Annotated in this window: 56 protein-coding genes and 3 pseudogenes (1 of these 59 running past the window's edge); 17 read left to right on the forward strand and 42 right to left on the reverse strand. The window is 58.4% G+C overall.

The window, feature by feature from the left end; all coding sequences use genetic code 11:
* Window positions 1-114: 114 nt before the first annotated feature.
* From LPA46_RS11030 to LPA46_RS11055, 6 genes are all read right to left on the reverse strand, one after another.
* Complete coding sequence (locus LPA46_RS11030) at window positions 115-282, reverse strand: hypothetical protein (RefSeq protein ID WP_230892731.1); 168 nt, start codon at window positions 280-282, stop codon at window positions 115-117.
* 99 nt (window positions 283-381) lie between these two features.
* A complete protein-coding gene (locus tag LPA46_RS11035; RefSeq protein ID WP_230892552.1) occupies window positions 382-570 on the reverse strand; it encodes a hypothetical protein in 189 nt (62 codons plus the stop codon).
* Between the two features lie 142 nt (window positions 571-712).
* Window positions 713-1,600: a biosurfactant protein 1 gene (locus LPA46_RS11040; protein WP_230892553.1), complete on the reverse strand. Its 888-nt coding sequence runs from the start codon at window positions 1,598-1,600 to the stop codon at window positions 713-715.
* Between the two features lie 213 nt (window positions 1,601-1,813).
* Entirely contained in the window at window positions 1,814-2,065 is a 252-nt protein-coding gene (locus LPA46_RS11045; RefSeq protein ID WP_230892554.1) for a hypothetical protein, read from the reverse strand.
* A 346-nt stretch (window positions 2,066-2,411) separates the two neighbouring features.
* Window positions 2,412-2,822 (reverse strand): TRAM domain-containing protein, encoded by a 411-nt coding sequence (locus LPA46_RS11050; RefSeq protein ID WP_230892555.1) that lies wholly within the window; start codon window positions 2,820-2,822, stop codon window positions 2,412-2,414.
* Between the two features lie 54 nt (window positions 2,823-2,876).
* Window positions 2,877-3,029, reverse strand: coding sequence for a phage terminase large subunit family protein (locus tag LPA46_RS11055; protein ID WP_230892556.1), 153 nt, complete (start codon window positions 3,027-3,029; stop codon window positions 2,877-2,879).
* Window positions 3,030-3,591: 562 nt separating this feature from the next.
* Here LPA46_RS11055 and LPA46_RS11060 point away from each other — a divergent pair.
* Together LPA46_RS11060 and LPA46_RS11065 are read left to right on the forward strand one after the other, a co-directional pair.
* Entirely contained in the window at window positions 3,592-4,626 is a 1,035-nt protein-coding gene (locus tag LPA46_RS11060) for a two-component system sensor histidine kinase NtrB (protein WP_230892557.1), read from the forward strand.
* A gap of 204 nt (window positions 4,627-4,830) precedes the next feature.
* Window positions 4,831-5,988 (forward strand): PAS domain-containing response regulator, encoded by a 1,158-nt coding sequence (locus LPA46_RS11065; protein ID WP_230892558.1) that lies wholly within the window; start codon window positions 4,831-4,833, stop codon window positions 5,986-5,988.
* Between the two features lie 458 nt (window positions 5,989-6,446).
* On the opposite strand, the gene LPA46_RS11070 is transcribed toward LPA46_RS11065, so the two are convergent.
* The gene (locus tag LPA46_RS11070) at window positions 6,447-7,331 is read right to left on the reverse strand and encodes an IS1595 family transposase (protein ID WP_230892559.1); all 885 of its coding nucleotides are present in this window, start codon (window positions 7,329-7,331) and stop codon (window positions 6,447-6,449) included.
* Window positions 7,332-7,989: 658 nt separating this feature from the next.
* On the opposite strand from LPA46_RS11070, the gene LPA46_RS11075 reads away from it, so the two are divergent.
* From LPA46_RS11075 to LPA46_RS11085, 3 genes are all read left to right on the forward strand, one after another.
* Window positions 7,990-8,190 carry a hypothetical protein gene (locus LPA46_RS11075; RefSeq protein ID WP_230892560.1) on the forward strand — a complete coding sequence of 67 codons (201 nt, stop codon included), beginning with the start codon at window positions 7,990-7,992 and terminating at the stop codon, window positions 8,188-8,190.
* Between the two features lie 235 nt (window positions 8,191-8,425).
* Entirely contained in the window at window positions 8,426-8,734 is a 309-nt protein-coding gene (locus LPA46_RS11080) for a DUF3892 domain-containing protein (protein WP_230892561.1), read from the forward strand.
* Window positions 8,735-8,822: 88 nt separating this feature from the next.
* Window positions 8,823-10,193, forward strand: coding sequence for a hypothetical protein (locus LPA46_RS11085; protein ID WP_230892562.1), 1,371 nt, complete (start codon window positions 8,823-8,825; stop codon window positions 10,191-10,193).
* A 307-nt stretch (window positions 10,194-10,500) separates the two neighbouring features.
* Here the strand turns inward: LPA46_RS11085 and LPA46_RS11090 are convergent, their stop codons facing one another.
* The 4 genes and pseudogenes from LPA46_RS11090 to LPA46_RS11105 form a co-directional block, all read right to left on the reverse strand.
* The gene (locus tag LPA46_RS11090) at window positions 10,501-11,367 is read right to left on the reverse strand and encodes a DNA-binding protein (RefSeq protein ID WP_230892563.1); all 867 of its coding nucleotides are present in this window, start codon (window positions 11,365-11,367) and stop codon (window positions 10,501-10,503) included.
* 600 nt (window positions 11,368-11,967) lie between these two features.
* The gene (locus LPA46_RS11095; RefSeq protein WP_230892564.1) at window positions 11,968-12,633 is read right to left on the reverse strand and encodes an HD domain-containing protein; all 666 of its coding nucleotides are present in this window, start codon (window positions 12,631-12,633) and stop codon (window positions 11,968-11,970) included.
* A gap of 194 nt (window positions 12,634-12,827) precedes the next feature.
* Window positions 12,828-14,003: pseudogene (locus tag LPA46_RS11100) on the reverse strand (RNA-guided endonuclease InsQ/TnpB family protein).
* The gene (locus LPA46_RS11105) at window positions 14,000-14,176 is read right to left on the reverse strand and encodes a hypothetical protein (protein ID WP_230892565.1); all 177 of its coding nucleotides are present in this window, start codon (window positions 14,174-14,176) and stop codon (window positions 14,000-14,002) included. Before LPA46_RS11105 ends, LPA46_RS11100 begins: the two are co-directional and overlap by 4 nt.
* A 298-nt stretch (window positions 14,177-14,474) precedes the next feature.
* Here LPA46_RS11105 and LPA46_RS11110 point away from each other — a divergent pair, with 298 nt between their 5' ends.
* A complete protein-coding gene (locus LPA46_RS11110) occupies window positions 14,475-15,374 on the forward strand; it encodes a PhzF family phenazine biosynthesis protein (protein WP_010904224.1) in 900 nt (299 codons plus the stop codon).
* Between the two features lie 490 nt (window positions 15,375-15,864).
* Here the strand turns inward: LPA46_RS11110 and LPA46_RS11115 are convergent, their stop codons facing one another.
* The 4 genes from LPA46_RS11115 to LPA46_RS11130 all read right to left on the reverse strand — a co-directional run bounded on the left by LPA46_RS11115 (window position 15,865) and on the right by LPA46_RS11130 (window position 17,524).
* Window positions 15,865-16,194 carry a hypothetical protein gene (locus LPA46_RS11115; RefSeq protein ID WP_058984766.1) on the reverse strand — a complete coding sequence of 110 codons (330 nt, stop codon included), beginning with the start codon at window positions 16,192-16,194 and terminating at the stop codon, window positions 15,865-15,867.
* Window positions 16,191-16,499, reverse strand: coding sequence for a hypothetical protein (locus LPA46_RS11120; protein ID WP_230890072.1), 309 nt, complete (start codon window positions 16,497-16,499; stop codon window positions 16,191-16,193). Before LPA46_RS11120 ends, LPA46_RS11115 begins: the two co-directional genes overlap by 4 nt.
* A gap of 123 nt (window positions 16,500-16,622) precedes the next feature.
* Window positions 16,623-16,865 carry a hypothetical protein gene (locus LPA46_RS11125; protein ID WP_010904227.1) on the reverse strand — a complete coding sequence of 81 codons (243 nt, stop codon included), beginning with the start codon at window positions 16,863-16,865 and terminating at the stop codon, window positions 16,623-16,625.
* A gap of 47 nt (window positions 16,866-16,912) precedes the next feature.
* Entirely contained in the window at window positions 16,913-17,524 is a 612-nt protein-coding gene (locus tag LPA46_RS11130) for a hypothetical protein (RefSeq protein ID WP_010904228.1), read from the reverse strand.
* Between the two features lie 114 nt (window positions 17,525-17,638).
* Between LPA46_RS11130 and LPA46_RS11135 the strand changes: the two genes are divergently transcribed.
* Both LPA46_RS11135 and LPA46_RS18840 read left to right on the forward strand, forming a co-directional pair.
* Entirely contained in the window at window positions 17,639-18,478 is an 840-nt protein-coding gene (locus LPA46_RS11135) for a hypothetical protein (RefSeq protein ID WP_070807669.1), read from the forward strand.
* A gap of 60 nt (window positions 18,479-18,538) precedes the next feature.
* Window positions 18,539-18,667, forward strand: a complete 129-nt coding sequence (locus LPA46_RS18840; RefSeq protein ID WP_259371300.1) for a hypothetical protein — start codon at window positions 18,539-18,541, stop codon at window positions 18,665-18,667.
* A gap of 109 nt (window positions 18,668-18,776) precedes the next feature.
* Here the strand turns inward: LPA46_RS18840 and LPA46_RS11140 are convergent.
* The 16 genes and pseudogenes from LPA46_RS11140 to LPA46_RS11215 form a co-directional block, all read right to left on the reverse strand.
* Window positions 18,777-19,113: pseudogene (locus tag LPA46_RS11140) on the reverse strand (DUF7558 family protein).
* On the reverse strand, window positions 19,114-19,404 hold the full coding sequence (locus tag LPA46_RS11145; protein WP_135536588.1) for a hypothetical protein: 291 nt from the start codon (window positions 19,402-19,404) through the stop codon (window positions 19,114-19,116). It lies immediately after the preceding pseudogene.
* A 166-nt stretch (window positions 19,405-19,570) separates the two neighbouring features.
* Window positions 19,571-20,029 (reverse strand): hypothetical protein, encoded by a 459-nt coding sequence (locus LPA46_RS11150; RefSeq protein ID WP_135536590.1) that lies wholly within the window; start codon window positions 20,027-20,029, stop codon window positions 19,571-19,573.
* 73 nt (window positions 20,030-20,102) lie between these two features.
* Window positions 20,103-21,380, reverse strand: a complete 1,278-nt coding sequence (locus tag LPA46_RS11155) for a phage NrS-1 polymerase family protein (protein ID WP_230892567.1) — start codon at window positions 21,378-21,380, stop codon at window positions 20,103-20,105.
* A 351-nt stretch (window positions 21,381-21,731) separates the two neighbouring features.
* Window positions 21,732-26,057 (reverse strand): primase-like DNA-binding domain-containing protein, encoded by a 4,326-nt coding sequence (locus tag LPA46_RS11160; protein WP_442908242.1) that lies wholly within the window; start codon window positions 26,055-26,057, stop codon window positions 21,732-21,734.
* Complete coding sequence (locus LPA46_RS11165) at window positions 26,044-28,251, reverse strand: VirB4 family type IV secretion system protein (protein ID WP_230892569.1); 2,208 nt, start codon at window positions 28,249-28,251, stop codon at window positions 26,044-26,046. Before LPA46_RS11165 ends, LPA46_RS11160 begins: the two co-directional genes overlap by 14 nt.
* Window positions 28,244-29,365: a hypothetical protein gene (locus tag LPA46_RS11170; RefSeq protein WP_230892570.1), complete on the reverse strand. Its 1,122-nt coding sequence runs from the start codon at window positions 29,363-29,365 to the stop codon at window positions 28,244-28,246. Before LPA46_RS11170 ends, LPA46_RS11165 begins: the two co-directional genes overlap by 8 nt.
* Before the next feature lie 2 nt (window positions 29,366-29,367).
* Window positions 29,368-30,483 (reverse strand): hypothetical protein, encoded by a 1,116-nt coding sequence (locus LPA46_RS11175; RefSeq protein ID WP_230892571.1) that lies wholly within the window; start codon window positions 30,481-30,483, stop codon window positions 29,368-29,370.
* A gap of 2 nt (window positions 30,484-30,485) precedes the next feature.
* Entirely contained in the window at window positions 30,486-31,322 is an 837-nt protein-coding gene (locus LPA46_RS11180) for a hypothetical protein (RefSeq protein WP_230892572.1), read from the reverse strand.
* Between the two features lie 3 nt (window positions 31,323-31,325).
* On the reverse strand, window positions 31,326-33,062 hold the full coding sequence (locus tag LPA46_RS11185; RefSeq protein ID WP_230892573.1) for a hypothetical protein: 1,737 nt from the start codon (window positions 33,060-33,062) through the stop codon (window positions 31,326-31,328).
* Between the two features lie 28 nt (window positions 33,063-33,090).
* Window positions 33,091-33,510, reverse strand: coding sequence for a hypothetical protein (locus tag LPA46_RS11190; RefSeq protein ID WP_230892574.1), 420 nt, complete (start codon window positions 33,508-33,510; stop codon window positions 33,091-33,093).
* 6 nt (window positions 33,511-33,516) lie between these two features.
* Window positions 33,517-33,795 carry a hypothetical protein gene (locus LPA46_RS11195; protein ID WP_230892575.1) on the reverse strand — a complete coding sequence of 93 codons (279 nt, stop codon included), beginning with the start codon at window positions 33,793-33,795 and terminating at the stop codon, window positions 33,517-33,519.
* A 206-nt stretch (window positions 33,796-34,001) separates the two neighbouring features.
* Complete coding sequence (gene xseB, locus LPA46_RS11200) at window positions 34,002-34,184, reverse strand: exodeoxyribonuclease VII small subunit (protein ID WP_230892576.1); 183 nt, start codon at window positions 34,182-34,184, stop codon at window positions 34,002-34,004.
* A 2-nt stretch (window positions 34,185-34,186) separates the two neighbouring features.
* Window positions 34,187-34,411, reverse strand: a complete 225-nt coding sequence (locus tag LPA46_RS11205) for a hypothetical protein (protein WP_230892577.1) — start codon at window positions 34,409-34,411, stop codon at window positions 34,187-34,189.
* A 162-nt stretch (window positions 34,412-34,573) separates the two neighbouring features.
* On the reverse strand, window positions 34,574-35,134 hold the full coding sequence (locus LPA46_RS11210) for a TATA-box-binding protein (RefSeq protein WP_230892578.1): 561 nt from the start codon (window positions 35,132-35,134) through the stop codon (window positions 34,574-34,576).
* Window positions 35,135-35,513: 379 nt separating this feature from the next.
* Window positions 35,514-35,921 (reverse strand): hypothetical protein, encoded by a 408-nt coding sequence (locus LPA46_RS11215; protein WP_230892579.1) that lies wholly within the window; start codon window positions 35,919-35,921, stop codon window positions 35,514-35,516.
* A 350-nt stretch (window positions 35,922-36,271) separates the two neighbouring features.
* Here LPA46_RS11215 and LPA46_RS11220 point away from each other — a divergent pair, with 350 nt between their 5' ends.
* The 4 genes from LPA46_RS11220 to LPA46_RS11235 all read left to right on the forward strand — a co-directional run bounded on the left by LPA46_RS11220 (window position 36,272) and on the right by LPA46_RS11235 (window position 40,617).
* Window positions 36,272-36,676 carry a hypothetical protein gene (locus LPA46_RS11220; RefSeq protein WP_230892580.1) on the forward strand — a complete coding sequence of 135 codons (405 nt, stop codon included), beginning with the start codon at window positions 36,272-36,274 and terminating at the stop codon, window positions 36,674-36,676.
* A gap of 182 nt (window positions 36,677-36,858) precedes the next feature.
* Window positions 36,859-38,037 carry an outer membrane protein assembly factor BamB family protein gene (locus LPA46_RS11225; RefSeq protein ID WP_230892581.1) on the forward strand — a complete coding sequence of 393 codons (1,179 nt, stop codon included), beginning with the start codon at window positions 36,859-36,861 and terminating at the stop codon, window positions 38,035-38,037.
* Window positions 38,038-38,332: 295 nt separating this feature from the next.
* Entirely contained in the window at window positions 38,333-38,479 is a 147-nt protein-coding gene (locus tag LPA46_RS11230) for a DUF7563 family protein (protein WP_230892582.1), read from the forward strand.
* A gap of 836 nt (window positions 38,480-39,315) precedes the next feature.
* Window positions 39,316-40,617, forward strand: a complete 1,302-nt coding sequence (locus LPA46_RS11235) for a Cdc6/Cdc18 family protein (RefSeq protein WP_230892583.1) — start codon at window positions 39,316-39,318, stop codon at window positions 40,615-40,617.
* A 1,050-nt stretch (window positions 40,618-41,667) separates the two neighbouring features.
* Here LPA46_RS11235 and LPA46_RS11240 read toward each other — a convergent pair.
* From LPA46_RS11240 to LPA46_RS11260, 5 genes are all read right to left on the reverse strand, one after another.
* A complete protein-coding gene (locus tag LPA46_RS11240) occupies window positions 41,668-42,366 on the reverse strand; it encodes a halocyanin domain-containing protein (RefSeq protein WP_230892584.1) in 699 nt (232 codons plus the stop codon).
* A gap of 52 nt (window positions 42,367-42,418) precedes the next feature.
* Complete coding sequence (locus LPA46_RS11245; RefSeq protein WP_230892585.1) at window positions 42,419-42,538, reverse strand: CcmD family protein; 120 nt, start codon at window positions 42,536-42,538, stop codon at window positions 42,419-42,421.
* A 4-nt stretch (window positions 42,539-42,542) separates the two neighbouring features.
* Window positions 42,543-43,205 carry a cytochrome c biogenesis protein CcsA gene (gene ccsA / locus LPA46_RS11250; RefSeq protein WP_442908248.1) on the reverse strand — a complete coding sequence of 221 codons (663 nt, stop codon included), beginning with the start codon at window positions 43,203-43,205 and terminating at the stop codon, window positions 42,543-42,545.
* Window positions 43,206-43,326: 121 nt separating this feature from the next.
* Entirely contained in the window at window positions 43,327-44,019 is a 693-nt protein-coding gene (locus LPA46_RS11255; protein WP_230892587.1) for a cytochrome c biogenesis CcdA family protein, read from the reverse strand.
* 25 nt (window positions 44,020-44,044) lie between these two features.
* The gene (locus LPA46_RS11260; protein ID WP_230892588.1) at window positions 44,045-45,412 is read right to left on the reverse strand and encodes a c-type cytochrome; all 1,368 of its coding nucleotides are present in this window, start codon (window positions 45,410-45,412) and stop codon (window positions 44,045-44,047) included.
* 222 nt (window positions 45,413-45,634) lie between these two features.
* Here LPA46_RS11260 and LPA46_RS11265 point away from each other — a divergent pair, with 222 nt between their 5' ends.
* The 3 genes from LPA46_RS11265 (at window position 45,635) to LPA46_RS11275 (ending at window position 49,741) form a co-directional block, all read left to right on the forward strand.
* Entirely contained in the window at window positions 45,635-46,117 is a 483-nt protein-coding gene (locus LPA46_RS11265; protein WP_230892589.1) for a thioredoxin family protein, read from the forward strand.
* Window positions 46,114-48,516: a cytochrome c biogenesis protein CcsA gene (ccsA, locus tag LPA46_RS11270; protein ID WP_230892590.1), complete on the forward strand. Its 2,403-nt coding sequence runs from the start codon at window positions 46,114-46,116 to the stop codon at window positions 48,514-48,516. Before LPA46_RS11265 ends, ccsA (LPA46_RS11270) begins: the two co-directional genes overlap by 4 nt.
* Window positions 48,517-48,652: 136 nt before the next feature.
* A complete protein-coding gene (locus LPA46_RS11275; RefSeq protein WP_230892591.1) occupies window positions 48,653-49,741 on the forward strand; it encodes a carboxypeptidase-like regulatory domain-containing protein in 1,089 nt (362 codons plus the stop codon).
* Window positions 49,742-49,764: 23 nt separating this feature from the next.
* Here the strand turns inward: LPA46_RS11275 and LPA46_RS11280 are convergent, their stop codons facing one another.
* From LPA46_RS11280 to LPA46_RS11290, 3 genes are read right to left on the reverse strand one after another with little or no spacing between them, the layout of a single operon-like run.
* Window positions 49,765-50,439 carry a heme exporter protein CcmB gene (locus LPA46_RS11280; protein WP_230892592.1) on the reverse strand — a complete coding sequence of 225 codons (675 nt, stop codon included), beginning with the start codon at window positions 50,437-50,439 and terminating at the stop codon, window positions 49,765-49,767.
* A complete protein-coding gene (locus tag LPA46_RS11285) occupies window positions 50,436-51,221 on the reverse strand; it encodes an ABC transporter ATP-binding protein (protein WP_230892593.1) in 786 nt (261 codons plus the stop codon). The genes LPA46_RS11280 and LPA46_RS11285 overlap by 4 nt, the downstream gene beginning before the upstream one ends.
* Window positions 51,221-51,595 carry a cytochrome c maturation protein CcmE domain-containing protein gene (locus tag LPA46_RS11290; protein ID WP_230892594.1) on the reverse strand — a complete coding sequence of 125 codons (375 nt, stop codon included), beginning with the start codon at window positions 51,593-51,595 and terminating at the stop codon, window positions 51,221-51,223. The genes LPA46_RS11285 and LPA46_RS11290 overlap by 1 nt, the downstream gene beginning before the upstream one ends.
* Window positions 51,596-51,752: 157 nt before the next feature.
* On the opposite strand from LPA46_RS11290, the gene LPA46_RS11295 reads away from it, so the two are divergent.
* On the forward strand, window positions 51,753-52,127 hold the full coding sequence (locus LPA46_RS11295) for a hypothetical protein (RefSeq protein WP_230892595.1): 375 nt from the start codon (window positions 51,753-51,755) through the stop codon (window positions 52,125-52,127).
* Window positions 52,128-52,331: 204 nt separating this feature from the next.
* Here the strand turns inward: LPA46_RS11295 and LPA46_RS19175 are convergent.
* The 3 genes and pseudogenes from LPA46_RS19175 to LPA46_RS11305 all read right to left on the reverse strand — a co-directional run.
* Window positions 52,332-52,541 (reverse strand): annotated as a pseudogene (locus tag LPA46_RS19175) (hypothetical protein); the annotation flags it as partial.
* 168 nt (window positions 52,542-52,709) lie between these two features.
* Window positions 52,710-54,545, reverse strand: a complete 1,836-nt coding sequence (locus LPA46_RS11300; RefSeq protein ID WP_230892596.1) for a methyl-accepting chemotaxis protein — start codon at window positions 54,543-54,545, stop codon at window positions 52,710-52,712.
* Entirely contained in the window at window positions 54,538-55,488 is a 951-nt protein-coding gene (locus LPA46_RS11305; RefSeq protein ID WP_230892597.1) for an ABC transporter substrate-binding protein, read from the reverse strand. The genes LPA46_RS11300 and LPA46_RS11305 overlap by 8 nt, the downstream gene beginning before the upstream one ends.
* A 369-nt stretch (window positions 55,489-55,857) precedes the next feature.
* Between LPA46_RS11305 and LPA46_RS11310 the strand changes: the two genes are divergently transcribed.
* Window positions 55,858-56,315: the 5' end (the start) of a sulfite exporter TauE/SafE family protein gene (locus LPA46_RS11310; protein ID WP_230892598.1), read on the forward strand. It continues 463 nt past the right edge of the window; 458 of the gene's 921 nt are visible here — the first part of the coding sequence; the start codon lies at window positions 55,858-55,860; the stop codon falls past the right edge of the window.

Raw genomic sequence — 56,315 nt, forward strand, 5'->3', positions numbered from 1 at the left:
TTGGGCAATCGGCACAATCTCACCAGTGAAGCGGGAGATTTGTGTCATAGGCAACCAAATCTCTCCGCTTCAACTCCTTTGATTTAGCGACCCATCCCGACGCCGTCTAGTGATTCAACAGAGCCCTTCGAAGCTATCGTAGCCCCAGATAACGAGTTCGCCGTCGTCGTCCACTTCCCAGTTGAGCGTCCCGAAGCAGTGGTTCTCACAGAGCTGGCGGACGGCCTGTGGGTCTGTTACGAGCGCGCCGGTCGATGTCGTTGCGGCTTGGAGTGTTGCCATGTCTGGACTTCACGAGGTCGCCCCGCACCCCTTCAGGGGGCGAACAACCGCTCACGCTGTGACGACCACAGGACACTGCACTGCTGACGCGTCGTGCTGTCACGATTCTCCGTGGATGTCACCGTCCCTCGTCGGATTCGGTTGGGTGAGAACATCCACCTGCTCGAGGAGCGTCGTCGCGGTGTTAATTCGCTCCTGATCAGCGGGCTCCAATTGGTCGCTGTCGATACTGGTGAGGCTGATGAGCGCGCGGTGGAGTCGATAGCCGGGGGTGTCTCGTGGGTCCATGTGTGCGCCTCCGTCAATTTGCGGCGCGAAAAAACGCCAGCGAGCTGTCAGCAGGGCAGTCCGAGGGTGATCACGAACTGTCCTTCAGTTAACCAACAGAACGAATCGATATCCGGATTTGTTGGTTAAACTGACACCGTCTCTACTGACCGGCTTCGGGTTCGGGTCCATAGCGAGGTGTCCCGCACCGCTGACACTCCCACATAGGCTGCCCGGTCCACTCGTCATCGGGGACAGCCTCGAGTTCGCGGAATCGATGCTTAGTCTCCCGACCGCACTCCCGGCACTCGAGGTGAGTTCTGTTCGGGCGCTCGCGTCGTGGCTGTTCGGTATCGGTCTTGTTAACGGATTCCTGGAGCGCAATCGCTGGCACCAGCCAGAGGTCGTCGTCTGCGTACTCACGAAGGCTTGCAAGACGATCTTCGGAGCGAACCCCACTCCCGGTTTCCTCGTAGAGGAACGTCGAATGCTCGCCGTCGTGACGGGACTGCGTCGTCTCTGTCCACGTCGTCCGCTCACGAGCAGCCGCGAGCAGCTGATTACCACATTCAGACGTGACCCGTGTCGCCGAGGGGAGCGAGGGCCACTGATCGACAAGCTGTGGGGCCGGTTCCTTGTCGAGATCATAGATTAGCTTGTAGTCATCGACTACTGGGTCATCATCTCCCTTCGCGAGGAGGGTGGCCGCAGCAGATCCCTTCCCGACGGCGCCGTAGAACGTCGACGCCTCAACGAGCAGTTGGATGACGTGGAGGAGAGTCGTTTCGGCAGTCGATGTGTCCTGGTCGTCGGCTGCTTCGAGATGGTTCGTGAGACAGAACCGGCACTTCGACTGGTCGGCGGGGATCGACGCTCCACAGGAATTGCACTCGGTCTCATCTGCTGTGGGGTCGTCTTGATAGTCCGTGTCGACGCCACCAGAGCGTTGCCGCCGGGGCTGGCCACTACTACTGGCGAGTTGGTCGTCGGGAACGTCGGTCGCTTCGCCGAGCGGTCGGAGGGCTTCGTAGTCGGCGTACTGATTGGTCATAGAGTATTCTGGCCGTATCATGCTTCGTCTTCGGGTTTAAACAATAGCTCTCACATCAATTAGCCTACAGACAGGGGGATGTCATAGAACGGTTCGGCTCTATTGAAATCCTCAACGGATAACATATTCTGACGCAGGTCGCTAAGTACAGAGAGTGAGTCTACCAATCTAGGTACGGCCCTGCTGGCTCCTTGATGGGGGCAGCAGTCAGCGTCAGCCAACAATTCCGGCCGTTTGGAGGTACGTGCCAATCATCAGTCCCAACGTGCTACTTCCGCCGATGAGGAGGGCAGAGCGTTTCGAAACGCCTGCCACACCAAAAATGAGCAGTGTGACGGGAATACCGCTCAGGCCGGTCGCAACCACGTCTGATGTAAGTTCAAACGGATTCACGAGGAGATACGCCACCAGCAAGCAAGCACCGAGTACAATCGCTGCAATCCGGTCGCCGTACGCGGAGAACATGCCCATATCCGAAATACGATGGTAGTCGTATCAGTCTTTCGACGGAACTAGCTGAGAGGTTCTTGCTAAACTCGCATTCCTACTGAGCGGCTATTCCACCAGATACGCCGGTGAAGAGAGAGCACACTAGAAGTTAATTCTCGGCGTGCTATATCCCCGGTATTTCGCCGATTAACGCCGGTGATACGGTGGATATCGACCTCTGCGAATCTACTAGTAGTTGCTGTATATGGAACGCCCCCTCCCCGAGAGTGCCACTGAGTATTTGGCTGCTCCACACCAGTCGTCTACTAGTACGAGCTCACGGGCCAGCACTCGCTCAGACAGATATCGGACCCAGGAACTGTTAGTCGTAATTTTCGCGCTCGGCGACCTCGGCAAAGGCAACGTTCTCAGTTACGTCGGTGATTTCGACGGTGACACGCTCGCCGCGCTCGGTATCAGGGACAATAACGACGAAGCCACGTTCGACACGCGTGATGCCGTCGCCTTGATCCCCAATATCTTCGATTTCGACGGTTCGCTGCTCACCTTCGGTAACAGGAGGCGTGCTCGTCGTCTGTTTGCTCTGTGAGTCGGTGGGAGTCTCGGCAGCGTCGTCGGTGGCTGATGCTCCGAGAACAGCCACGCGGTACGTGTCGCCCTGCTGCAGCTCGCCACGGTCTATCTCGCGCTCTGGGACCTCAATAAGATACGTTCCGTCTTGCTGTTCGACAGCGCCAGCGAATAGACAGCGCAGTTGGGTAGGAATCTCCATTACTCGTGTTCTGGTCGAGATACGCTGTGAAGCCCACTTGAGTTTGCGGTCTGGCTACTCCGGCGCGATGACGTCCCCACACGATGGACACTCCGCCCAGACACCGTCAGTCCCGTCGTCTTTATTGTATTCAACAAGCAGCCACGCGTCAGAGACCGGGTCGCCGCAGTCCGGGCACTGACCGAGCGACGAGTCATCAGTAGGCATGCTCATGGGGTAGAAGGAGCGTGTGACAGGTCCTTCCACGTGGAGTTCACTCCGTCTGGAAGATAAGCCTTTGGCGGGTTTGCTGGTTGTCCACCCCGGATTTCCGGAGAAACTCCCGCACCAGTACCATTAACTCACTCCTAGCGGAATATAGGGTTCTCATGAGTATCCGTGCGGTACTCGCTCAGCTACTCTCCAGTCATGAGGCGGAGGTCGTCGTTGAGTGCCGCCAGTGCGGAACGAAACTCCAACCAGACGCAGACCAGTGTCCTCACTGTGGATCAGGCGAAATCGCGCACCACCGGATCTCTGAGTGACTGATTGCGTTCCTCAGCAGAGAGTGTCAGAGAACGGTTCGTACACCATCTTTGACGACCCCGGTGAACGCTAAGCACAGCAACCGACTCGGTCAACGATTTATGCAACCGAGACTTCGCGGAGTGGACAGTCAACCTCCAAACAGGCAACTAGATCTTGCCTGCAGCACTGAACTACTGGGTATTATCGGCGACTATCCAGCAAGTGTTTATCCCTAGAACCCGTATGTTAATACTGTAACCAAATGGCTGGGCAGGTCTCTTCCGTTCGGTCTGAGGAGTTCTACCGAACGCTTGTCGAAAACGCCGCAGAAGGGATGCTGACGATCAATACGGATAGCGAAATCGTCTACGCGAACCCAGCTATCGAAGATATTCTCGGCTACGCACCGGAGGAACTGGTGGGCAGTCCAAAAATGAAGATCATCCCCGAGCGGCTACAACCCGTTCACGCCGCTGCGTTAGACTCCTACGTCGAAACTGGGGAGCGAAATATTGACTGGGATGGGGTTGAACTACCCGCGCTGCACAAAGACGGCCACGAAGTCCCGACACTAATCAGTCTCCGAGAGCACGAACATGATGGCGAACAGTATTTCACCGGGATTATTCGGGATATCACCGAACGCAAACACCACGAAGAGCAGTTACACGACCAAAAAAGCCGTCTAACTGAGTTCTCGGACATCCTCACCCATGATATTCGAAATCCACTGTCGGTCGCACGTGGGTATACGGAGCTCGCGCAGGAAAACCACGATATCCCGGAGTTAGAGCAGGTCGCTGACTCGCTCGAACGGATTGATTCGCTCATCGAGGATGTGGCTGCGCTCACGAAAGAAGGGCAAGTAATCGGGGAAACGGAGACAGTTGATGTTGAGGCGTGTGCCACCGAAGCGTGGCGAAATGTGAGGACGGGAACCGCGGAACTCGATATCCGCACAGATCTCGGGGAAATTGAAGCCGACGAGAGCCGCCTGCACGGCGTCTTCGAGAATCTCTTCCGGAATGCAATCGAACATGCCGGTGGAGAAGTCACTATCCACGTCGGCCGACTCTCGGCTGATCGAGGCTTGTATGTCGAAGACACTGGACCAGGGATTCCAGAGGCAATTCAGGACGACATCTTCGAGTATGGGTATTCAACCGAGAAGGATGGGACCGGCTATGGATTGTCGATTGTCAGGCAGATTGTGAACGGACACGGGTGGGAAATCAGCGTCACGAAAAGTGATGCTGGCGGCGCACGCTTCGAAATCACTGGTATCGAATTTATCTAGCCGAGAAAATGTGAACTACCTATAAGTATGTATTTTCTATCACGGTGTTGGACACAACATGTTGCCCCATTATCCCTTGATTCTAGGTCAGTAACCGACGAGTGAAGTAGCGAATTCCTACATTTTGGCGTGTGTCACCGCAAATCACGGCATTCAACTTAGTTCGGCGACAGAAGACAGACACCGAGGTCGCTATTGCCGCATATGTCCCACCCAGAGAATCTCCAAGGGTTTGAAGAACTCAGTTTATCCCCAACAGCTGATTCAATACACGCGTTACACGTAGACGACGACGCCGCATTCGCGGAGTTGGTCAAAACGTTTCTTGAACGAGAACGAGACGAAATCACTGTCACAACCGAAACGACCGTTGAAGATGGGTTAGCGGTTCTCCAAGACAACACGGTTGACTGTATCATCAGTGATTATGAGATGCCGGGGCAGAACGGACTTGATTTCCTTGATGTAGTTCGGGAGGAATATCCGGAGCTTCCGTTTATTCTCTTTACTGGGAAAGGTGACGAAGAGATTGCGAGTGAAGCGATTACTGCTGGCGTTACGGAGTACTTGCAGAAAGGCAGTAGCACAGATCAATACACTGTCCTGGCAAACCGCGTGAAGAACCTGGTTGAGAAATATCGAGCCGAACAGGAAGTGTTCCGTGGGTTCCAGGCCTTAGAGTCGGCCCAAGAGGGCATCGGGATTCTGAATGAGGACGGCGAGTACGTGTATCTGAATCAAGCGTACGCCGACGTGTACTCCGCGGACCGAGAAGAGATACTGCATGACCATTGGGAGTCGCTGTATCCCGAATCGGAGGCCGACCGATTCTATCAAGAGATTCTGCCGGCGCTTGAATCCGAGGGGTCGTGGACAGGCCAGTCGGTTGGCGTCACGACTGATGGCGAGCGTGTCGTCGAAGAGCTAAGTCTGACACAGTTGAGCGACGGTGGGCACGTCTGCGTTGTCCGTGATATCTCTGAGGAGAAACGCCGTGAAGAGGAGCTTCGGCGTGAACAGCGGTTTTTGGAGACGGCACTGAACTCACTTGATGACCTCTTTTATGTCTTTGATGAGGATCTCAACTACGCTCGGTGGAACGATGAATTCGAGGACGTTATCGGATACTCTGCAGCGGAGATTCGGGAGCTGACGCCGATGGATTTGTTTGATGATGAGACGGAAGCTGAAATCGAGGCGGTGATCGAGCAGGTGCTGTCGGATGGCAAACAGGTAGTGATCGAAGCAGACCTCGTGACCAAGGATGGCGAGAAGATACCGTATGAATTTACCGGCACACCAGTGGAGGATGATGAGGAAATCATCGGTGTTGTCGGGATTGGGCGGCGAGTCTCCTCGTAACCGATTTCACCGGGATTCGTAGCGAGTGATCGGGCCAGAGTCGGTGTATGGAGACAGACTGCTGACCGCTACGTACGGTATTCCAACAGGGCGAATGTTCACGTTTTGAGGAGAGTTGATACCGCTTCAAAGAGAGGTCTATCCATTCTAGGAAGACCGGAGCAGCGATGGTTCCGGCGACGACGCCGGCAACGATACCCTGTGTGATGCCTTGGAGCACTGTTGTTCCGAGTGCCGTTCCGAATACCACGTTAAGCAGTATTGCGAAGACAAATCATTCTCCGACAGCGTCATCGGGGCTGTTAGATATCTATACCGGGATAGGATTTGAGGGCAACGTATACTGTGGGATACGTTGCTCAATCTGACTTCCCCTGGGTGTTTGGTGTATGTGAACGGGTTTTGACCCGATCCGTGAGTATTTTCCATATCGCTCTTGTGAAGCACGTTGTTGATTTTCAGAGGGCAGCGTCGAGAGCATGTTTGAGCGCTTCGTCACCAGGTTTTCTGTAGAGTTCGCGGCGGAGCTGAAAGGCTCTGAGATACGGCGTGAGCTTGTCTTTTGACACTCCTCGGTGGGGCGAGAGCCACCGTCGCGTCAGCGACGCGTGGCTCTCGCAGCTGTTGACGTGGATGTCGCCGTCGGCGTATTCTCCGTCGCCGTGGACGACGTATTCGCGGGTGAATGCGTCGTCTTCTTCGAGCGGCTCGTAGGCCCGAAATCCGTCCGTATAGACGGTCAGCGACTCCTCGTCGTGGTCAGCAAGCAGGAGTCGAATGGTCGATTCGTCGGCGGATTTCGCTGGCACGACGTAGCGCTCGTCCGAGCCACGATCAACCAGCGTGAACACCGGCGGTTTGTCGCCATCGTACGAACCTCGCCCACGCGTGGACAGGCCACGCGAGCGCGATTCCTGGTCGCGCTCGCGGCCTTTCAGCCCCGCAGACACGTACACTTCGTCGATTTCGACCGGCCCGGACAGCGTGATCGACGGCGCGTCGAGCGCTCTGGCGAAGCGCTCGACGCGCCGTCTCACCGTTCTGTACGACAGATCGAGTTCCGCCTCAATCTGTCGAATACTCGTGTTAAACCGTAAGAAGACGTAAATCGTAAAATACCACTCTTTGAGTTTCAGCTTCGAATGAGCGAAGATCGTCCCGGTCTTATCGTTGAACGTCCGACCGCAATTCTTACACAGATACCGCTGATACACCCGATAGCTGCCGTTTCTGACCGTCAGGTCAGAACGGCAGCGAGGGCACTCAACGCCATCACGCCAGCGAACCTGTTGGAGCAGGTCCGCTGCAGCCGATTCCGACACAAACCGGCGTATTGGGAACATATCGGGCACCGCTGGCGCGGTGCCCTTGCCCTCTTCGACTTTCAGTCGTAGCTCTCGCTATCAACAATCTACTTCACAAGAGCGTTATACCGATGTCACAGTTGGAGAGACATCCGAACACAGACTGAGCAACCTCTACCAAGGTTATGAAATTGAGCGCGGCTCGCTAATACTGAAAGGTGCTGAGCGTAGGGGTGTTGATCAAGATGATCGGCTACCGATTGATCGCCATGAAGGCTCGATGACTCGGGCGACATTAGCTGATATCCTCCTTGTCTCAGTCACCCAGGTTGCCCCACGCCAAGTCCTTGTCACCGCTAATCTCCGAAAAGACGAGTGTTCCCAAGACGCTATCGCAAAAGGCGATGATATCACCTTGATTTATCAACGAAATCTACTTCAAACAGAAGGGCGGGACCCACCCTGGCTCACGCTTCTCAGAGAAGCCAAAACCGCAATCAACCGTGACAATCCATTAGCAGCTGGACCCCTTCTTGTATCTGCCGTTGACAACTGCCTCTATCGACAGATCTACCTCTACTATAGATGGCAAGGCCAAGATCACACCGACGCCATAAATTCAGTCGAACAATACCGCAGCGGGAACAAAATTAGCCGGAAGGATCTAGCGAAGACCGCTTTGAACGACATTTCAGGCGTGACTCTCACCAGCCACGACGACCCCTACTTCGATGAATGGAATAAGTTCCAGACCTTCCTCCAACAGCGTCATGATATCATCCATCCCACCGATGACCCCGTTCCTGTAATCGATACCGACACCGCAGTCGACTGGTTCGACCTGACCGTCGACCTCATCCTCGGTTACTTTGACCTCGTCTGGCGTGAGGAGGAATAAGTCAATCTCCAATTCTCGGAACTTTTGCTGACTCTGTATCTGGTATCACCTGTAAAGTGCCAAGAAGGGGAACAAACATTCTACAGTACCGCCACACCACGTTTCCGATGTAAAGAATGGTCGGGGTATCGGGGCGATTTTGCTGGTGTTACAAAATGAGTGGACCCCGTGCTATCTGGTAACATAATTATAAGTATCTCGAAACCGGCGATTTCAGCAACGAGGACTGAGACTGATGACATCATACCGTATCGTCTGTACAGAGCAAGATCCGCCAGATGAACCCCACGACCAGGCTCATATCGTCGCCGTCGGCACCGGTAATGATCCCGACAAGGCCAAGCAACGATGGGAACTACAAGAGGTCTTAGCCGCAATGGATGACGGCGATACCTTCTACACCAAAAGCGAATCCACCGGCCAGAGGGCCGATGTGCACGAATATGAATGCGGGACCTGTGGTCAAACTACGCTTCGATCCACCGCTGATGAAACTGAGGATAACAATCTCGATAATCTCCGTGAATGCCGCGGCTGGAACTAACGCTTTCCCGACAGATATACCTCAAAAGCAGATTGTATCTCTTACTGCGAACCGGCTTCCATAACGCTAGACGTCAAGGTGAATAGATATGTCTCGCGAATTCCCGGATAATCTTCCTGACGATGTTGATAAAGAGGAATATTTTGATTTAGTTATGGAGAAAGTCGAGGAGGATCCTCTCCTTCGCGACCTGATGAACGCGGTACACAAGCGTTTCTGGATCGAAAATGAGCTGTTCGATGACGATCTATCAGTGGCTCTTGAGCTAGTGCAGGTCATCATGCTGACATCCTATGTGAACAATGTGGAACTGGATCATTACCTCTCGACTGAGGAAGGTCAGCAGATACTGGACCAGGTGAAAGCAGATTTTGAGCGGGAGGAAGTATCTGATGACTTGAAAGAACGGTATCATCGAAACGCTGCGCCAGTGCTTGACGAAATTGATGAGTATATCGAGGAGATGCGGCGAGAGCTGTTTGGCGAGAGTTATGAGGAAATCGTCGAGATAGAGGAATCGGACCGCGAGGACAAGGAGGAAATACTTGAACGATTACGTGACCCGATTCTTGAGGACCCGGAGCACGAAGAATTGGCTGACAGGCTCTCTCTTCTCAGAAAGACGAGAAGCAGGGTAGAGAGCTTCCCATACGACGATTCAGATTTGCAATCTGAGACAGCGACAATTGACGGAGATGAATATCGCATTCATAAGCACTATGCCCTCCAGATCCTCAAACCAAGGCTCTATACCCAGCTTTACAGGTTCGAAGAGGAGTATGAAGATTTCCCGCTACGGTGGCTGACAGATCTGACGATCCCGCAAGCACGGGCATTATACCAGAAGTACAAACAGGGTGACTTCGATGAGTCATTTGTCGTTGATGAGGTTGAACGCGATGGGTACTTCGATGAGGTGTTGGAGGAGGTAGCAAAACTCCCACCGTTCCGCGAACGCGAGGACCTCATGCAAGAAGTGGTCGATAATTATCGAGATGAGCGGTACGCCTCAGCTATCAATCTCATCTTGCCCCAGATCGAGTTTCTTCTCTGGATCTATGGAGCCTACCTGGATCAGCAAGCAGGAGAATCTATCTATCTCCATGCTGACTACGACAGTTTCTGGCAGTTCAATCCACGCGAACACGACGACCTATCCCTACAAAGCGTCAATGGGGGTGAGATTGAAAACCCATACATCCGCGATCTCGTCGAAAACACCGCAGTACAGGACTATTTGAACGAGGCAATTGCTGAATATTTCGTTGAAGAACTCTATGAAGAACGCAATCCCATTCTCCATGGGAACGTGGCAGATTACCACTCAGATTTAGAGGCCGCCAAGAAACTCATCTTTTTCAAAACTATCACTGAACGCGTCACCGACCAACTCCGCAACGATGTCGTCGAACAAGTCTATGAAGAGCTTCCAGACGACTTTCCACCCGACGACCAGTAACACGTAAACTGGTGTGGGGCTAGGATAACCAAGCACTCCTCAGTTTCTGTTTCATCACCTGAAAATGGTCTGACTCCCTCCGAGTTCCATTATACTACTATTCTCTATTAATTCGATAATCGAAGCTCCCGTGATCATCTAAAACCGTATGCCAATCGGGCATCTCTTCCCACGGTTTTGGTATAAATATCAGACTGATAACTGAGGTTGTGGCTGCGCGCGCAGCGAAGCGAGCACGGAGCGGAGGGTGGGGTGGCGGGGTCTGGGTCGGTCCGGCACACAGCAAAAAGAGGGTTGCCTCGACTGACTATTCTTCCCACCACCGACCGCGCTCCGGGAACTCGATCCGAGACCACCCGGTCAGCGCGATTGAGCACCGGCCTTCGTACCAGTTCTTGGCTGCTGCCCGGAACCGCACTGTCTGCCCTTCTCGAACCACCGTCTTCCCGCTCTTCTCCCAGACCGTGAATTTCGTTCGCCCGCTTTCGTCTTCGATGAGCCCGACTTGTTGAATAGCGCTACTGCTGGGAGACCAGAGTTCGATTATCTCGCCTTCGACCGTCACCTCACCGACCGGGACGTCCGGCACGTCCGCGATGGGCACGATCGCCCCCGGCGCCGCCTTCAACTCCTCGAGGGTCTCCAGCACCGCCTTCGTGACGTCCCGACCGCGCTGCACCTTCTCGGCCAGCTGCTTCGCAACGACCGCTCTCGACCAGCCGCCCTGCACTTCGCCGCTGATCCGCATCGCCTGCTTGTTGACCGCCGCGAGTTCGTCTTGCGTCAGCTTCTCTCGGGGATCCGTGCGCTCCGCCGGTGCCGGCTCGTCACGGCCACACTGCTCGCTGACGACCTCTCGCGTGCGCTGCTCCCGACCGTCCTGCGTTCCCAGCTCGGCCTGGGCACTGATGCGCTCCAGTTCGGCTTCCCGCGCCCGAATGCGCTCCTCCTGTTCGAGGGTGACCCCGTGAATCCGGTCCTCGCTCGTGTCTGCGATTCCGTCCGGGTGGTTCGCATCCACCTTCGCCTGCGTCTCCTGCTCGACCGCCGCCTCGAACTCCGGTGTCTCGTCGACGACCGGGAAGCCGTCTTCATCGACCGCCTGACCGCCCGCTTTCTCGAATGCCTGTTCATCGACCGAAACGACCTTTCCGCTAGCGTTGTTACTGGACATTGGAATCACTCACAAGGTGATTTCCGACGAAGGCGCTCACGCGCCGCCACCGCGATGCTCCTACATCGCGGTTTTCCGACGACAACGACCGACAGAACCATCTGCGCGCTCTCGCTCGCGCCTTCGCGAGCGCCCTACCGGGCGCGAGCGAGAGCGCGCCTGCATGAGGTGGCCCCAACCAGCACCGCGCGCCGACCCGCCCGGAGCGAGCGGCCAGCGGGATATGCCCGCTCGTGTCCGGCCCGGACTGCGGGTCCGTGTCCAGCGCGACTGTCGCCGAGAACGCGCGCCGCGGTGTGGCGCGCGACAGCGCAGGCGGCACCAAGCGCTGGAACGCGAAAGCCCGCGAGGGGCGCAACCGACGGGGATACCCGCTGGCGCCGAGGGCACATGCACTTTAGCCCGGCAGCCCGCCCGCTACTGCAGGCAGGCAGCCCGGAATGGTCGGTCGCGAGCGACGCGGAGGGCGGAACGCGGCGAGCGGTGCGAGCCGAAACGATAACACGGGAAAAGCAGAGTCCGGTTGCCGGTCTTTCTGAACACTCCTTGTGCTGAGATTCGTCCGTGGATCAGAAAAACGACCACCTCAATACAGCTGTGCTACTCCTCTGTATCCGCGTTGGTTTCGAGAGCAAACTGTTCAAAGAAGGATTCCATAAAGTCCCACCGGGATTCTCCAAGGCGTCGTCCTTGGTCAGTATATAACGCATCAAGTCGCTCACGTGCCCATTCACGTAAGAGTTCGATATCTGTCAAGTCAGAGCGGTCTATACTGAGCGTGGATGCGTCATCGATAACAGCATACTGATCGCCAGTACGCCCCGAGCGTTCGCCGACGATACAGGCGAGTCGAATTAGTCCGACTGCACCAGTCGCATCGAGCTTATCAGCATCGAAGAGAAGCTTTGCTTCGATCGTTTCTGGGTCAGGAGAGCTTGCTCGGATGCTGTGTGCTCGGAGGCAGTGCTCGATGGCTGAAATCTGGTCCGTTCTCACGTCTTCAGCTTCGAGCAGGCTTGTGGCTTCGTTAGCTGCCCATTTGTCGTGGTCATCGATCTCTCCGACACGTTCGAGTGGCCGTCCGATATCGTGAAACCATGCAGCTGCAGCTAGTACGTTTCGGTCAACTTCCTTGGGGTGTTTATCCGCAAGCTGTTGCGATATATCGTGGACTCGTTTTGCATGGAAAATGTCGTGTGCGGGGAAGGCGGCTTCGTAATATGAGCGCGATAATTCTCGAGCAAGTGGACCTAGTTCGGAGGGCATATTCTCAAAAGTCACCGCAGGGCGCTTATCCATTATGGACTTCACGTCTGTCCGAACAGTTGGTTCAGAACTAACCGATTTTTCATCTGTTCAAAAAGCGAGCGACCAGCGGATCGACATCCACTCCGCGTACACGGAGCGTCCGCTCGCTGGTGTCGCGGCGACACCACGGCGGCACCTTGCGGGTCTGTGCGCTATTCGTTGGGAGCCACTATGTCCCTCTCGACGGGGTACCACTGGTGGTCGTCCCACTGGAACCGCACGGGCCGTGCCGTCGGCCTGACCGCGATGTTCGTCGCCTGTTCGAGCAGCGTCCGCGACGCGACGAGATCAGCGTGGCCCTCGAAGCCACACGGACACCGCAGCGTCTCACGATGCCGGCGGGTCCGTTCGCGCTCACCACACTCCGGACACGTCTGGGAGGTCCACGCCTCGGAGGTTGATGCCACCTCGATGCCGTACTCCTCGCAGACGTTCGCGAGTTGATCGAGACACTGCCGATGCGCCCAGAACGTGCGGGCTTTGAGGTTCGCCTCGACCGACCAGTACTCGCCAAGGACGCCGGTGAGGTCGCCGTGATAGATGGTTTCGACACCGTCGTCGTGGAGTCGCTCAACGAGGTCTCGAAGGAGCGCGTTCACGGCGTGGTCGCGCCGGCGGGACCGCTTCCGATAGAGCCGCTGGATTCGGTTGCTGGTCTGCTGGCCCGCCGGTAGCTTCGCTTTGGCGTCGGCGATACGCTCGGTGGTTTCGCGGAACTGCCGGAACGGCTCCTGACCGCTGTACCAGTACTGGGCGCCCGTCGTCGTCGTACACGCCACGAAGACGTTCGCGCCGATATCGAGCGCGGCGACGTCTGTCCCCGTCGGCGTCGTCTGTTCAGCCTCGGGAACCGTCACCGGCTGGTGGGCCCGATACGTCTCGTCGACGTCGTCGTAGGTGAGGTGGAGGCGACCCGGCTCGCCCTGCCAGTGTGGTTCACCGCGAACCGCAACCTGGAGCCGTTCGAACTGACCGAAGCCGTACTCGTCTTTGAGCTGGCCGCCGATGGGCACTTCGAGCCGGGAGCGCTCGCCCCAGGTAATCGTGTAGGCGTCGTTGCGGATGTAGGTCCGAAGGTCACGCCCGTCGCTTTGGTTCCCCCAGTAGCCAGGCGGACTAACCTCCTGGGTCGTCGCCGACCCCAACACGTCGACGTACTCGTCGTAGTAGTCTGCACTGTCCCAGACGCTCTCGCCGGCGAAGAACTGTTGCCGACGGGCGTATGTCAGCTGGTTCCAGAGGCTCGCTTACGCATCGAGAAGGCGTCGAAGGACTGTGTCGGCCCGCTCCGATTGCGGGACGACCTCGAAGGTGTTGGTCCGTCTCATCGCTCTGCCTCACCCCACATTCGCGGCACGTAACCGAGGCGTTCGATGTCGTCCGCATAGTCCCGTAGGAGCCCGATGAGGACGATATCCGGGGCACCGTTCTCAGCCTGTTCGACTAGCCACTCCTCCAGTTCAACCTCAGCTTCCTCGATCTCGTTCAGTTCGATCGACATCGATCATCGCGCCTCCATCAGACGGTTCAGCTGTCGCTGGCGGTGGTAACACATCCCGAATCACCTGTGCTGTGCAGGCACGACCGAACGCGCCTGCATCCTTCGCAGGCGCTCAAAAACACTACCGGACTAAACAGTTGAACCAAATATCATAGAACCATACCAAGCTTGATTTCTCGGGTTTCTACAGCCCGTAATTAGGAGAGTAGAAAGCGCACTCCGAGTAAGAGAGACCAGTGACACTCGCCCTGACGAGACTACTTATCACCCAATCTCTGTAAGTAAATACGTGAGCAGTATGAGTGACATCCGCTATGATATCGTTGACGTCTTCGCACAAAGCCAATATACGGGGAATCAACTCGCGGTTGTCCAACCAGAAGGTGAATTGAGCGGCGAAGAAATGCAGCGGATCGCGAACGAATTCGACTACTCAGAGACAACATTCATCGACCCAGATGGAAGTCATGCGGACGGATTCGAGGTCCGCATCTTCTCGCCCACGACAGAACTACCGTTCGCCGGCCACCCCACGCTCGGTACGGCGTACGTTCTCCGAGAGCGGCTCGGACTTTCCGATGATGAACTAGTGTTACACGAACAAGTCGGCGCAATCCCCGTTTCAGTCGAAAAAACAGCTACTGGTGATGAAATCTTACTAATGGAGCACCCGGAACCAACGTTCGATGAAATAATTGAGCCTGCGAGGGCGGCGGACGCGGTTTCCCTACCAGCTGACGTTCTGGATGACCAGTTCCCAGCCCAGATTATCTCAACTGGCGTTCCGACACTAATTGTGCCAGTTGAATCGCTAAGTGCGGTGAAGGAGGCCGAGACTAATGATGAAGTGTATTCGGAATTGGTTGATCAGTACGGAGTACGGAATCTCCTCGTGTTCGCTCCGGAGACATACGAACCAGAAAACGAGCTCAACGTCCGAGTGTTTGCAGAGTTTTTCGGTATCCCTGAGGATCCTGCGACTGGTGCTTCGAATGGGTGTCTCGCTGCATACCTTACTGAGCACCAGTACTTCGACACGTCTGAGATCGACGTACGTGTCGAACAAGGATATGAAGTGAACCGACCCTCACTACTGTATCTACGTGGGCAGACAACTGCAGATTCGATTCAGGTAGAGGTCGGTGGGCGAGTAATTCCGACTGCGACTGGGACTCTCGTCGAGTCGAATAGCCTCTAAACTGGCTCCGATATCATTCTATTAGTTCGTTCGGGTTCTGCGGCAGAATTGATATCGTATGTCTATTTCCGCTGTGTCCTCAGCTAAAGATCAATCAGTAGGTGGTGAGCAGCCACGCCGCGCAACCCCTCGCGCTTACCCGCTGGCGTCGAGACCAGATTCATTTTAGCCCGGAACGGGCGCGGGCGGTGCGGAGAGCGCCCACACGCCCGGAATGGTCGGTCGCGAACGACGCGGAGGGCGGCATGCGGCAAGCGGGGCGGGCCATAGAGAAACCTCGTTCAACCGAATCCGGCGCTCGATGAACTAGCCGACAGCCCGGTGGACTCAGAAAGGGCGAGGCCGTCTCGGTCGTCTCCCGACCCCGCAAGCACCGCAGGAACGAGGCGCGCAGCGGGGTTCCCGTGAGCGGAGCGAACGGGAGCAAGCGAGACGCAGTCTCACGTGGTCGCGGGACGTCGAGCGGCCGAGGGCTTTCAGTGGAGAGGCCTCAGCTGTCTTGTTCCGAGTTTAGCTCTCGGAGGTATCCGGTGGCTGCGGTGCCGATCCAGACACCATCGACGTTGCGCATTTCGAGGTCAACTGTCGCAGTGCGGAACGGGTAGTGCTCGACGAGGATACGGCGGATCACGGTTTGAACAGTTTCTATCCCGTGTCTTTCGACGATATCTGCCATGGCCTCGTCGAAATGCGCATTCATGTGATCGTCACGGGGATCCTGGGCTCGCTTGCGAACGAGTTCACAGACGTCTTCGACGGACGCGTGGGCGGGATTCTCGGTTCGCTCCCGTACGTCGTAGAACGCCTCATCAACAGTCATGAATCGGGCTTATCATCAAAGGTGGCGTCAGTAGAGGCATTCGACGTGTTCGGTTCCAGACGGCGCTGGCGACGGACCTCTGCGAGCACATCCTCGAGCATCGTGATACGTTCGATGCCCTTTGCCTCACTCACGATCTCGTCGATGAGCGACGCGCGTTTGGCGGCCTGCTCATCGCCGTCGGTTCTCTCGATGGCCTGGATACGGATCGAGCGCTTCTCCTGCCAGCCACAGTTCCAGCAGTTTTGCGAACAGGCGATTTGGTCGTCTTCGTCAGCAGCAATCACAGCCTCTACGAGCGACATTGAGAGTGGCCGCTCTGGCCCAACCTCTATCGTGATGTCAGATCCACATTCCGGACACTGCATGGTCTTCCAGAATACCGCCAGGGCTGTCAAGATATGGTTCTCTGAGCGAAAGAGCGAGACCTAGGTTCCCGATTCTGGGTCTTGTAGTCGATCTCGGACATTTGCAAATTGGACCGGATCGGTGTCACCAGTTTCAGCGAGATCGTTCACCGACTGCAGCTGGGAGTTGATGAGTTTGTTTTGCTGGCGTGACCACTCCTCGTCACCGTGGGTCCGGATGTATTCCGCCCACTGCTTGATCATGGTACGCCGTTGCTCTGTATTCCCGCGCTGGTTTTCTTCAAATTCTTCTGAATCCAGCATTGTAGTTCGCACTACCGAGTTTTGTGAAGCATAGTTCGCGTATCCCCCTAGAAGAGATCGTCAATTGGGGATTCACTACGCTCCTCTTTGGGAGTCTCATCAGTAAACAACGACCCTTCTTGGAGCGCCGCTCTCCTATCTTCAGCGGATTCCGACTCTGTAACGTCGATCTCGTCGAATTCGAGCGCATCTGTGACCGCCTCCGGGAGGTCGGGGCGCGCAGCATTGAGGTGGCGTTCGACCTGTTCAGTCAACGCCGTGTGGTCGTGGAGCGACCGCATGATTGGGACCCCACGGAGATATTTGTACTCGTAGAGCAGTTCGACGCCGAATTCGGTAGGTCCCCAGAAGTCTGTCGGCAGGCCGCGTTCACCTTCGTTCGGCTCGTGATGGTACTTCGAGACGATGTTTCGATCCGCGAGGTTGTCGAGCTGTTCGCGAATCGTTGACCGGCTCTTCGGGATGAAGTAGTCAAGCTCCGTGATCGAGGCGAGGTGTGACGGATGGCCGAGGAGCACCTGGATAATGTGGTTTCGTGTCTCCTGCGAGAGAAACCGGTGGACGCGCCGCTGTTTCTCATAGGCGTCAGCACTACCGACGTCGAATACCGTATCAGCGTGTGCGTCTGCCGGTGCCGGCGTGTCCGTCCGTTCGCTCATATGAAGTTCTACTTCCTGAACGATTGTAACTGTTCGGGTGTACCATGACGATTTAGAGAGGAAATCCCGACGTAGTTAGCAAGACCTAACACCGTTGCCTGAGAAGCACCCACTGTGACTGAGGAGACGCGAAAGGACCGCTGGCGACGCGTGAAAGCCGCCGTGGATCGGGCACTTCACGGCGTTGCGGTTCCGCGACCGGATCGATCAGAGGTTGCCCGGTTCATCAACGAGGCTGTGCCCGCGTTCACCCAGGCGGGCATCACGACCTATCTTGTGTTCGGCAGTTATCGCGGCGACTACGAGGTTCGGCTCCGAGCGATGGCGTACGAACTCAGCAAACCCATCGACGCTGAAGCCACACTCATCGGTGACACCGCTGATCCAGACACGCGTGTCGTGCCGTCGTTCCTCATCAAGTTTCACGCGCTCGCCGAGTTCGCGGACCACCTCGTTGGCGTCTACGAGAAGGAGAGTGGCGGTGAAAGCCCCGAATTGGGGCTGCTCGATCAGCGTCCCTACTTCGAGAAAGGTTGGATGTTCCCCCGGGATTATACGGGCTTGACGCGAGATGCCCTTGAGTCGAAGGCGGACGTGATCGACGCTGCCATTCAGATATACTATGCACCAGACGCTGACGATGAGACGAAACGACGAGAGCTGAAAGCACTCGTCAGTGAAGCGCAAACCTTTGATATCGATATCACCGAACAGGAGGTCGTTGATGCGCTTCGCGACCGTGACCGGGATGCTCTCGGAGAAATCGCATCCTACAGTTGGGTCCACCTGAATCTGTTTCGGAAATACGAACTCCACGACCGCTGTTTCCCCTGGTTTTCGGAGCAGGAACTTCGGACTCTCGCGACGGAAGTGCCGGGGCCGGCCCGTCCGCAGTGGGAAGAGGAATTCGAATCCACAGACCTTGGAAACACAGAGTCTGATGAGTCGGACTAACCGCCTGCGAAAATGGCCGCATACTCTTATCTCCGGACACCGGAGATGAAATTGAATACCATGCGTGAGGATGCTGCTGGGCTCTACGAACGAGGCGTCGAAGCGGACTGTAGTGCCGAGGAAGCCTGGGAGCAAATTCAGGTCCGCAACGAGAAGACCGAATGGGATATCGAGGCCATGTTGGACTGAGCCCTTTCGGGATCTCGACAACCGGATTGAGTTCCCTCGTAGGGCTGGATGCATATCCCCGAATCTATTTTCCGGACGTACTGAACCAGTGGAGCGCACTGGGGCAGGCCTATTCGGAGTTTATGTCAGCAACGAGATGCTCTTCGAGGTCGCGCGTCCAGTACGTCGCGGGCCCACCAGGACTACAGCGGACACAGAGGTGTACTGTTCCGTCGAGGTGGCCGAGTTCGACGTGGAAGGACGTGAGTGCCGGCAGCGTATCGACGATGCGTCCACAGCCGTCGTAGGCATGGTGGTCGAGGTCGTTGGAATCAGGGCGCTCCTGAATAGCGCAGTCGACGCAGATCGGGTGGGTGACCCAGTCGTCTTTCCCCCAAGTGCGGGCGTCGTCGAGTTCCGAGCCGGGGAGCGCATCGCAGAACACAGCCGGAGAGTGTTTGCTGCAGTTACGCGTCCTCTTCGTCGGCGTCGCAAGCGGCCGTCCACCCGCGATGGAAGACAGCCAACTGTCTGATCGAATCGAAGGCCGCGTTACTGGGCTCGTGAACGAGCACCCGTTCCTCGGCGACAGGGGTAACTACACCCGCCTCGACGAGGTCCGCGGCGAGGTGCCGCGCGCCGGTCTCATCGATGTCCTCGGTCGCAACCTGTGTGGCGTCCTGGTCTTGGGCTACCAGTTCGTCTTCGAATCGCTCATGATCGTGTGATGCGTCGTCGTATCTGTTCGGGCCATTCATATGGAAATCAACTCTAGGCACGCTCACCTGCGCGCCTCGGCCCTCACGGCGCCGAAAAAACTACTGACGGCACTGTGCTCGCTGTGACCGACGTCGGGGAGAGATGACGCTGCTCACTTATTAACCAACACTCCGGCCCTTGTCGCGGCGAGTGTTGGTTAAGATATCACCTGCTTCGCGTCTCGTGCTGTAACTCTTGGAGGCCCTTCACCGCGAATGTATCAGGCTCGTCGACGGATGCTCCGTGGCTCTGATTCGTCGCGAGGGAAGATGGGCGTGAGAGACGGTTCACTAGCTCCTCCCGGACGTCCTCGCGACTGATTCTCTGCTCGTGCCAGCCAAGGCGTCCGTCGTAGTGACGTTTCTGGAACGTCTCGCCGACGTCGTCGGCTACGATGAACTGCGTCCGCTTCATCCCCCAGACATTCGAGGAGATGTACTCGGCACCGACGTCTTCGTGGGTGAGTTCGACGAGAGTGCATTCGACGAACGAGACGATCGCTTCACTGTTACGAGTGTTTGGAACGGACAGGCGGAGATCCGACCAGGGCGATCTCGACGCGTTGAGATGGGCTGGCACTCGGTCAATACCACGGTCTCGCTGGTGCTGTCGCTCAGAATGCATGCGTTGTTTCGGGGTAGTTCGAAACCCCGTCACCCGTCTCGGGGGTGAGAAACGCTACGTCGCGGTCTCGACGTTACTTCGAGTCACTTCCGAACAACCGTTTCGTCCGGCCCCATACGGACGCTGTCTCGGACTCGTTATCGCCTTCACCAGTATCGGCAGGGGTCGATTCTTGGGGATCCCCTGGCTCTCGGTCACGGGTTGCCAGCTCCTCGGTGAGTCGCTCGACTTCTGCTTCGAGGGTGTCGATCCGCTCGGTTTTCTCCGCTAGTGTCGCCTCGAGTTCGTCGATACGCTCGCCCAAGAGCCGGTTCTTCTCGGCTAGATACGCACGGCTTCGCTCCGAGTCACCGGCGTCGACACCTGGAGACGAGTCGGCAGCTGGGTCGTGGGCGTCCGCGGTGTCGTCGCCAGCGTCCGGCTCGTAGAACTCGGAGGTGGTCGCAATCGATCGCTCGATGGTCTTCTCACCGTACGTCGACCCGTCAGCGTAGTGGACCTCGTCCCATTTCTCGCGGTGGAGTTCCGACTGGCGGAACAGTTGGTCCATCTGCGTCTGGTCACCGCCGGTCCAGAACGCCAGCAAACAGCACAGCGCCATATCTGCCTCGGAGTGGCTGTCGTAGCCGCCCGTGTCTCCGTTCCAGAGCCGCTCGAACTTCTCGCCGTTCGACGCATTCCGGGCTTTCTCGAGGAGTTCCTCATCCTCGAGGTCGACGTCAACGCCAGCGTCGACCGTATCGGTCTCCGTTGACTGGTCGTCAGTGCCATCACGCTGCTCGGACTCGGAGGCTGTGGCACGCTCGGTGTCCTGGACGTACTCACGATGAATCGCTGTGAGCGCGTCCTGCCGGCGGGCGACGTGAGTCGGTGTCTCGTCGACGTGGTCGCCAGTGACGGTGAAAAAGCGTGCCGTATCGTACAGTTCGACGCTCCCGCGACGGTTCCGACCCTCCGGGAGTTCCCCCTTGATGAGCACGTGGAAGCCGGTGCCCGACGGCGACACCTCCGTGTAGGAATCCAATCGGTCGATCATGTCCCGCGCGGCGTCGTCGACGTCGCCGGTCTCCGGATCGCGACAGTCGTCCAGATCGACGCCGACAATGGGGTCGTCGTCGGTAAACACGAACCCGACACCGTCCGCATGCTCTGTCTCGGTGTAGTCGAGTGCCGTCTCGAAATCACTCCAAGTATCGGATTCCGTCGACGACGCGAACCCACCAGCCCCCGGCGTCACCGGAATCTTCGTTGGCTTGCCGTCTCGCTCCTCTTCGCGCCAGCACACCCACTGCTCGCGTTCGCACAACGTCTCCGGAATCGCCTCCGGCTCGTTGACGATCGGTTCACTCACCTTCACGTAGCACCTCGCATGGCTCTCACTGTCTCTGAGCCAGAACAGAACGCTCTCTGCGTTACGTCTCGATCCAATCCCTTGGTCCCAACGGGGACCCCCCGTTCTATCCTAGTTGGTTGTTGGGTGGAACACTCGCTATAGCTGGTTGAAAATCGCTGGACGTGAGCGTGTTCCACCCATTTCGGTCGTTTCGTTGGTGTTCCACCCATTAAGGATTTGGGTGGAACATGCCGCCGTCGGGTGATTCTCGACCAGAGGGTCTGATCGGGTAGGGTCATGATTCAGTTTGGGTGGAACACCTCCCGAGAACTCGCGATGAAGCTGGGAATTGGACCGTGTACATCCATTTCATGGTTGAGAATCCTCCTCAGAGCGGAGGCGGACACCAGTGTAATGCCGGACGGGTTCCCCGTCGATTCGCTTCTTCGTGGAGTCCACCTCGATGTGGGTGTTGAGCTTCCGTGTGAACCAACTCTTATTCAGCGGATCGTCGATGTCATGAGCCTCTGCCCAGTCGTTGTAGAGGCCGAATACGTCATCCTTCGGTACGGCTCCATCTGCGTCTTCGATAAGATATTCGTCGACGAACGATTCGAACGACGGTGGCGATGAGATTTCCTGCTGTTCCTCGACTGTGCTATCTGGTTGAGGAGTCTGGTCAGGTTCTTCAGCGGCCGCTGAACCAGATGATACTGGGTGGAGCGACCCATCGGTGATTGTCGAGAGTGGCCGCTTCTCACCGTCTTCATACACGACCGATTCCGCCTCATCGTGAAGGATAATGATGCCGTACGTCGAACGTGTGTAGTCTGGTACGGGGAGTTCGGCTTCGGGGACGAATGGCTTCTTGATACGCACCCAGTCGTCCTCGAACGCCGATTTCGTCTCGTAGATGTGTTGCTCACCGTGCTCGTATACGACGTACTCGTCGGCAGCGTGGTCGTAGCTGTAGATGGCTGGCACACGGTCCTTCGAGAGGTTTTCAAGCGACGGGAGGCGGATGTGTTCCGTCCCGCTGGTATCACGGAGGACGATCTCGTCGCCATCACGCTGCCAGATGTTCTGGGTCCCGTTCTCGTCCCCGGTCGCCGGTCGGACAGCCGTCACTCCACCTTCTTCGGTCGCCCCGCCGTTGAATGTGAGATTCGAGTCAGTCGTGTAGAACCGCGTCTCGTCATTCTGGAGGGTGCGAACGGGTGGTGTGAGAATGCCGTCAACGCGCTTGGCCCACTCAGTTTCATCTGTTCCGGGGCGAACGACAAACAGCGGGATATCCCCTGCTGCTTGGGCCTTCCGGAGATTCGTGAGCACTTTCGCGGGATTCTCGGGCGTCGTCGTCTCGACCTCGATAGCGAATCGGTCGTCAACCTCGGGATGGCTCGCCCTCGCGTCAGGTTTCTCACTGCCATCCTGGGCGAGGATTGAGACGGTGAAACCGAGTTCGCTGAGTTCTTCTTCGATCTGGAGGAGTGCCGTATCGTGGTCATGTCCGCCGGCGGCTTGTACGCCCCCAGTCTCGGGTGTCGCGATGTCTTCGCCAGCGTCGGTCAATCGAATCCGTATTTCGTCTGCTTCGATATCGACGGTCGTATCGAGATGGCGTGATCGCTCGCGGATATCTGCTAGTTCCTCATACGACGGTGGTTCGGCATCGACTTCTTCGAAGAGCCGCCTGAGTTCCTCGTCAACCGCTTCGACATCTACCCAGCCGTTCTCTTCCCGACAGCCGTCTCGAAGCTGGCGGCTTCGAACCACCTTCGCTAGCGCGACGTCTAGGTCGTCGCTTTCGATGCTGAGTACCTCGTGTAATTCGGCAGGTGCGCTCGCTGTCGACACATCTGATTCCGCTGGCACCCCGTAGTCGTCACTGATGTCCTCGTGCATCGAGGCGAGCGTCTCAGTGAACTGTTCTTCTTCACGCTGTGTCAGCGGGTACTCACTCTCGGGATGGCCCGGCGGGATTTCGAGCGGTGTGAGACTGAACGGATACGGCCCGGTTTCTCCGAATGCTGGGCTCGGGACGCTGCCGATCCACTCGCCACGGGGTAACGAGCGAATCCGGTTGGCGAAATCGTCCGGGTCCATCTCCTCGTGGGCCATCGCCCGAGCCAGTTCTCGGTCGACGTTGATCTTGCTGACGAGTGAGGTCCCGATGTTGTTCAGGGCGTTCAGGTAGACTTTCCGCCCACCTTCAGCTTCCAGTTGCTCGGGGAACTGCATTGAGAGGCCCACTGAAAGCCGGAATCCTCGTCCTTTCTCGAGGAGGTCGTTCATGATATCGGAGACCACGACTGAGGCCGCTTCGTCGACGAGAAGGTTCACGACGTAGTCATCGGAGTACTGGGTGAGGTCGCGCTTGCGGTCTTTGAGCGCGTCGTCGAGATTGGTGAGGATCATGCCCGTCATAATCCGGGCGGCCTCGTCGCGAAGATCGCCGAGGTCGAACAGGATGACTTGGTTATCGTCGAGCACTTCTCGGAAGTCGAACTGGTTCTCGGTGTTGTTGAAGATGCGGCGCAGGTGGGGGTTCTGTGAGATGTAGTTGAGGCGGTGTGTGACCCCACCCATCACGTTGTCGAAGGTGGTCGAATCGTGTTGGAATTGCCGCCGGATCATGCGGGAGACCTCCTCGTCGCTCGATCGGGGTGCGTCTGCGAGATTCGGCTGTGGCGGGCCGGCTTCCCACAGCTGGTCGATGACGTGTTCGAGCTGTCGGTGGGCGAAGTAATCGGTTGACTCCCGGTACTGGCCGTTTTCACGGCCGTATTCCTCGTCGAACAGCGCGGTGATGAGCGTCTTGATGAGGGTTGGGGCGACCGTCGCCCGCTTGTATCGGTCCTCGTCCATGACGAGCTTCAGGATCTCTTCGTAGTGGTCGGCTTTTCGCCGGACTGCATCCTCACGGCGGCGGCCACTCTCCAGCGAGGGTTCGAGATCGAAAAAGGAGAATCCGGGAAGCACGTCCGGGATCGGGAAGTGGACGACGTTCTCCTCGAGGTCGGTCATCCCGAATCGGCGCGCGTGGGCCCGCATGTAGTTCTGCGCCATCTCGTCGTTTTTCGGAAGGACGAGGATGGTCGGCCCCTCAGTGTTGTCGTACAACGAGAGCATATCGTTGAGGAGGGCTTTTGACTTGCCTGAGCCGGTGGTGCCGAATCGTCCGTAATGCATCGGCAGTAAGCGGGGCGGAATGTGTGTCGGGACATCTTCGGGGTCGCCAGTGTCGTCGAGGGCATACCCGATAGCCATCCCGTCACGGAACTCGCTCATAATGTCCTGGTGAGGCCGGGCGAGCGGATTCCGGCTCTGTTGTTCCGCACGCGTTCCACGTTCGCCTTCCACGGAGAGTTGGTCCGAAGAGGGAACGACGAGGAAGTTCGCGAGTTCGCGGCCGCTCAGGACGAACTCGGGTCGAGTCTTGCCACGGCCGGTCGTAAGCTCGCGGTCCAAAAGCCGTTGCAGCGCGGTTCGTGCGTGCTGCTCTTTTTTAGCCTGCCGCAAGCCGTTGTCGCGCACCCGTTCGGCCTCCACTTCGTAGCACGGCCCATCGAGTGTATCGAAGACGGGGGCAAGTGACTCCAACCGCTCGTCGAGTTCCTCACGCTCGTCGTCACCAGACGGAACGCCAAGGGCGCGAATATTCGCGGTAAACGAGCGCTTCGCGTTTTTCGCCTCGATAGCTCCGACACGAGCTGTTTGTGTGTCACTCAACTCCTCCCGGCTTCGGCGGTCGGAGCCGTCGTCAAACTCCAAGAGTGGCCCCAAAAACCGCTGCGCCCAGGTATCCCGCCCCTCGATGATGTCTTCCATACGAACTTCAGCATCGCTCTGCCAGCTCGCCCGTCGCTGGAAGACGACGTGGAACGCTAGTGGGGCACTCGCCTCCGTCAAGTCATCGACGAGCGACGCGAGCGCGCCACCAGGCTGGTCGACGGCATCGGGACTATCGTCTACATCGTCGCCAGTGAACGGCGAGAGCGAAGACATCCAGTCCTGTTTCCGAGTCGCCGAGCCCTGCCACCGGACGCCGAGTGGGGAGACGGTATCAGTCGCTGGCCGGGCAAGTACCGTTCCCTCTGACGTCATCGTTGGTTTCGCCAGCGTTGTGACCGGCTCATCCCTGGGAATCGCATCTGGTGGGGCGAGTTCGAGGGCAGTATCCCCAATCTCGATGATGTGGTCGACAGATGGGTCAGCGACCGTCTCTCCATCCGCGGCTGATTCGGCGTCTACTAGCTCGGTTTGATTGTTGTCGTCAGTCGCTAGTTCGTATTGCTCGTCAGGACCGAATTCGTACTGGAGGTCGTCCGACTCATACTGCTCGACGAATGTCTCCTGGTCGAATTCGACGGGCTGCACGAGTCGCGATGCAACATCGACCTCGGTGCGTTCGATGTCGAACGTCTCGGGATAGATCGACCGGAGACGCTTCTCGAGAGTGTCCAGATGCTCGTTGGCTCCGTAGTAGAATTCGACGGGCTCATCCGCACCGTCACTGAGTGCGAGGAATTCGAACCGGGGAGGTGTCTCGCTATGTAGTGGATTCAGTGTGTCGACCAGCCCTGTCGAGTCCGTTGCGGTCAGTTTGTGGAGGCTTTCCAGTGCCTGGGGCACACGCTCCGGCGTGAGTTGTTCGGATGTCGGCGTCACGCGAAGGTACTCACGCATTGTCATCACCTTCCTCTGAGCCCCCATCGGTCTCCGCCGGCGTCCGCTCGGGTGCAGTTTCTCCATTCCCGGTTGCTCGGGCTTCGAGGTCATCTTGGAATGTCTGGATATCCGGATTCACAGCGTCTTCACCAGCACCGGGGAGTGAGGTTCGCCGTTGCTCGGTCGGCTCGAAGTCGATGACCTGCTTCTCCTTGGCCATCGCTTTGACCTGGATGCCACGCCACTCGCCATCGACGCCCACCAGCGCCTCGGAGAAGCCGGCGTCCTCGTTGCCCGGCACGGCGTCCTGGACGAACCGCATCTGCGCGTAGTTCAGCCCGAACTCGTCGGCCCACTCCTCGTCCATCCCGTCGAGGCGGTGGAACTGCTTGACCGCGCACTGGTCCAGAATCGCCTCGGATTCGGCGTGCTCGAAGAACTCGTCGACCGTCTGGGTGACCAACCGAATCGAGAGATCGTGGTGACGGTGGTGGCGGAACACCGTTTCGAGGAACGCCAGGCTCGCGGCGTCCTGCATGATGTATCGCGCTTCGTCGATGTAGAACACGACCTCCTTGTCCGAGGTTTTCGCCCGCTCGTACACCAGCGAGATGAGCAGCTGCATCGTCAGCGCCGTACTACTGTCGACGCTGCCCTCCTGCTGGGCGAGATCGAGATAGATGACCTTCTCGTCGCGGATATCGAAGTCGGACTCCTGGCCGAGGTTGCCGTGCCGACCGCTCTCCTCGAAGGGCCGAAGCTGGTCGAGCAGCCACGTCGCGTCCTCCTTGATCTTCCCCGCCTCCTCGTCAGCCCGTACGACGAACTCCTCGGGCTCGTCGACCATGTCCTCGAAGACGTCCATCATATCCCGAATCGTCGGGCTCGGGTTATCGTGCGTGGAGATGTCGTCGGTGATGCCGTTGCGCTTGTACGCGCGCTTGAGGGCGAGCTCGAGCGTCGTCCGCCGGTCACCGAGCGAGATACCGCGGAGCGCGAAGAAGTTCGTGAGGAAGCTCATCGCGTCATCGAGCTTCTCGTTGAACGGGCTTGCGTCCTCACCCATCGCCCGCTGGACGTGCTCGGGCGTCTCCCGGATCTCCAGCGGATTCAGACCGAGCGTCCCGCCGACAGTGATTCGTTTGGCGTCGAGAGCTTCCGAGACGCCGGCCCAGTTGTTCAGCGGTTCAAGGATGATGCCGATGCGGTCCTTGCTCTGCTCGATGGAGCGGATAAAGTTCTGCTTCGAGCTGAACGACTTCCCCGACCCCGTGTCGCCGACGGTGAACATCGCGTAGCCGTTGTCCCGCGCGAACGGGTCGATAACCACGGGACTCTGGTTGTCCTTGTGAATCCCGAACTCGACGCCGCCCTCCTCGAGAATCGTCGCGTTGTGCGGCGAGGAGAGTAACGCCCCGACGGCGCCGCCGAGCGCGATGGACTCGCGGCCGAACTCGTTGTCACCGATGGGTGCGGCGGACTGGAGGGCAAGGTCCTGCCGGCAGATCGCGGTCTTCGGCGTGAGGTTCGATGGATCATCGCGGAGCGCACTCTTGACCTCCTGGACGGCGTCCCGCAGTTCCTCTTTCTCGTCGGCCCGGACGGTGATGAACATCCCCTGGTCGAAGACGTTCGCGCCATTCTCGACGGCCTTGTACGTCGCTGCGGCCTCGTTCGCTCGCTCCTGGAGATAGGCGCTACGGACGCTCTGTTCGATATCGGCGTCGACCTGCAGGTCGTCGGCGATGTCCTGCAGTTCGTTCCGGGCTCGCTGCTGGTTCTTCGGCGTGATGTGGGCCGTCAAATCGAACTGGACGTCCGTCATCTCGAAGAGGTCGCTCAGATAGCCATCGCTGGGATAGTCGGCGTAGTCGGCGATGTACAGCGTCGTCGTCCACTGTTCGCCGACCCGTGCCGCTCGCGTCTCCCACTCGACAGCTCCGGGCGCGGTAACGGTCTTGTGCGACTCCGAGATGTCGTCGAGGAGCTTGCGTTCGGCCTCGCCTTCTTCGAGCGTCTCCTCGTCGAGGACATCGGTAAAGTCCACGTCTGGTTCATCATCTGCAGTGAAGCGGTCCCAGAGGTGCTTGCTACCGACGCCAAGGCCGAGACCCACTGCAAGGGCAAGTACTGCACTCTCTGCTGGCGTCAGATTCTGGAGCCACCCGGCGACGGAGCCAAGCGCACCACCACCAGTCTGGAGGAGCACGTTACGCATCGTGTGGGTCCTCCCGGCGCGAGTGGCCGATGATCGATTGGTCGCGAACGACACGTTCCGCCTCGTCGTAGTCATGTTCGCGGCCGTTCCAAAAGTCCATATTCAGGACGAACAGCTCGACCGTGCTGAGCCGGCGTGCGGACCACCCCGACGCCTGCTGGATGAACTCGGATTGAACATCGTTCACACGACTGTCGAGCTTCTCGAACATCTGCGCACGACGTTCGATGTCGGTGAGGTCCTCGCGGCGGGTGACGAACGGGTTGAATAGGAATCCGATGACGGGGAACTGGGTCAGCTTCTCGGCGGGGGTGCCCTCGTCGCGGAAGCGGTCGTACACTTCTATCGGGCTGACTTCAACGCCGATGTAGTACCGGACCTGCTGAATGCCCCGGTCACGCATCTCCTTCGGCCGTGTCTCCCGGTACTCTTCGAGGAGTTCCCGGAAGATCGGGTTCTCCGTGACGTCTTCGTCAGTGAGGCGCTCCTCGATGGTCTCGGTGATCTGCTCGACCGGGAAGGAACGGGTTGTGGCGTGGAGTTTGAGCTTCGAGTCCAGCTCTTTGTTGGCGAACTCTTTGCCAGCATCCTGGAGCTGCGCCCAGTCGTCGGACATCGCGAAGTCCATGTTGGCCGAATCGATCTCGATGAACGCCTCCATCGCGCCGTCTTCACGCTGGATGGCACCAGCGCCCGGCCACGCTCGCTTGATGTTCGTGAGATCCTGTGTCCGCTCGTCCGGTTTGAACGGTGTGTAGTTCGCGAGTCCGCCCTCATTCCGCTCTGTCTCGTTGGTACTCGTGTCGGCGTCGACGGGCGCACTGAACGTGACCTGAGGTCGCTTGAGGTAGCGATAGACATCTTTGGTCCACGTCCAGGCGTTCAGGTGGGTTGGTGAGACGTAAATGACGGCGACGCCAAAGCCAAGCCCGCCAGCAACGAACGGGAGGGCGAGCGACTCGATCCCGGTGAGGCCCGCGATAAACAGCCCAATAATGGGGAAGGCGATGAGCATGCCGACGTCGCCTTCCTCGATATTGAGATACGGGATGCGACTCTCCTCACCGAACTGATCCATGATGCGCCGTGCGGCTGCGTCTTCGTCTGTTGACATTGTTAGTGGATTCCGCGGTCAAAGTCCATACCGTGGTCGTTACTCTCCGATTCCGCTGTCGCTCCACCGGGGTCATTCTCGGTACGGCGGTACGACGGCGTGCTGCTACCGTCTTCTCCGTGTCCACCGCGGGCAGCTGCTTTTTGCGCGACGGCCTGGCCGGCAGCGGCTTTCGGCCCCCACCGAGCGGCAGTCGTCGCGACGCCGGCGCCACCGACGTAGGCCCCGGCGGCGACACCGCCGATGAGGGCTGCGCCTTTTGTCGCCCCGCCGACGACTTTGGCCGTCAACGGCGTCGCGTATTTGAATGTCTTCCATGTGATGTAGAGGGCGACCAGTGGGAGGGACGCAGCGACGAGGTATTTGAGGAACGCTGATCCCGGCGTGAGCGTCCCCCCAGCGTAGATCAAGTCGTATCCCTTGAGGACCATCGCAGCTGGGAGCGGGAGGACAGCCAACGGAACAAACCGTTTGCTGAAGCCCAGAGCAATATCGGATACGACCGGAATGTTGCCATAGGCTAGTGCAAAAGCAATCGGCATTCCGTACAGGTAGACAAAAAGCAGGATCCTCCGGATGTAGAACAGGGCCTCCAGCGCCCACATCGAAATCCCGCCCATCACGGCGAACAATAGCCCCAGTCCGGGGTTTGTGATGGCTGCTCCCAAGAACTGAAGCATCGCCGAAGCTACGGAGGAAAGCTCCGGCATCAGTGCAATGGTGAATCCGTTGACGAGGTAGAGCGCGAGAGTCCCAATCCAGTACCACGTGATGATTAGAAAGGCTCCGACCCAGGCTGTTTTCTTCGTCTTTCGGGCTTCGTAGGCACTTCCGATATTGAAGATTCGAACCGTGTGACGTCCCTGGACGCTCATCACGAGGAGCAACAGGGCGACCAGCATGATTTCGCCGCTGATGAGAGAATCGTGGATCGCTGGCCAGGGTGCGTTGGTTGGTTCACCGAAGACAAATGCTCCGTTCGTCTCTGGGGTCGGGGTTCCGAACATCCCCTCAGTTAGAGTTTCATACCCCGATCTGAGACCGTCCATGAACAGCCCGATGAACCAATCAACGACGTCCTTGATACCCTCAAGGACGACGTCGATGAGATCAACCATCGTCAGGCCTCCGTGATCGTGACCTCACAGTCAGTCATCTCGTTAGACCCGGAATACTCGACATTGTAGGTGCTCGTAACCCGATTGCCACTGACTCGGGTCTCGACGATAACCGTGAACTGGCCGCTGTTACCGTCTGGGGAACACCCCATTCCGTCCTCGCTCTCTGAGCCGAACGGAAACGAATTACTGAACAGGTCGGCCGTCTCTCCAGGGGGGACTACTACTCGGTCGGTTTCGTGCATTCCACTTCCTCTGGGGTTCTCAATCGGATTGGGAACGTCCCCGGAGAAGATCAGTTCAGTTATCGCTTCCGGACCGCTCCCTGTGTTCTCTACTGTGACGAATGCCTCACCATTCTTGATCCGGTCCGTCTCTGATTCACCATAGACTTCGTCCCACGGCTTATCTGGATTATTCCGATAGAGTCCAACATCCTGTATCTGGATCCCTGGACGCAGTTCAGTTGTGGTCTCGACTACTGTCTCCTCACCCTTCAACGCGAGTACGCGGTACTTACCGGGCGCATACGCGGTGCCGATTTCGAACGAGACCTGCTGAGCACCTGCGGCTACGTCACGCTTCCCGAATAGCTCGCCGTTCGGTTGGATGAGGTTGACTTGGTCGACGTCGGCGTCTGTGGAGAGTTCGACGACGAGTGTTGTCCCCTCGACAGCGATGCGCGTGAGCGGGCCTTGGCCGTCTGGAGAGGTCGTTCCGTCACTAGGCGTTCCAGAACCGCTATTGTCGTTCAGACAGCCAGCGACGCCTGCGAGCGCAGCACTGGCGACTGTTCGGAGGGCGGTTCGCCGACTGATGTGTGGGTGGTTGCTAGTCATGAACTATGAGTTCCGTTGGAAGATGTCTTCTGGACCGATCATACGGAGGAGCCGCGTGCCTGCATAGAACATCACAATGAATGGGACGAGCTGCCAGCCAACCTCGAAAATGAACGCGAACCAACCGTCGATGGTGCCGAGCGGATGCCACCGAGCTGTTGCCGTCGCACTCACATACGCGGGGTCGTGCCCGAGCCACGAACCCGGATGGTACCGAGCCGTGTAGATCCCCGGCTCATCGATCGTCACGATCGCCACCCCGGAGGCGTTGGTCTCGACGCGTTGCTCCGCGACGGTGATGTACCCGTTGCGAGTGTTCCTGCCGATTGGATATCGTCGGTCGGGATCGCTGAGCACGATTGGTGCGCCGGTCTCGTTATCCCGGAGTTCGATGCGGAGTGTGGCCTGACTTTCGTTCTGCTGGAGAACCTCAACAGTCAGATTACTGCGGCGGAGCTGTCGCTCAGAGCCAGCGTCCGGCTCGACGATTGACGCATTCACGCCCCGGACGATGCCCGCAACGTGCAGCGCCTCACGGTCGACGTTCTCGGCTCGAACGGCGACGCCGTACGTCGTCGTGTACGACTGGTTGACGATGTCGATATTGATGTTCTCACCGATGGTGCCGACTGGTGACGGGCGGTCAGTCCCCCAGGTCTCGATGAGCTCCGGCCCATCTCGAACCGGCTCGGCACGCGGCCCGATCCGCGAGGGATAGGCGTGGACGTACACCGGAATCGCGTCTGACTCGATGGTGGCGCTATCCGTGCGATTCGACCGGACGAGCGTGTCCCAGTTGGTGTTCCGAGCGGTGTAGAACCGCCAGATGCCACGGACTCGTGTCTCACCGTCCTCCGTGAGCGTGTACCCCTGCCACGGCCGCGGCTGGAAGATGGCCACGCCGGCGTCGCCGTTCGGATACTCAGCGTAGTAGGGGGACGCCGAGAGGTCGTAGATCTCGGCAGTGATCGAATCGGAGACGTTGCGTGATTCCGTCCGATAGGTGACGTCGACGTCCGTCCGGTCGCCCAGGTCGGTCCTGACGGTTTTCTTCAGCCGGACGCTTATCTCCGCTTCCAGCGTGAGATTCGCACTCCAGTCGTCCTCGATCTGGTAGTCGAGGGCAGGCGTATGGGCCCCGTCACGCTCGGCGATGGTCTCGCCGTCCTTCTTCAACCGGACTTCTTCGATCTCGTGCTCCGTGAGCGACCACGAGATAGTTGTGTTGCCGGAGGAACTCCCGTTGGGGACGCGAACGCAGTAATCAACGAACCCGCGCATCGTCCCATTCGGTGCGATGTAGAGTGGGGTTTCACCGGACTCGAGGTGTCCACGAGTAGAGGGCTGGACGGCGAAGATCGTCGCGTGAGCATCCTCGATGAAGACGCCGTCCTCGAGGTCCGCGTGCCGTGGATGCACGGACGTATATGGACCGCCGGCGTCGAGGTCCTCGAAGTCGTTCCGCGTCCACGTCGCCGCAGTCGCCGGCGGCCGTTTGAACGTAATGTCCGTCCCGTTGGCGACCTGATGGACAGCGGAGCGGTCCTCGCCGTACCGCTGGCGGTACTCCTTTTGCGTGATGTAGCTGTCCGCATCACGTGACCACAGCGTTGCCGACTCGTTTTCCGTGAGCCCGTTCCCCTCCGTACCTGGCCGCGGCGGGTCAGCGGCGACGATACCCGTGACTAGGCTCGTCGCGAGCAAGCCGGCCATGAGCACGGAGAGCTCTCGATGGTTCATAGGGCTCGCAACGGGGACTGTGGGGTGGTTACCAGGGGACGAGGTCGACGCACTGCGCCAGCGGGAGGCCCATCATCGACCCGGCGACGGTGTACAGCGGGCCGAGCACGACGAGGACGACCGCGGACTTCATCGCCGAGCGCTTGTGACGCTTGAGGCCCTTCTTCTGCTCGGGATTGAGGGTGAACATCTCGATGAGGGAGTCAGCCTGCCAGACGATAGCGAGGCCAACGATCCCCAGCGCGGTGGTCAGCTGGAAGAATCCCTCAATCATACTTGGGAGGTTGTCCGCGCTACAGACAGCGTTGTCCTGAGCGGCAACTGGCTCGACAGCGAACAGGCCCAGGAGGACGAACGTCAGCGCGGCTTGTCGGGGAATCCTGCCCGTCAGTAGTGACTCGGTGTCGGTACTACGCTCAGGGTCGGAGGGAGTCTGATCCGGTGACATAGCGGGTTAATCATCGGCGGCATCTCCAGTCGGTGGCTGGCTCTGCTCGTCTTCAACGAGCGACTGGAGGTCGTCGAATCGGTTGGTGTCCTCTGCGATCTCTTCGAGTGTGTAGCCCTGCTCGCGGGCCCGTTCGAGGAGGTCGCGGAGTTCATCGGGATCAACACCGCGGACTTCCATTTCCTCGCGGAGGGCGCGGCGATAGAGGGCGGAGGCGTTGATGTGGTCGTTCCACATCAGGTACAGGTCATCGATGTCTTCGATGGTGACTGACCTCGTAATCATCCATGTGGGTATGGGTGTGCCCTGGCTGAGTCCCGGTACATATTGGCGGCGTAGCTGGATGATGCCTAAATACTTTCTGGTCAGTGAGTATTGCAAATTTGTTGAGTAAATGATAATAGAATTACTTATTAATCTCGTAGAAAAGGCTTAACCAACATTTGCCGAGAGATGTGGGATCTGTTGGTTAACTCTGAGAATCAGCTCGCTTACTCGAGTTCCACAACTTCTCCACTTCCCTCGTCGAGGATTTCTCGTACCTCAGTCAAGAGCTTCTGGCCTTCCTCGTGGAGTGCTGTGCCTTCATCGAGGTTGCACTCGTCCGCGTCGAGTTGCTCAATAATCTCCTCGACGCGGCTCAGTCGGTCGTGGATTTCGGAATCTTTTGCCACGCTTAGATCACCCCCAGCCAGAGCGCAGTGATGAGCAGCAACAGCACCAGAAGCACGGCAATAGCGGCCTTGTAGTAGACTGGCGGAAGACCCTCTGGTGCCGTCACCTCCTCGACAGCCTCTGCCAGTTCCGCCTCGTGTTCGTGCTCGTGCTGGAAGGTCTCGTACGTAGCGTCAAGTTGCTGCTCTAGCGGCTCGATCTCGCTGGCGAGAAAGTCATCGCTCACACAGCGTGGCCGCCGTGAAATTGCTGCTCGTCGTGACTGGGAATCCCAGTACGTCGACGTCAGCGAGTAACACCCCTGTCCCCAGCGATCAGGGACGGGTGGATGCCACTCGCCCCAGCAACACAGCTCCTTTCGCGTGGTAGTCGTTCTATAGACGGGGGATTACTCAAGCAGGCCGAGTTCGGTGAGGCGGTCTTTGACGTGTACTAGCGCGTGCTGGGCGTCCTCAGATTCATTTGCGCCGGTAATCACGAGTTTGCCACTGCCGAACAGGAGGACGACGACATCGGGTTCATCGAGTCGATAAACAAGGCCGGGGAACTGTTCGGGTTCATACTCGATTTGCTCCAATCCCAGCCCGATTGCGATTGCGTTCAAGTTCAACGATTGCTTGAGGTTGGCACTGGAGACGATATTCTGCACCTCAATCGGCGGATTACTCGCGACATCGATACCTAACTCGCGGATGTCATCGAAAACGATCCCGAGAGCTTCGTGAACGTCATCGACGCTTTGCGCGCCGGTGCAGACGACTTTCCCCGAGCGGAAGATCAGCGTGGCTGATTTCGGCTCCTGGAGGCGGTAGACGATTCCCGGGAAGTCCTCGGGGTTGTACTCGGCGCCGGGAAGGTCTGTGGCGAGTTGGTCGAGGGCGAGTTCTTGGCCGATATCACTGGATGCAACGACGTTCTCGATTTGGATTGTGTCCACCAAAGTGCTCATACAGAGTATTCGTCGGACAACTCACTTAAAGTACGGCGGGTAGAAATGTGTGGCGCTGGTGAGACCCTCAACGGCTACTAGATCCGAGCGTAGATTGGTAAGGACAGAAGCTGTATCGCTCAATCAGTGGAACGCCGTTACGTGACCTCCTCCGTTTCGAGCCACTCTTTGAGCTCCCAGAAACAATCCGAACACAGACGCCCTTCCAGTGTCTCGACTGAATCCGACGGATGCTCGATTCGGTACCGCTGGTGGCGTTCCTGGGATGAGCCAAGTTCCGTCCCACACTTATCACAGTACTCAACCATACCAAGGGATTGTCGCTGACGAGGGGAATATTTGGGGGCCTATTCGTTCGGCAGTGTTCAGATAGGCGAGGTTATTCCTCAGTCTTGGTCTGTGGTGGTAGTTGTCTCTGCACCTTGAACTGGGTTTCACGAGTAATCTCCACGCCAGTTTCGAGATTCCCTGTTACCGAGAATTTGTACAGTCCCTCGGAGAGATTCTGAAATAGGTACGTGGTCTTGCGACCTGGTGGCGTCGGATGTTCGAAGAGGGCGAGATGCCACGAGTGTTCCTCGCCACAGTCCAGCGTCCGAGTCTCACCGTCCGCGACACCGCCCTCCGTTGCGACTTGTTCCCAGCCATCAGATGTGCGTCTCTCGATTTCCCATGCCTTCGTCCGCGTGATCGTCAGCGAAGCCGTCGTCTGATTCCGGAGAGTAAACTCGAACCCGTCGTACGTCTCCTCGACGGTAAACACCTCGTTTTCAGCGGTGAGAGTCACCTCGCCAGACCCTGAACACGACGGCGGGGAGGAGGGAGCGGGCGTGGTTGAATTTGGAGTGTCCTGAGTCGTTGACCCAGTGGGTGAGGTGGCGCTACAGCCGGCAAGCAATACGCTCCCGACACTCGCAAGGATGGCACGACGAGACCGGTTAGAGGGCACCACTACTGAATTAGAACATGTTCAGCAAGTGTCTTCTGGGTAGATCGCACCCCTACTGATCGGCTGCTCCACTCAATCCAACTCGTGAGAATCCGCTCGCTGTGGTGCGACGTTTCGATAAGTACAGAGGAACTACTGAACGCTAACGGTAGCGGAATCATTATTTATCAGATGGACGTAGCCTTCGTATGGGCCTGAGCGTCTCCGGGTACACTCCATCACTCCTGACTCGTCCACGAATTCAGTCAGTTTGTGCAATCGTCGTTGTCGTTGGGTCACTTCTTCCGTGGACGAGGATTCCAGCAGGAGTCTTCAATTTCATGTACTTCCCGGGGTTGGAGTCTGGGCTTGCGGTGTATGGCCAGTATACGCTCATCGCTGGCGTCGGAGCGTTCGCATTAGGCTGGCAATCGGCGGGCACTCGGGGGATTCGTATCACTTCAATAGGGGTTGCAGGACTCGTTGTTGTGCTCAGTCTCGCTTGGATCGTCCGGCTGATGAACGTTTCCGGCTTTAGCCCCGCGATAGGTGCATTCTTGACCCTTCTTGGTGGAATTAGCCTCCTCACAGTAGCGTTCATTCTCGATCAGTAAGCATTCCTACTGAGCGATTGTTTCACCCGAATCTACTGGTAAGAACCCGCCTCGATGTGATGCATAGCTTCGCTAAGTACAGAAGGTGTATTCTGCAGCCCGGCTCGCCTAGGCCAGCAGTTTTCGAGTGATAATTTGACCCAGCCAAATAATATTATGGCTGGCCGTACAAAATTCGTCTAATGCCCTCTAGACGCCGCTTCCTGACCACCATCGGTACTGCCGCTTCTGCTAGTTTGGCTGGCTGTCTGGGGGGTATTCGAGACTACTTCGAGAGCGATACCACTGTAGAGGGCCCTTGTGACGATTCACCCACTACGTGGCCAACCGCTGGTGGTGATTCCGGTCGCACCGGCCACACTGATACCTCTCCCCCGGCTCCCGACGCCGACGCCGTTGATCTCCTCGCCGGCATCCACAAGGACGGACAACAAGAACTCGCCGCCGCACTACCAGTAGTCGCAGACGGTACAGCATACGTTCCGGTGGCTAGTGGACTCATCGCGGTCGATCTCCAATCCCCAATAGACGGGGCGCGCTGGAAGTACGACCTCGACGAACAGGTTGATGCAGTGCCACTGATTACTTGTGGGGTCGCCTTTGTCCCCGGACTGAATCGTCTGGACGCGCTCGATCAGGGGACTGGCGACCGGTATTGGCGTGTTACTGCTGGGAGCCGGGAGGCGACGTCCGTCGCGGCGCATGATGAGACCGTCTTCCTTGCTGGGTCGTCCCTGATTGCGATCGACATGCGGACTGGAGACCGCCTATGGAGTGCTAATGGTGGTGACACACTAGCTCTCGATAATGCAGGCGTCTACACCACAGAGAACGCTAATGGGACTGGTGACATCTACGGTCACGATTTAGACGGCGAACAGCGGTGGCATCTCTCACTCGGGAAGATTGTCGGGTCGGCCTCCGTTCAAGATGGGACGGTCTGGGTTGCGGACAATCGCGGAACGGTGTACGCGATTGATGCTCACAGCGGGGAGACGGTCTGGTCACGGTCACTCGACGGCGTTGAGAAGATTCACTCCGGCCTCGCCGTCGATGGCGATGACGTGGTCGTCCCTGCAGGCATGGGCAGTACGAGTTTCGTCCTCGACGCAGCGACGGGTGAAACACGCTGGAAAAAGAACACTGGAATCGTTACTGGCCGTCCTCTCATCGGTGATGATTGGATCGCGCTTGGCCGGACGAACACCGGAATTACGCTCTACGACCGAGAGACGGGCGACCAGCGAACGACGTGGTCACGCGAGGAGTACGGACTTGGGACGATTGATGGTCTCGTCGCGGTTGAAGACGGGTTCGTGGTGCGCGGCGGTACGACCTCGGGACTAACGCTGGTCCGGTGAGCGATGCGCCCCGGCAGTCAACACAGTACCACCCGATTATCGACACCTGACAGAAAGCTCGGTGCTTACTTCGCATCCTCACTTACCGGCTGTTTCACCGAACATAGTATCTGATCAATAGGATTTCAACAGCGCCAAATTGGTCACTCCATAGCCAGGCGATCTATGCGACAAGGTATTGAGTTGTGAGCTTCCCAAGACTAAGTCTGGAAGGGTTGTGGACGCTTCTGCAGTTCTACTCGGTCGTTTCGTCGCTGACAGAAAGCCTATGACCGATAAGATGACTGCTACTGGTATGCCGGAGTGCCAGAACTGTGGCAGCCACGTCACAGACGTCTACGTCCGTGTATTCACCCCGGACTCTATCGACGAACCACGTGTATGTCCGAACTGCGAAGACATGACTCGTGACCGCGAGGGCGTCCGAGAGAAACGAACATGATCCAAGTCGTCACGTATCGTAATATCGAAAGAGCCGATGGCTGGCCCTTGACAGACTGGCACTCTACAGTGTTATCAGCCTGAGGGGTAGCGAACTTCGTGAGTGACCGATGGTTCTGGCCTCCTTTCTCGTCTGTCTCATCAGGATGGGCGATTAGCAAGTGATAGTGATTTCGAAGCTGGCGCCACCGCTTGTCCGTTTGTTGCCGAAACCTCCCAGCCGTGTCGACTGGCGACTTCTTCGACGATACTGAGTCCGAAGCCGGTCCCCTCGTCAGCAGTTGTATAGAGTAGTCGTCTCCTCGGTAAGTCCCGAGGTCGATAGTGTCAAAGATTTCTCGCTCAAATGAGCGAAACCGTTGGAGCGAGCTGGACACGAGCAAGGACAAGATGAGGAGAGACCAAGCAGGACGTCAAGCGGATTGGTGCTGGAAGCGTGATTTCTCGTGGACGATGCAGGAGATGGCAAGATAGAGACAATCACCCCCAACCACCGCCTCCACGACTTCCAACGGGGCAATTCTTTAAGACACACCCTCTCCCCACTATTTCCAACTCTCCACAGGATGCTGGACAACAGGATGGGTTCATCGGTCGGAGGACACTCTTCGAGTGCCTCACTCCCTTTGATTTGAACCCACTACGGTTTTGGTTCTGCTGTCAACCACTTACTTGTTTCCCTATCTAGAGTGTAAATGCTGTAGACTGCACTGGTTATCCTAGTCTAGGTTGGAAATAGTGGGGAGAGGGTGTTTTATAAGTGTTCGAGGGGTTGGAAGCCGTGGTGGGTGTGGAACCCTCTGGTTTTATGCCAATCGCTGTCTCACTCCATCAGTAATGACTGAGTATTTCGACGACAGCCTTGTCAAGGATGTCTTCATCAAGGACATCTCCTATCTGAAGCCGGAATACCAACCAGACGAAATCGAAGAACGGGGCGAGGAAATGGATGAATACGTTAATCTTCTCGCTCCAATTCTGAAAGGATGGGACGCCGACAACATTTTTCTCTTCGGCGAGTCAGGTGTCGGCAAGACACTCGCCACACGAACACTACTGCCCGAGCTACAGCAGAAAGCAGAAGACAACGGTGTGGACGTAGACATTGTGGAGACGAACTGTTCTGGCTCGCAGTCATCGTATCAAGCCGCCATTGACATCGTCAACGAACTCCGCTCTCCGACGAGCCCACTCACAACCATCGACCTGGATGAGCCCGAACTCAGTCGCACTGGGTATCCTTCCTCAGAGGTCTACGAACAACTCTTCGAGGGGCTGGCGAACGGTGACGATTACGTCATCCTTGTTCTGGACGAAATTGATGGGCTCGGTTCAGACGGCGAACTCCTCTACCAGCTCACTCGGGGGCAATCTATGGGTCAACTTAACTCAGAAATCTGCATCGTCGGCATCTCCAACGACCTCTACTTTAAAAATAACATGAAAACCTCAGTGCGGGACACACTCTGTGAGTCAGAAGTTCACTTCCCAGAATACGACTCTCAAGACCTGCAGTCTATTCTTCAACGACGAGCAGAGGACGCATTCTATGAGGACGCACTCTCCGAGGACGTTATCCCGCTTTGTGCTGCGGTCGCCACCAAGGAACACGGGAGTGCCCGTTACGCCATCCGCATCCTTCGGAAGGCAACTCAACTCGCTGAAGATGAGGTTCGGAATGCTCCAGAATCCACGCAACCGTTTGAACAAGTGAAAGAACGCCATGTCCGAGAGGCAAAACGAATCGTCGAGGAGGAGACGGTCACTCGTGGAATCAAGAATTTGAGCGATTCGCAGCGGTATCTCCTGCTGTCCATCTCCCAGTATCATGCACGAGCCGAAACACCGGCTGGCACATCGGATATTTACGCTACGTATGAAGCAACAGTCAAAGAGCATGGGAAGAGTGCTATTTCTCGGCGTGGAGCGCACAATAACCTGCTTTCAATGGTAGATAAGGGCATTCTCCACATCTCCAATAACGCTCGCAATCAGCGTGGCGTCCCAAATCGTTACTCGCTCGTTACAGATTTGGAAACTGTAGCGTCAGCACTGGAGGAGTCAGACCAGACGGATGATGGATTTATCTTAGATGATTTGCGTGCGGAAGCGAGAGAACACGGTGTGTTAGATGAGTAAGAAGTAAGTTGGAAGTCGTGGGGGGTGTGTGGTTAAGAGCGTGGAACTCCTCGAAGCCGTGGAAGCATGGGTTTTCGGAGAAGTTGGAAGCCATGGGGGGTGTCTGTTATAAATATCTGCCGGGAGATGGAAGCCGTGGAAGTATGGGTATGGCACACGTCAGACACCGTTCCGTCCCCTACTTATCCGGACTGATCCACGCCGACTTGCGATAATACGGGGAGTAACTTCTCAGAATGAGGGGGTTCTGCAGTGTAGTCGAAAACGGTGAAGCGGTGTATCGCCGGTGCTCCTCCATGGGGGTGGAGGGCGAAGGGTGGTGACAGGTAATCTGGCGGCAGCGGTCTCAATTCTGGCGCCAACTCGGCGATACACACGGTAGTGACCACTCGTGTCATGTATTCTTTCCGACCACTCGAATATTTTCTACCTGTGCGTACCGTTTGTGGACGTCGATTCCGAGGTACATGGTTTGTTCACCCGGGACGCCAGTGCGTGAAGCAGAGATGCACCTATTCGGGCTTTCCCGGATGCCGCGGCGCGCGGCATCCGGGCTGTAACGCCCATGACTCGGCTCCCTTCGCACATGGACCAGTCACTACCACGTGCTCGATGGCACGGTTCAGATATCGGTCTCTTGCGCCCCATATCTTGGTTCACGCTCTCATGGCATAGCAGCGTTTCCATCGAGTCACTACCGTCCAAAAGGTCCCGAGCCTTTTGTGATGGCGGGAGAGCCTTACTCTCTTGAGCCACACGACCGCCACGGAGAGAGCCACGTTGAGAAACTGCAAGGCGATAACTCGGTGGCGGATAGGAGCCCCCGTGACAAGGCCAGAGGACGCTTCCGAGCGAGGGTTGAAAACCCGCTCCGCCGACCTCGGAAGAGCACGTCTTGAAACCGACCGGTACAAGACCGGATTCCCTTTGTCGAGGGAAGCCGCACCGTTCACGGCGCGAAGGATGTCACTTGCTTGTGTCACTTGGTTCAGCTGTGCTGGCGGCGTGCATCTTATCGTCGAACATTAGATGGGTCGCCGACAGTGGTGCTTACTTGGCGGCGGCAGTGTCGTCGCTGTCGTCGAACATCAGGAACAGGCCGAACATGATGGGCGAGAGGAACGCTATTGCCACACTAGTCACCATCAGAGCCGCCTCCAGGGACACCGGTCGGCCGTTTCCACCGTTGGACGAGTCGTCACCACCCGCTCCGTTACCATCGGCGGAGTCACTGGCCGAGGCAGGTTTCTCGAACTCGCTTGGATCCAATCCGCCTGACCCGCCGACGACAACGACGCCTTTCATCCCAAACGTCTGGTGAGGGACACAGAGGTACTTGTACGTCCCCTCTGACTCGAACGTCCGTGAGTACGTCTTGCCAGCCTGGCTGTATATGTCACTCTCGAAGTTTCCTGCGTTGTCGACGACGTTGTGGGTGCCGCCCTTGCCCGTCCACTCCCAGACGACTTCGGTGCCGGGATCGACGCGGATCGCTGCCGGGGCGAACGCGAAGTTTCCACCGTTACCGGATGCGCCGACCCAGACAGTCACCTGGTCTTGGCCCGTGTAGTCGTAGGTTCCATTGAAGTTACTCGTGTCGGCGAGCCAGCCGTCGTAATTCTGGCCCTCCTGAGCTGTGACTGTTCCGGTTGTGCCGCCCGCTGCGGCGGCGCCGGTCACCAGCGCTGCTCTCTTGAGGAACGCCCGACGGCCGGCCGCCGTCGTACCCCCATTACCACTCGAACTCATAATAATGTATGAACCATGTAATGGCAATAAGCTATTGGTCGTTGGCGTGACTTCAGTCGTCGAGGTCGGCGAGACGGCGCTCAAGGTGTTCCATCCGCCGCTGCAGGTACGCTACGTACCCGAACAGCGTCACGAACAGTGCCGTGTAGCCGGCCAGTAGCAGTGGTTCCATTATGTCACCTCCGTTGCTGGCGTGCCGCGAGGTCGTCTTCGAGTTCGTGCAGCTGTATGCGGAGCCCGAGTAGGTAGAGATATAGTAGCGACGCCGCCAGCAGCGACACCAGTAGCGTCGTCGGGTCGATATTCGCGCTCACGTCCGGGTTCCCCAGCGTCGTCTCGTGAAATGTCGGCGTCCACAGACGCGTCGAGACGTAGGAGATAGGCACCGTGATAAAGCCAAGCACACCGTAGACGGCGGCGTACCGGTCGCCGCTGCCACCATCGGTACCAGCGTGGACGACCAGGTAGCCCGCGTAGATGAACCACACGACCAGAAACGTCACCAGCCGTACGTCCGTCCACTCCCAGTAGGAGTTCCAGATAACCTTCCCCCAGAAACTCCCGAACAGCAGCGTCAGCGTCACGAGCAAGAACCCGAGTTCACCCGCGCTGTGCGCGAGCCGGCTCCAGAACGCTCCCCGGTACCGAAGGTAGAGCGCACTGCCGACGAACGTCGTCCCGAGCGCGGATGCCGCCACCCATGCCAGCGCGATGTGCCAATACGCCAGCAGGTTTCCACCGTGGGAGACGCCGTACATCACGTCCGACGCGGAACCGAACACCAGTGCGAACGATGCCACGCCTGACACCAGCGCTCCCCACTTCACGACGCGGCTCATGATTACCGCACGCAGCACGCGGGTCACACGTCCGACCAGCTGTCCGAGCCGCAGACTCTGGGACCGCTCGCTTGCTTGATCGGTCGTCGATTCAATCTCGTCCGAACTCATGCGTGTGCTCTCATAGGTACTCAACGATTGACGCAAGCAGCAATTTGTCCACGTCGAAGAGGACGGCCACGCCTAATGCCAGGAACGTGTACCCGGTCGCTGTCTGGACCGCGTCCCCCGAGACACCCTCAGTGATGGAATTGAAGACCCGCTGGACACCGTGCTTACCGGCGTAGGCCACCCCGAGCAGCGGCACTGAGAAGCCGCCACCGTAGGTGAACAACAGCCATGCGCTCCGCCCAACGTCACCGGTCGTTCCGGCGAGCGCGAGCACGCCCCCAAGGACGGGACCGACGCACGGTAGCCAGATAACCCCGAGCAGGAGGCCGACGACGAACGCGTTTGTCAGCGGCCGCTCGTCCTTGTCGATCCGCGTGCTCGCAGCCGACGCGCGTCCTGACAACCGGGACGCGTACCGGGAGTACATCTCGTTGAGGTCGTCGTCTGCCATTATGGCCCCGAACGCCAGCATCATGATGGCGAACGGTAACCGAACGGTGTCAGGGGTTACGGACCCTATCATCCCAGTCGCGACCCCGAGCACGGTGAACGTGAGCGTACTCCCCGCCACGATGGCCACCGGGCGCAACGAGTGGCCTGACGACCCAACTACGAGTACCGGGATCATCGGCAGACAGCACGGCGTCAAGATCGTCAGAATGCCGGCGGCGAACACCGCGAACGTAGTTGGAGCCTCTACCATTATGTCAGCGAATCACGGACGGCGGTCAGCTTGCCTGCTGGCTACTGCCGCCGTCTATTGCTGCCCCTATCAACTCTTGCGCGTCAGTGGACGTTGAGTTGTTCGGCTCGGTCTCGTTCGTGGACCAGCCGTTGTCGTATTCCTCGTACGTCCGAATCCAGGTGGTCTGCCACGAGCCGTTCACTTCGACGTCACGGAGGGGCTGGTCGTAGCGGTCAACGTTGTCAGGGATGACGCTCTGGTTAATCTCCTGGGAGCCGATGGGGATCCCGGCGATCATGAGCTTCTTCGTCATCGGGTTCATGTCGTAGCCGAACCGCTCCTGAACGCGCTGGTAGTAGATCCCCTCGTCGGGCGCCCCAGACTCGGCCCAGTCTTTGGGCTGCCGTGGGAGGTGCGGGCGTTTGTGGCCGTTCATGAACGCGGCGACGTCATGGACGTCCCTCCAGTCCGTGAACGTGTGCGCCGTGCCGTACGGCATGGCCTCCCGGATGAATCCGGCAGACGTGTACAGCCGGCCCATGCCGGCACCGTCGTTGTAGGAGCCCTCACCCCATAGCGGCGGATACTGGCCGGGAGTCCCCTGGCCGTCAGCGCCGTGGCAGGATGCGCAGTTCTCGAGGTAGAGCTCGGCGCCCCGCACCGGGTTGGCTTCTGTTACGTTCACCTTCTCGTCGCCCTCGGGCTTCCGGATGTGCCGCCAGTACGGCACCTTCTGGCTCGGCGTGCCCTTGTTCAGCCAGACCATGTACGACTCCATCGCCTGGATCTCACGACTGTCGTACGCTGGGACCCCCTCGGGGGAACCGGGCGCGTCCATGCTCCGTAGGAAGCAGCCCATGATGCGCTGGCGCATGTCCCGCATCCGCTCAGTGCGGCCGGTCCACTCGGGATAGCCGGCTGCGGTGCCGACGAGCGGAATCATGTCGATATCCTGGCCGACCATACCGGTGGTCGTCGGCAGGTCGCCGCCGCCGTGACAGTTCGCACACGACAGTTCGTTGCCGACGTGGTTGGGCATCTCGTTGGACGTGTTCGCGAAGATCTCACGCCCGTACTGGATGAGCTCCCGCCGATTTTCGTTCTCCGGGAGCGTTGAGTTGTTCATCTCCTTCGGGACGAACTCCACCTTGTCGCCCGCTGAAGCATTCTTGTACTCGAACCCCTCGTCGCGGAGTTCCGGACTGTACCACTGCGAGCCGCTCCACGTTCCCGGTAGCTGGATGACACCGCCGCCACCGCCATCGCCCTCCATAGCCGACGGCGCCCCGCCGGTGTCGCTCATGAACGCCAACGCGCCGTTGACGGCGAAGACGACGATGACACCCGCGATGACCGCTCCGACCACGAGCAGCGTCGGTTTCAGTAGTCTCGTTGAATCTCGTTTGCTCATCGTAGATCTCTACGTATTGCTCATCGGTCCCGGTGGTGATTTCAGCTTGCTACTGCGGTATTCGCAATCGGTATTCCAATATGTGGACACGACTGTAATAAAGCTTTTCTGCGGACATGGGAGTATTAGCGGACACGCGAGAAACCGTCTGACGTGCGCCGACCCCGGGTCGTTCACAGACAGCACATTTTAATGAGGGAGGTGAGAAAGCATCACACATCGATGAAGCCTCGAAAGGCGCTTACAATCGCCTTCTTCGTCTTCCTTCTGGGCATTGGCTACCTGTCGATGCACTCCGCACCAGTGTTGAGCGACGATAACTATTCGTACCACGGCGAAACCGAATGGCGGACCGACTTCTCCGAGGCCGAGCAGCTAGCCAGCGAGCAGGACCGCCCCATCGTCATCTACTTCTGGACGACGTGGTGTACGTACTGCGAAGACTACAACCAGTACGTCTACTCTGACCCCGAGGTACAAGCTGAACTCGACGATTTCGTGAAGGTAGCGGTGAACCTCGACAGCGACCAGGGCGAATACGGCCGCCTCCAGCAGCGGTACAACGCCAACTACCCGCCACAGCACGTCATCATCACGCCCGAGGGTGAACAGCTTGTGAAGATCTCCGGATACGCCGACCGCGAGGCGTTCCTCAATTACCTCGCAAAGGCCGAGCGCGAGTACGACGCGGGTGACAACCAATGAACGTCGGGAATGTCCTGCTCGCCACTGCGTTCGCCGTTCTGCTGGGCGCAACCGGTATTCTTGCCCGCGCGTACCTCGCCGATGACGACCGGCACGTCGGGTACGTGACGATGCTCACGGGCACAGGCGCGGTAGCGCTGGCCGGCGCCCTGGCCCAGCTCACGTACCAGTTCGTGGTGACGGACTACTCGAACGCGTATGTGTGGAACAACACCGCCGACTACCTCCCGCTGCTGTACCGCGTGACCGGCGTGTACGCCGGTAACGAGGGGTCGATCTTGCTGTGGGCGGCGCTCACTGCGCTGGTCGCGTTCACCGCCGGGGTCATCCGCGGGTTCCCGGACCGCCACTCGAAGCTCGTCCACGCTATCACGTTCGGGATCGTCACGTACTTCGTCGGGATGCTACTGCTCCAGAGCCCGTTCGCGTCCATTCGGACGGAGTTCGCGAACGCGCCACCAGGGTACATTCCGACGAGTGGCGAGGGGCTCAACCCTCTGCTGGTCGACCCGTACATGGCCATCCACCCACCCGTGATGTTTGTCTCCTACGCGCTGCTCACGATGCCGTTCGCCATCGGCGCCGCGCACTTCGTCTCTCTATTCCGGGGTGACGGAAGCGTGTTTGCGGCCTGGCGCGGGAGCGTCACGCGCTGGCTGCGCGTCAGCTGGCTGTTCCTTACGGTCGCCGTGGCGCTCGGCGGCCTCTGGTCGTACACCGTACTCGGCTGGGGTGGTATCTGGGCGTGGGACCCGGTGGAGACAGCTATTCTCGTGCCGTGGTTGTTCCTCACTGCCACTGTCCACGCCGTCGTCCGGTACCGGCCGAACGACGAGTACCGGATTCTCGCGCCCGCGATGACTGCGACGGTATTCTCGCTCGCAATTTACACCACCTCCATCGTCCGCAGCGGGACATTCCGGAGTGTTCACTCTTTCGCCGACGGCGGTATCGGCATCTCGTTCATCGTCCTGATGGTGTTGACTAGCGTCTTGGGCGTCGTCGTCCCGCTCGCGTACTGGTTCCTCCAGGACGGCGAAGCGACCGGCTCAGACGGCGCGTGGCTCACGCGGGACAATCTTCTGCACGCCGCCGTCCTGCTGTTCGGTCTGCTGACGTTCGTCTCCCTCTGGGGGCTGTCGTTCCCCGTCCTCCGAGCCGCGGTTACCGGCGTCGAAGTGTCCGTGGAGTCTCACTACTTCAACCTTTGGAGCTACCCGTTGGTCGGCATCGCGCTGCTGTTATTGGGTTTCTACATGGACTTCGACGTTGAGGGGCGCCGCCGCAGCCTCACCGGGTTAGCCGTCTTCGGCACAGCGGCCGTGGCCGCTGCGTTCGTCGCACCCTCAGAGACCTGGCAGCTTTCCCCTTCGCCGCCGACTCAATCCCCTATATACGGCGTCCTCGGGAGTATCAGCGTGCTCTCGATTCTCCCCCCGGCCGCGTACGCCATTCTCGGCGTCACGAAGCGCGCGCTCGCCCGAATCCCGGCGACCGCCGACCGGGGCGCGATGTTCAAGGAGACAGGAATCACTGCCATCCATGTCGGTGCCGTGCTACTCGTGCTGTCGCTTCCGTTTATGTATATGTTCGCGGGCCAGGCGTCAGCGATGGCGACCGGCATCGCGTCGGAGTCCGTCGACACCTCCTATCAGGACGTTGCCGGCACCGACTACTCGGTCCGCGTGCTTGACTACACCAGCAACGAGTTCCCCCAGAACCCCAAGCCTGAGTCATACGCGCTCTCGGCCGACCAAGTGGCTGCTCGTGGACCGTCACTAAACGGAACGGTACAGGCGGTGTACGGCACCGTCACTGACATCAGAAGGGGGCCACAGGCGACGGTTATCCAACTTGATAACTCTCGGACGTGGGTAGGCGTCATCCAACGCAACGAGACCACGGGCAATCTCTCCGTCCAGACCGGCCAAGGCCTCGTCGCACGCGGCCGGCTGATGTGGAACTTCGTGCCGAACGCCGACGCAACGGTGCTCGCGAGCCCGCAGACCATCGGCTCACCAGCAAACCCCCCCGAAGGTGTGGTCCCGACGCGCGTACAAGTTGACGGCGTCTCGCTTGCCGTCTACGAGGACGGGAAACTTGTCACTTCCGGGGTCGCCGGTCAGCGCGAGTACCCCCAGCAAGGTAACATGCAGGTCAGGGATGTTCTCATCGACCGGGGACTCGTGACCGACACCTACGTCATCGCGGGCGTCAGCGACGGCACTGCCTCGATGACCGTCAAGCAGGTGCCGTTAATGTCCCTGCTGCGGCTCAGCATCGTGTTGCTCGTCGCGGGGATGTCCACCGTGCTCGTGTTTGACCCCGAGCACGGTATTCAGACGCTAACTGCTTCGACTGCTTCGAGTACCGATGTCGAACCGGAGACAACAGACTAACATGAACCATAAGCACGCTCTTGCCGCAGTCGTTGTTTTCACCGCTTGCATCATTGCCCTCCCAAGTATCGCTGCAGCGACTACCTCAGTTTCAGGCACCGTCACCGTTGCGGACGGCTCAGCCGATGGCGCTCGCGTGACCGTCGCACCCGTCGACGAAAACCTGCGCAGTACGGGGAACTCCGTGCGGACGACCGTCGATGGAACCACCTTCTCCGTTGACGCGCCCGACTCGCCCGCGTACGTCGTCCGCGTCGTCCACGACGGCGCCGCCCACTACGAGGTGCTGCGGAACGACTCCACGGCGACCATCGACCTCGAGGCCGCCATCTCCGGCCAGGTAGTCGACGAGGCTGGCGAGCCGCGACCAAACACCACTGTCAGCCTCATCGACGAGGCCGGCTTCTCGGTCGACCGCACCCAGGCGGCCAAAAACGGAACGTTTGCGTTCGCTCCCCTGGAGTCAAACGAGACGTACCGCCTCGCCGTCGCCGTCGACGGCGTCCAGTATCGCGAGACAGTCTCCACTGTGGACGGCGGCACCCAGAATGTGACCGTGTCGACGCCGCCGCCCGTCGACGAACCCAGCGTGCTGTCGGTGATGGGCGGCGACCCCGTCAGCCACGTCGTCCGCGTGCTTGCACCACAGAACCGCTCGGGTCTCACGGGCGTGGTGGAAACGCTTACCCTCCAGAACGGCGCTGACCGGCCGTTCGCCGGTACGGTCGTCGTCGGGGTGCCGTCGGACGGCCAGCCGTACTCCGCGATGGCGGCCGGTGAAGAGACCAACTATCGGCGCGTCGACGGCGGAGTCGCTGTGGACGTGTCAGTCCCCGCGAACGGCAGCACACAGGTCGGCGTCGCCTACGATATTGCCGACCGAACGTTCGAGAAGCAACTCCGTCGTGACGCGGAGAGCTTCGCGGTGTCGTTCCAGGGATACGACATCGACGAGGTTGACCACTCCGAGAACCTCCGCGTTGGTGACTCGCCCGTCCCGGTTCTCACGTCAGACGGCCCAGTGAGCGCGAACGAGACTGTCAGGGTCGATGTCTCGGACGCGCGCTCCGCTACGGCCGGCGGTAACGGAAGTGCTGGTGGAGCCAATATGGCCGAGACAGGGTCATCGGAGAGCAACTCGATCCCTGAGTTCCCGACGATTCCCGTCTTCGGCAGTCTCACCGTGATGGTCGGCGGCGGCCTCGTCGCCTACCGCGTGCTGTAATCAGCGCCACCCTTCGCTCATTCTCATTCCTCGACGGCGTACTCGAAGGTCACAAGTCCGCCAAGGAATAGAATGCCTGCGTACGAACCCAATACACGAAGCCACGTGCCCGTCGGTGCGCCGGTCGTGAGCGCAGCTGTGAGTTCGACGCCCGCGAGCAACACCGGCACGACCAGCGGCACGAGTAGCACGGGCAACACGAGTTCGCCCAGCGACGACCGAAACGTCAACGTCGATACGACAACGCCGACCGCTGAGAAGCCGAATGCGGCCAGCGCGAGCACGCCGGCGAGCGCCGGCATCACCGAGAGCGCAAGTTCATACCCGAGGAATACGCCTGTCGCGGCGAGGGTGACGAGGTCTACGGCGAGCACGAACGCGGTCGTGCTGAGGACCTTCCCGACGTACACCGCCGATCGATCGACAGGCGCCAGCAGTAGGCCGTCAAGGGCGGCGTGCTGGGCCTCGACGTCGGCCGCTTCAGTCACTCCTAGGGTGCCGGCGAACACGAACGCAACCCAGAGCGCGCTCCGCCCGACGACCTGAGGGTCGGTGAACGTCTTCACGAATCCGAACGCGAACGCCAGTACGACCAGTAACGCGAACACGGCGGCCGTGGTCGTCACCTGCTTTGTCCGCACCTCTAGGTGGAGATCCTTGCGCATTACGAGATAGACGGCGGTAAGGTAGCTCGTCATTGCTGGTCGGTGGCGGTGGAGCGGTTGTCCGTCGACTGGCCGTCAAGCCCGATAGCACGTCGGTAGGTAGCTTCGAACTCGTCCGGCGACGTGGACGCGGTCTGGATGTCGGCCTGGACGCGGCCACGGTCAAGGACGAGCGCTCGCGAGCACCGCTGCAGTCCCAGGTTGAGATTATGGGTAGATATGAGGATGGTCCTGTCGTCGATGCCATCGAGAATGTGGCCGAGGTCGGTAACACCGCGCTGGTCGAGCCCCGAGTACGGTTCGTCGAGCAACAGTACGTCGGGGTCGTGGAGCAACGCGCGCGCCAGGGACAGGCGCTTCCGGAGGCCATGCGAGAATGTCGCAGGCCGCTGGCTTCCCCGGTCGGCGAGACCCACGTTGTTGAGGACCGTTTTGACTCGGGCGTCGACGCCGTCAACGCCGTGTAGGCGGGCGTGAAATTGGAGGTTCTCACGCGCGGTCAGGTCGTCGTACAGCATCGCGTCGTGCGTCACGACGCCAACACCACTGGTGGCGTCCGGGTCGCCGAGCGACCGCTCCACACCCCCGAAGCGGACCGACCCGGCCGTCGGCCGCACGAGCCCAGCGAGCATTCGAATGGTTGTTGACTTCCCCGCGCCGTTCGGCCCGAAGAACCCGATTGTCTCGCCGTCCGCAACCGAGAATGAGACACCGTCAACGGCGTGGAACTGGCCGTAGCGCTTCGTTAAGTTGTTGGCGCTTATCGCCGGCGGACCGGCGCTCTTACCGTCGGTAGCGGGCTCATCGGCGGTCATCAGACGTCGTCGGGTCGCTCCTCGCCCTCGTGGGCACGCACCGAGAGCTGCTGGGCGGTCAGAGAGCCATCCGCGTACCGACCCTTCGCGACGACGATCCGCCCCTCCTGCATCGTGTCGGGGAGCGTCCCTTTGTAGGTGACGGGGACAGAGTGGTTCCCGTCAGCTACGGCGAACGTGGTGCGTTCGCCGCTGGTGTCCAGATTTTGGACGGTACCCTCAAGGTTTACCCAGTTGCCCTCGTAATTGTCGTCTTCGGAAAGCACTGTCGGCGTTACAAACTCAGTGGACGCGCTCATCGTCGTCGCCCCTAGAACGCCTAGGAGTACAAGGATGCCGACCCCGGCGACCAGTAGCTTGTTCTTCCGTCGCACTGCCGGATGATGTTTGGGGATGCGTATTACTGTACCGGCTTTACACTCCATTCCGACGAGAGCCGTCAACCCGCCCGGGTCGCTGTTACGAGTTGGACGCGGCAGACAGTCGTCTCCGTAGACTTATCACTGACGTGCTCGTACCATCTGTCACTTAATGTCATGGACGCTCCGGGTGTCGGGCTTTGTCGCGCTCACCGTGCAAGCGCTGTGGGGACTGCTCCAGACGTTCGCGCTGTCACCCGCCGGCCCCACGATGCCGCCGATGGCGGTCACCGCACACGCCCAATTTGGGATGCTGTCTATTCTCGCCGTCGTCACCGGGTTTGGTATTAAGCACACAACTCTTTCGGGGCGCACCCGCTCGGTCGCCGTCTGGTCATTCATTATTGGGCAGTGGCTTCTCCCCGCGTCGATGCTGATGCGGTCGGTCGAACCCATGTTGTTAGCGACCGCCTACCTCTGGGGGACATCCCTGGTCGTCTCCTTGGCGCTCGTTGCCTGGGGGACCATTAACGCCCGCCCGGACTAGGCGAGCGTGGATGAAGTCACGAGGCAGGGCTCTATTGAACTCCGAGTTTGGTGGTAAGTGGCGTGAACAATTGGTGGTGCAAGTCTGCCGTTGTTGCCGTCAGCTTTCGACTTGTTTCGAAAGGAGGCCGGTACGCTCTGAGCGTTGGAGAACGAAACAAGGGCGGTAATTCATTCTTCGAACACTTCTCCAATCGCGCAGGCTCCGGTTCTCGGACGTGGACTGCACCTCGTAGCGACCACCTTTCGAGAAGACTGAGACGTCCATCGCTTCAGCGACGGCACGCCTTGTGCGCTGCTCGGGTTCGTCCCGCGACTGTGCGTTCTCGTAGACGACTAGTCGGTCGCAAACGTCGCCCGTTGGACCTCCATCCGGCGCGACGGCTTCCGGCCCGAGGTAGTGGACCTCCGCTCGCTACGTGTCAAAACGCAACTCCACACTTCCGCAGGCGCAGAAAACTTAACCAACACATAATCCCTCAAACGTAGCTGTGTTGGTTAACTCTAGAATATACCATCAAGCGATACAGAAACCGGCCCTACGATAGTCGCTGTAAAAAAAAGCAAAACAGCGAATAACTGTCTACGGTACGGTCGAAGCAGTCGGGAGCTTGATTTTGAGAGTCGTATCCTCAGGAGCGACGTGTAGTTCACCATCGGATTTCGTCACTGTCCATTCGAGACACCAGAGCGCCAGCCCCTCCGCGTGATTGAGCGGGGTCTCTTCGCCTGCGTTGACAGCTTGAACATCTAATTCGGGGAGTCCGTCGGCATCGTCATCGATTCGAAGAACAACCTTCTCCTCATCTGTTCCAGCGTCAGTAACGGTAACCGTAACATCCACGTGAACTTCCCCTTCATTGTGCGTCGCAATCTGGTGGACAACATCTGCGACTGCGGTCGGGCACGTCGGTGTCGCTTGGACAGCTACGTCGTTTGTCTCATCGTGGAATTCGACATCTGCGCATGGGGTGTCGGCATCGACTCTTGCTAACTTCGAGGCGATATTGTCCAAATCAAGGGGTTCTGGTTCGGTGTTCTCTTCGGCGAGCAGCTGCTTGATCCGCTGTGTTCGAGACGAAATCGTACTGAGTTCCCACGCAGCATTCTGCACAGCCTCTAAATCTGCTTGGGCAGCCTCATTGTCGATGCGGGACGCAGCCAATTCAGCTCGTCCAGTAATGATGTTCACCTCGTTTCGAACGTTGTGACGGAGGATACGATTCAGAACGTTCACCATCTTGGATCGCTCTTCGAGACTCGCATTCGATGCTTCAAGCTCTGTCTGGGTTTCGCGGATCTCATTGATCCGCAACTGCAGAGCATCCCGTGTCGATGCTATCGTCCGGTTGAGATCACCGAACTCGTCCGCCCGGTCGGTATCGAACTCCACGTCGTACTGACCATCTTCGATCTGCTCTGCCCGGTCGGTTAGCCGAGAGAGCGCGCCGGTCACATCCCGGCCGAGAACGCCGACGACACCCACAAGCGCAAGCAGGGTGAGCGCTGCGATTCCGCCGATCCATCGAAGCGCCTGCTGGGTAATGACGTACGCCTCACTGGCTGGCGCGTGCTCGATGACAACCCAGTCGGTGTTCGGAACCGCAGTATACGCAGCGACATACTCTCCCTCTGTCTCAGGGCGAGTTTCGTAAGCTGGTGACTCCGTGAATCCAGAGTCCCCTCGCAGGCCACTGCTGACTGCCGGTGCACGACGATTTTCATCGCTGTATTGAGTGAGCGTCGCCGCTGCATCATCACTGAACACGACCGTCCCGTTGGAATTGACCACACGCGTAAAACCACCGTCAACGGGGTGTTCGAAGCGGTCGAAGATAGTCGCGGTGTCCACTTCGACGACAAGCAACTGCTCCGGGGTCCGGCGAATTGGGGAAATAAATCCGATAACCGTCTCGTTTTGTACTGCGTAGGGGTCGGTCACTTGCACGTCGTCGAAATCCTGGAAGGCAAACCGTTCAGTCCAGCCAAGGTCTTCGATAGGTTGCGACTCCATGTCTTCATCAGAACTGACCGCAACAGTCTGGTTCCGCCGATCGATTACGTATGCCCGAACGATTTCGGTATCTGATCTGTCCCCTTGCTGTGCCTGTAAATACTCCCGAACCTCGGTGCGGTCGCCATCCTCGAAGACGGGATGTTCGGAGAGCAGCTGAGTGACGAGTCGGTTCTTGCCACACCATTCCCGCAATTCGTCCGCTTCGGTCTCGGCAGCCGCGGTCATCGACTGTTCGACGTTCTCCTCCAGCAATCCCCCCACCTGTACATATAGGCCGACTGTGCCGATACTGATGATCAGGAAGACAACGAGGAGCGCAGTAGTAAGTTTCCGCCGGAACGACGACCGCACAACATCGACGACCGTTCCCAGAACTGGGAGGGATGACAGGGATCTACGCATCGTCGAGTACCTCAGTCTCTAAAAACTGTGTTGCGACCGTGAACGGATGATCTCCATCGAGGAGGACCCGGCTGTTGAGGCCTCGCATTGTCGACTTATCGAGTGCTGAAACCACAGGGGAGAGCCTCTCGAAAATCTCCGGATGTTCGTTTATGAGCGGTGCATACGCTGTTGGGGTCGGTTGGTAGGGAAGAAAGTAGTCACGGTCGTCCTCGAGGACTGTAACCGACGACCGGTTGAGCTGCGGGTCCGTCGCAAATCCACTTGCAATCTGCACGCGATCCTGTTCGAGTAGTTCGTACGTCAACCCGATCGACGTTACGATGAATGGCTCACCGTTCGCAGTCTCGATTTCATAATATGAAGCGAGTCCACGCCACCCATCCTGCCGGTGAAAGAATTCCTCGTTGACGGCAACACCCGGCGAATCACCGCCGTTTCGGATATGGGCTGCCAAGTCGCTGATGGTCGTTACGTCGGCCCGTTCTGCCCATCGAGCGTCGGCAGCGATGACGTACTCGTTCGAGAACGGTGCTGGGTCAGCCAACTGGAGCCGCTGGGAATCAGCGTCCGCTTGGACCCGCTCAAAGAGTGACTCTGGGTCGGTAATCCGTCTTTCGTGGCGAGGTGGGAGCTGCAGCCACGCCGTACCCGTATACTCCCAGTACAGGTGTTGATCCCCCGCTGCTGTTGCCTCCCAGTTCGATAGCGAGTTTCCTGCCCCAATTTCATCGATGGCACGAATCCAATCGATTCTCCGTAGCCGTTCGTAGGCGAGGTAGCCGAGAATCTTCTGCTCAGTGAACGGCTTCGACCCGATTCGAACGGTTACTGACTCTGTGTCGGGTTGCTGGTTGCTGGCGCAGCCACCCAGGAGTGCGGCAGCACCCACGCCGCCGACGCGAACGGCCCGCCCGAGATACTGCCGGCGTGTGAGTGCCATATAAAAATATCTGTACCGGCGAATGACATTATAATTATGCGGGAGTACTTATTCACCTTCTGAAACAAATGTGAAACGCCGACTAATCCTGTGTAGATGCCGTAATGGCGATACTACTGGTCATATGTTGGAGGGGGAGATATCCTATTGATGGCTCACTGAGTCAATTAACACTGCGATGGCTAATGACAGTATTACCGGTATATATGACGGCTGCTAATTCTATAACCGCCGTGCTCGGCACTTAGCCCCGCGCTAATGGCGAGAATTGCGGTCACCGGACCGTCATACCTGCACGAGTACGTTGCCGAAGAGGATACTGAATTACGGGTTCAGCTAATGTGATTCATCAGTAACCTACTCCGTAGTATGAGGACACGCAAATCCAGAGTCGATCCCCACCAGTTCATCGCGCACCTGCTTCATTTCCGGTATCGAGAAGTGACGATGACGCTCGCGACGCTCGCGGTTTTCACGAGCGCGATCGTCTTTTTCCCGGGATGGGGGAACGTTATGAAAGGTATTCAGTCGGATGTTTCGACCGAGTTATTCCTGCTATTTGCTGTCGTCGCTATCGTCGCAGGTGTCGTAAAAGGGATGATCGGATTCGGATATGCACTCATTACGACGCCTATCTTCGCCTCTGTTATTGACCCGACGCTCGCGGTGGTCGTTCTCGCAATCCCGCCCTGGATGATCAATATGTTCCAGATTGGCGAGACCAAGACTGGAATCTCATTTGTCCGTCAAGAATGGATCCTCGTCTTACTGGCGATTGCGGGATCAATCACTGGCGTCTACGTCCTTGCACAGTACACCGCTGGACC

The sequence above is a fragment of the Halobacterium sp. KA-6 genome (assembly GCF_021029015.1).
GTDB lineage: Archaea > Halobacteriota > Halobacteria > Halobacteriales > Halobacteriaceae > Halobacterium.

What these genes read in the sequence shown, in the direction of transcription:
- LPA46_RS11030 (WP_230892731.1), bottom strand. Translation starts at nt 282, where the DNA reads ATGGCAACACTCCAAGCCGCAACGACATCGACCGGCGCGCTCGTAACA.
- LPA46_RS11035 (WP_230892552.1), bottom strand. Translation starts at nt 570, where the DNA reads ATGGACCCACGAGACACCCCCGGCTATCGACTCCACCGCGCGCTCATC.
- LPA46_RS11040 (WP_230892553.1), bottom strand. Translation starts at nt 1,600, where the DNA reads ATGACCAATCAGTACGCCGACTACGAAGCCCTCCGACCGCTCGGCGAA.
- LPA46_RS11045 (WP_230892554.1), bottom strand. Translation starts at nt 2,065, where the DNA reads ATGTTCTCCGCGTACGGCGACCGGATTGCAGCGATTGTACTCGGTGCT.
- LPA46_RS11050 (WP_230892555.1), bottom strand. Translation starts at nt 2,822, where the DNA reads ATGGAGATTCCTACCCAACTGCGCTGTCTATTCGCTGGCGCTGTCGAA.
- LPA46_RS11055 (WP_230892556.1), bottom strand. Translation starts at nt 3,029, where the DNA reads ATGCCTACTGATGACTCGTCGCTCGGTCAGTGCCCGGACTGCGGCGAC.
- LPA46_RS11060 (WP_230892557.1), top strand. Translation starts at nt 3,592, where the DNA reads ATGGCTGGGCAGGTCTCTTCCGTTCGGTCTGAGGAGTTCTACCGAACG.
- LPA46_RS11065 (WP_230892558.1), top strand. Translation starts at nt 4,831, where the DNA reads ATGTCCCACCCAGAGAATCTCCAAGGGTTTGAAGAACTCAGTTTATCC.
- LPA46_RS11070 (WP_230892559.1), bottom strand. Translation starts at nt 7,331, where the DNA reads ATGTTCCCAATACGCCGGTTTGTGTCGGAATCGGCTGCAGCGGACCTG.
- LPA46_RS11080 (WP_230892561.1), top strand. Translation starts at nt 8,426, where the DNA reads ATGACATCATACCGTATCGTCTGTACAGAGCAAGATCCGCCAGATGAA.
- LPA46_RS11085 (WP_230892562.1), top strand. Translation starts at nt 8,823, where the DNA reads ATGTCTCGCGAATTCCCGGATAATCTTCCTGACGATGTTGATAAAGAG.
- LPA46_RS11090 (WP_230892563.1), bottom strand. Translation starts at nt 11,367, where the DNA reads ATGTCCAGTAACAACGCTAGCGGAAAGGTCGTTTCGGTCGATGAACAG.
- LPA46_RS11095 (WP_230892564.1), bottom strand. Translation starts at nt 12,633, where the DNA reads ATGCCCTCCGAACTAGGTCCACTTGCTCGAGAATTATCGCGCTCATAT.
- LPA46_RS11105 (WP_230892565.1), bottom strand. Translation starts at nt 14,176, where the DNA reads ATGTCGATCGAACTGAACGAGATCGAGGAAGCTGAGGTTGAACTGGAG.
- LPA46_RS11110 (WP_010904224.1), top strand. Translation starts at nt 14,475, where the DNA reads ATGAGTGACATCCGCTATGATATCGTTGACGTCTTCGCACAAAGCCAA.
- LPA46_RS11115 (WP_058984766.1), bottom strand. Translation starts at nt 16,194, where the DNA reads ATGACTGTTGATGAGGCGTTCTACGACGTACGGGAGCGAACCGAGAAT.
- LPA46_RS11120 (WP_230890072.1), bottom strand. Translation starts at nt 16,499, where the DNA reads ATGTCGCTCGTAGAGGCTGTGATTGCTGCTGACGAAGACGACCAAATC.
- LPA46_RS11125 (WP_010904227.1), bottom strand. Translation starts at nt 16,865, where the DNA reads ATGCTGGATTCAGAAGAATTTGAAGAAAACCAGCGCGGGAATACAGAG.
- LPA46_RS11130 (WP_010904228.1), bottom strand. Translation starts at nt 17,524, where the DNA reads ATGAGCGAACGGACGGACACGCCGGCACCGGCAGACGCACACGCTGAT.
- LPA46_RS18840 (WP_259371300.1), top strand. Translation starts at nt 18,539, where the DNA reads ATGCGTGAGGATGCTGCTGGGCTCTACGAACGAGGCGTCGAAGCGGAC.
- LPA46_RS11145 (WP_135536588.1), bottom strand. Translation starts at nt 19,404, where the DNA reads ATGAATGGCCCGAACAGATACGACGACGCATCACACGATCATGAGCGA.
- LPA46_RS11150 (WP_135536590.1), bottom strand. Translation starts at nt 20,029, where the DNA reads ATGCATTCTGAGCGACAGCACCAGCGAGACCGTGGTATTGACCGAGTG.
- LPA46_RS11160 (WP_442908242.1), bottom strand. Translation starts at nt 26,057, where the DNA reads ATGACAATGCGTGAGTACCTTCGCGTGACGCCGACATCCGAACAACTC.
- LPA46_RS11165 (WP_230892569.1), bottom strand. Translation starts at nt 28,251, where the DNA reads ATGCGTAACGTGCTCCTCCAGACTGGTGGTGGTGCGCTTGGCTCCGTC.
- LPA46_RS11170 (WP_230892570.1), bottom strand. Translation starts at nt 29,365, where the DNA reads ATGTCAACAGACGAAGACGCAGCCGCACGGCGCATCATGGATCAGTTC.
- LPA46_RS11175 (WP_230892571.1), bottom strand. Translation starts at nt 30,483, where the DNA reads ATGGTTGATCTCATCGACGTCGTCCTTGAGGGTATCAAGGACGTCGTT.
- LPA46_RS11180 (WP_230892572.1), bottom strand. Translation starts at nt 31,322, where the DNA reads ATGACTAGCAACCACCCACACATCAGTCGGCGAACCGCCCTCCGAACA.
- LPA46_RS11185 (WP_230892573.1), bottom strand. Translation starts at nt 33,062, where the DNA reads ATGAACCATCGAGAGCTCTCCGTGCTCATGGCCGGCTTGCTCGCGACG.
- LPA46_RS11190 (WP_230892574.1), bottom strand. Translation starts at nt 33,510, where the DNA reads ATGTCACCGGATCAGACTCCCTCCGACCCTGAGCGTAGTACCGACACC.
- LPA46_RS11195 (WP_230892575.1), bottom strand. Translation starts at nt 33,795, where the DNA reads ATGATTACGAGGTCAGTCACCATCGAAGACATCGATGACCTGTACCTG.
- LPA46_RS11210 (WP_230892578.1), bottom strand. Translation starts at nt 35,134, where the DNA reads ATGAGCACTTTGGTGGACACAATCCAAATCGAGAACGTCGTTGCATCC.
- LPA46_RS11220 (WP_230892580.1), top strand. Translation starts at nt 36,272, where the DNA reads ATGGGCCTGAGCGTCTCCGGGTACACTCCATCACTCCTGACTCGTCCA.
- LPA46_RS11225 (WP_230892581.1), top strand. Translation starts at nt 36,859, where the DNA reads ATGCCCTCTAGACGCCGCTTCCTGACCACCATCGGTACTGCCGCTTCT.
- LPA46_RS11230 (WP_230892582.1), top strand. Translation starts at nt 38,333, where the DNA reads ATGCCGGAGTGCCAGAACTGTGGCAGCCACGTCACAGACGTCTACGTC.
- LPA46_RS11235 (WP_230892583.1), top strand. Translation starts at nt 39,316, where the DNA reads ATGACTGAGTATTTCGACGACAGCCTTGTCAAGGATGTCTTCATCAAG.
- LPA46_RS11240 (WP_230892584.1), bottom strand. Translation starts at nt 42,366, where the DNA reads ATGAGTTCGAGTGGTAATGGGGGTACGACGGCGGCCGGCCGTCGGGCG.
- LPA46_RS11245 (WP_230892585.1), bottom strand. Translation starts at nt 42,538, where the DNA reads ATGGAACCACTGCTACTGGCCGGCTACACGGCACTGTTCGTGACGCTG.
- ccsA (WP_442908248.1), bottom strand. Translation starts at nt 43,205, where the DNA reads ATGAGCCGCGTCGTGAAGTGGGGAGCGCTGGTGTCAGGCGTGGCATCG.
- LPA46_RS11255 (WP_230892587.1), bottom strand. Translation starts at nt 44,019, where the DNA reads ATGGTAGAGGCTCCAACTACGTTCGCGGTGTTCGCCGCCGGCATTCTG.
- LPA46_RS11260 (WP_230892588.1), bottom strand. Translation starts at nt 45,412, where the DNA reads ATGAGCAAACGAGATTCAACGAGACTACTGAAACCGACGCTGCTCGTG.
- LPA46_RS11265 (WP_230892589.1), top strand. Translation starts at nt 45,635, where the DNA reads ATGAAGCCTCGAAAGGCGCTTACAATCGCCTTCTTCGTCTTCCTTCTG.
- ccsA (WP_230892590.1), top strand. Translation starts at nt 46,114, where the DNA reads ATGAACGTCGGGAATGTCCTGCTCGCCACTGCGTTCGCCGTTCTGCTG.
- LPA46_RS11280 (WP_230892592.1), bottom strand. Translation starts at nt 50,439, where the DNA reads ATGACGAGCTACCTTACCGCCGTCTATCTCGTAATGCGCAAGGATCTC.
- LPA46_RS11285 (WP_230892593.1), bottom strand. Translation starts at nt 51,221, where the DNA reads ATGACCGCCGATGAGCCCGCTACCGACGGTAAGAGCGCCGGTCCGCCG.
- LPA46_RS11295 (WP_230892595.1), top strand. Translation starts at nt 51,753, where the DNA reads ATGTCATGGACGCTCCGGGTGTCGGGCTTTGTCGCGCTCACCGTGCAA.
- LPA46_RS11300 (WP_230892596.1), bottom strand. Translation starts at nt 54,545, where the DNA reads ATGCGTAGATCCCTGTCATCCCTCCCAGTTCTGGGAACGGTCGTCGAT.
- LPA46_RS11305 (WP_230892597.1), bottom strand. Translation starts at nt 55,488, where the DNA reads ATGGCACTCACACGCCGGCAGTATCTCGGGCGGGCCGTTCGCGTCGGC.